This is a genomic window from Campylobacter sp. MG1 (genome assembly GCF_026616895.1).
Taxonomy (GTDB): domain Bacteria; phylum Campylobacterota; class Campylobacteria; order Campylobacterales; family Campylobacteraceae; genus Campylobacter_E.
Window position 1 is genome coordinate 57,672 of the sequence record NZ_JANYME010000006.1, and the last position, 57,671, is coordinate 115,342.

60 protein-coding genes, 4 tRNA genes and 1 pseudogene (2 of these 65 cut by a window edge) are annotated in these 57,671 nt (G+C 27.1%); 45 read left to right on the forward strand and 20 right to left on the reverse strand.

Annotation, left to right across the window (positions count from 1 at the left end; genetic code table 11):
- The 7 genes from gdhA to NY022_RS06220 form a co-directional block, all read right to left on the reverse strand.
- Window positions 1–118, reverse strand: partial view of an NADP-specific glutamate dehydrogenase gene (gene gdhA / locus NY022_RS06190; protein ID WP_267524478.1) — the 5' end (the start) only. Its footprint begins 1,244 nt before the window's first position; the window shows 118 of its 1,362 coding nt (coding positions 1–118); the start codon lies at window positions 116–118; its stop codon lies beyond the left edge, outside the window.
- 303 nt (window positions 119–421) lie between these two features.
- On the reverse strand, window positions 422–1,876 hold the full coding sequence (locus NY022_RS06195) for a Ppx/GppA phosphatase family protein (RefSeq protein ID WP_267524480.1): 1,455 nt from the start codon (window positions 1,874–1,876) through the stop codon (window positions 422–424).
- Window positions 1,877–1,889: 13 nt separating this feature from the next.
- Complete coding sequence (locus NY022_RS06200; RefSeq protein ID WP_267524482.1) at window positions 1,890–3,026, reverse strand: sensor histidine kinase; 1,137 nt, start codon at window positions 3,024–3,026, stop codon at window positions 1,890–1,892.
- Window positions 3,027–3,118: 92 nt separating this feature from the next.
- On the reverse strand, window positions 3,119–3,790 hold the full coding sequence (gene hsrA / locus NY022_RS06205; RefSeq protein WP_267524484.1) for a homeostatic response regulator transcription factor HsrA: 672 nt from the start codon (window positions 3,788–3,790) through the stop codon (window positions 3,119–3,121).
- 74 nt (window positions 3,791–3,864) lie between these two features.
- On the reverse strand, window positions 3,865–4,182 hold the full coding sequence (locus NY022_RS06210; protein WP_214117386.1) for a dihydroneopterin aldolase: 318 nt from the start codon (window positions 4,180–4,182) through the stop codon (window positions 3,865–3,867).
- Window positions 4,167–4,811 (reverse strand): glycerol-3-phosphate 1-O-acyltransferase PlsY, encoded by a 645-nt coding sequence (gene plsY / locus NY022_RS06215; RefSeq protein WP_214117385.1) that lies wholly within the window; start codon window positions 4,809–4,811, stop codon window positions 4,167–4,169. Before plsY ends, NY022_RS06210 begins: the two co-directional genes overlap by 16 nt.
- 3 nt (window positions 4,812–4,814) lie before the next feature.
- Window positions 4,815–5,927 (reverse strand): PilZ domain-containing protein, encoded by a 1,113-nt coding sequence (locus NY022_RS06220; protein WP_267524486.1) that lies wholly within the window; start codon window positions 5,925–5,927, stop codon window positions 4,815–4,817.
- Between the two features lie 182 nt (window positions 5,928–6,109).
- Between NY022_RS06220 and rplU the strand changes: the two genes are divergently transcribed.
- The 25 genes and pseudogenes from rplU to recO all read left to right on the forward strand — a co-directional run bounded on the left by rplU (window position 6,110) and on the right by recO (window position 24,850).
- Window positions 6,110–6,418, forward strand: a complete 309-nt coding sequence (rplU, locus tag NY022_RS06225) for a 50S ribosomal protein L21 (protein ID WP_214117383.1) — start codon at window positions 6,110–6,112, stop codon at window positions 6,416–6,418.
- Between the two features lie 11 nt (window positions 6,419–6,429).
- Entirely contained in the window at window positions 6,430–6,687 is a 258-nt protein-coding gene (gene rpmA / locus NY022_RS06230; protein WP_214117382.1) for a 50S ribosomal protein L27, read from the forward strand.
- 24 nt (window positions 6,688–6,711) lie between these two features.
- Window positions 6,712–7,704 carry a GTPase ObgE gene (obgE, locus tag NY022_RS06235; RefSeq protein WP_214149696.1) on the forward strand — a complete coding sequence of 331 codons (993 nt, stop codon included), beginning with the start codon at window positions 6,712–6,714 and terminating at the stop codon, window positions 7,702–7,704.
- A gap of 24 nt (window positions 7,705–7,728) precedes the next feature.
- Window positions 7,729–8,637 (forward strand): methionyl-tRNA formyltransferase, encoded by a 909-nt coding sequence (gene fmt, locus NY022_RS06240; RefSeq protein WP_267524490.1) that lies wholly within the window; start codon window positions 7,729–7,731, stop codon window positions 8,635–8,637.
- A complete protein-coding gene (locus tag NY022_RS06245; RefSeq protein WP_267524492.1) occupies window positions 8,630–9,367 on the forward strand; it encodes a biotin--[acetyl-CoA-carboxylase] ligase in 738 nt (245 codons plus the stop codon). The genes fmt and NY022_RS06245 overlap by 8 nt, the downstream gene beginning before the upstream one ends.
- Window positions 9,364–10,134: a ParA family protein gene (locus NY022_RS06250; RefSeq protein WP_267524494.1), complete on the forward strand. Its 771-nt coding sequence runs from the start codon at window positions 9,364–9,366 to the stop codon at window positions 10,132–10,134. Before NY022_RS06245 ends, NY022_RS06250 begins: the two co-directional genes overlap by 4 nt.
- Before the next feature lies 1 nt (window position 10,135).
- On the forward strand, window positions 10,136–11,017 hold the full coding sequence (locus NY022_RS06255; RefSeq protein WP_267524496.1) for a ParB/RepB/Spo0J family partition protein: 882 nt from the start codon (window positions 10,136–10,138) through the stop codon (window positions 11,015–11,017).
- Window positions 11,018–11,078: 61 nt separating this feature from the next.
- Entirely contained in the window at window positions 11,079–11,504 is a 426-nt protein-coding gene (locus NY022_RS06260; protein ID WP_267524498.1) for a hypothetical protein, read from the forward strand.
- Between the two features lie 9 nt (window positions 11,505–11,513).
- A complete protein-coding gene (locus NY022_RS06265) occupies window positions 11,514–12,002 on the forward strand; it encodes a F0F1 ATP synthase subunit B (RefSeq protein ID WP_267524500.1) in 489 nt (162 codons plus the stop codon).
- Window positions 12,002–12,508, forward strand: coding sequence for a F0F1 ATP synthase subunit delta (locus tag NY022_RS06270; protein WP_267524502.1), 507 nt, complete (start codon window positions 12,002–12,004; stop codon window positions 12,506–12,508). The genes NY022_RS06265 and NY022_RS06270 overlap by 1 nt, the downstream gene beginning before the upstream one ends.
- 9 nt (window positions 12,509–12,517) lie before the next feature.
- Window positions 12,518–14,023, forward strand: coding sequence for a F0F1 ATP synthase subunit alpha (gene atpA / locus NY022_RS06275; RefSeq protein ID WP_267524504.1), 1,506 nt, complete (start codon window positions 12,518–12,520; stop codon window positions 14,021–14,023).
- Window positions 14,024–14,031: 8 nt separating this feature from the next.
- Window positions 14,032–14,910: an ATP synthase F1 subunit gamma gene (gene atpG, locus NY022_RS06280; RefSeq protein ID WP_267524506.1), complete on the forward strand. Its 879-nt coding sequence runs from the start codon at window positions 14,032–14,034 to the stop codon at window positions 14,908–14,910.
- An 8-nt stretch (window positions 14,911–14,918) separates the two neighbouring features.
- Window positions 14,919–16,316 carry a F0F1 ATP synthase subunit beta gene (gene atpD, locus NY022_RS06285; RefSeq protein WP_267524508.1) on the forward strand — a complete coding sequence of 466 codons (1,398 nt, stop codon included), beginning with the start codon at window positions 14,919–14,921 and terminating at the stop codon, window positions 16,314–16,316.
- A gap of 1 nt (window position 16,317) precedes the next feature.
- Complete coding sequence (gene atpC / locus NY022_RS06290; RefSeq protein ID WP_267524510.1) at window positions 16,318–16,695, forward strand: ATP synthase F1 subunit epsilon; 378 nt, start codon at window positions 16,318–16,320, stop codon at window positions 16,693–16,695.
- Window positions 16,696–17,223, forward strand: coding sequence for a MotA/TolQ/ExbB proton channel family protein (locus NY022_RS06295; RefSeq protein ID WP_267524512.1), 528 nt, complete (start codon window positions 16,696–16,698; stop codon window positions 17,221–17,223).
- Window positions 17,213–17,605: an ExbD/TolR family protein gene (locus NY022_RS06300; RefSeq protein ID WP_267524515.1), complete on the forward strand. Its 393-nt coding sequence runs from the start codon at window positions 17,213–17,215 to the stop codon at window positions 17,603–17,605. The genes NY022_RS06295 and NY022_RS06300 overlap by 11 nt, the downstream gene beginning before the upstream one ends.
- Window positions 17,602–18,429, forward strand: a complete 828-nt coding sequence (locus NY022_RS06305) for a hypothetical protein (RefSeq protein ID WP_267524517.1) — start codon at window positions 17,602–17,604, stop codon at window positions 18,427–18,429. Before NY022_RS06300 ends, NY022_RS06305 begins: the two co-directional genes overlap by 4 nt.
- On the forward strand, window positions 18,426–19,592 hold the full coding sequence (tolB, locus tag NY022_RS06310; protein ID WP_267524519.1) for a Tol-Pal system protein TolB: 1,167 nt from the start codon (window positions 18,426–18,428) through the stop codon (window positions 19,590–19,592). The genes NY022_RS06305 and tolB overlap by 4 nt, the downstream gene beginning before the upstream one ends.
- A gap of 63 nt (window positions 19,593–19,655) precedes the next feature.
- Window positions 19,656–20,144, forward strand: a complete 489-nt coding sequence (locus NY022_RS06315) for an OmpA family protein (protein ID WP_267524521.1) — start codon at window positions 19,656–19,658, stop codon at window positions 20,142–20,144.
- Between the two features lie 3 nt (window positions 20,145–20,147).
- Window positions 20,148–20,999, forward strand: a complete 852-nt coding sequence (locus tag NY022_RS06320; protein WP_267524522.1) for a tetratricopeptide repeat protein — start codon at window positions 20,148–20,150, stop codon at window positions 20,997–20,999.
- Window positions 21,000–21,012: 13 nt separating this feature from the next.
- Window positions 21,013–21,612: an FKBP-type peptidyl-prolyl cis-trans isomerase gene (locus NY022_RS06325; protein WP_267524525.1), complete on the forward strand. Its 600-nt coding sequence runs from the start codon at window positions 21,013–21,015 to the stop codon at window positions 21,610–21,612.
- Window positions 21,613–21,828: 216 nt separating this feature from the next.
- A complete protein-coding gene (locus NY022_RS06330) occupies window positions 21,829–22,806 on the forward strand; it encodes an ACP S-malonyltransferase (protein ID WP_267524527.1) in 978 nt (325 codons plus the stop codon).
- Window positions 22,803–23,483, forward strand: a pseudogene (locus NY022_RS06335) (5'-methylthioadenosine/adenosylhomocysteine nucleosidase); the annotation flags it as partial. The gene NY022_RS06330 and the pseudogene NY022_RS06335, both read left to right, overlap by 4 nt.
- Window positions 23,469–24,251 (forward strand): ATP-binding protein, encoded by a 783-nt coding sequence (locus NY022_RS06340; protein WP_267524646.1) that lies wholly within the window; start codon window positions 23,469–23,471, stop codon window positions 24,249–24,251. The pseudogene NY022_RS06335 and the gene NY022_RS06340, both read left to right, overlap by 15 nt.
- Window positions 24,239–24,850: a recombination protein RecO gene (gene recO, locus NY022_RS06345; protein ID WP_267524529.1), complete on the forward strand. Its 612-nt coding sequence runs from the start codon at window positions 24,239–24,241 to the stop codon at window positions 24,848–24,850. The genes NY022_RS06340 and recO overlap by 13 nt, the downstream gene beginning before the upstream one ends.
- A 33-nt stretch (window positions 24,851–24,883) precedes the next feature.
- On the opposite strand, the gene aldA is transcribed toward recO, so the two are convergent.
- The gene (gene aldA, locus NY022_RS06350) at window positions 24,884–26,326 is read right to left on the reverse strand and encodes an aldehyde dehydrogenase (RefSeq protein ID WP_267524531.1); all 1,443 of its coding nucleotides are present in this window, start codon (window positions 26,324–26,326) and stop codon (window positions 24,884–24,886) included.
- A gap of 107 nt (window positions 26,327–26,433) precedes the next feature.
- On the opposite strand from aldA, the gene NY022_RS06355 reads away from it, so the two are divergent.
- A complete protein-coding gene (locus tag NY022_RS06355; RefSeq protein ID WP_267524533.1) occupies window positions 26,434–30,486 on the forward strand; it encodes a hypothetical protein in 4,053 nt (1,350 codons plus the stop codon).
- Window positions 30,487–30,924: 438 nt separating this feature from the next.
- Here the strand turns inward: NY022_RS06355 and NY022_RS06360 are convergent, their stop codons facing one another.
- On the reverse strand, window positions 30,925–31,254 hold the full coding sequence (locus tag NY022_RS06360; RefSeq protein ID WP_267524535.1) for a hypothetical protein: 330 nt from the start codon (window positions 31,252–31,254) through the stop codon (window positions 30,925–30,927).
- Window positions 31,251–32,837: an ABC-F family ATP-binding cassette domain-containing protein gene (locus NY022_RS06365; RefSeq protein ID WP_267524537.1), complete on the reverse strand. Its 1,587-nt coding sequence runs from the start codon at window positions 32,835–32,837 to the stop codon at window positions 31,251–31,253. The genes NY022_RS06360 and NY022_RS06365 overlap by 4 nt, the downstream gene beginning before the upstream one ends.
- 536 nt (window positions 32,838–33,373) lie before the next feature.
- Between NY022_RS06365 and NY022_RS06370 the strand changes: the two genes are divergently transcribed.
- Both NY022_RS06370 and NY022_RS06375 read left to right on the forward strand, forming a co-directional pair.
- Window positions 33,374–33,928: a GGDEF domain-containing protein gene (locus NY022_RS06370; protein ID WP_267524539.1), complete on the forward strand. Its 555-nt coding sequence runs from the start codon at window positions 33,374–33,376 to the stop codon at window positions 33,926–33,928.
- Window positions 33,918–35,123, forward strand: coding sequence for a GGDEF domain-containing protein (locus tag NY022_RS06375; RefSeq protein WP_267524541.1), 1,206 nt, complete (start codon window positions 33,918–33,920; stop codon window positions 35,121–35,123). The genes NY022_RS06370 and NY022_RS06375 overlap by 11 nt, the downstream gene beginning before the upstream one ends.
- Window positions 35,124–35,167: 44 nt before the next feature.
- Here NY022_RS06375 and NY022_RS06380 read toward each other — a convergent pair whose 3' ends face one another.
- From NY022_RS06380 to NY022_RS06390, 3 genes are read right to left on the reverse strand one after another with little or no spacing between them, the layout of a single operon-like run.
- The gene (locus NY022_RS06380) at window positions 35,168–36,283 is read right to left on the reverse strand and encodes an NAD(P)/FAD-dependent oxidoreductase (RefSeq protein ID WP_267524543.1); all 1,116 of its coding nucleotides are present in this window, start codon (window positions 36,281–36,283) and stop codon (window positions 35,168–35,170) included.
- Window positions 36,280–36,900 (reverse strand): AMIN domain-containing protein, encoded by a 621-nt coding sequence (locus tag NY022_RS06385; protein ID WP_267524545.1) that lies wholly within the window; start codon window positions 36,898–36,900, stop codon window positions 36,280–36,282. Before NY022_RS06385 ends, NY022_RS06380 begins: the two co-directional genes overlap by 4 nt.
- An 8-nt stretch (window positions 36,901–36,908) precedes the next feature.
- Window positions 36,909–38,162, reverse strand: a complete 1,254-nt coding sequence (locus NY022_RS06390) for a coproporphyrinogen III oxidase family protein (RefSeq protein ID WP_267524547.1) — start codon at window positions 38,160–38,162, stop codon at window positions 36,909–36,911.
- A gap of 184 nt (window positions 38,163–38,346) precedes the next feature.
- On the opposite strand from NY022_RS06390, the gene NY022_RS06395 reads away from it, so the two are divergent.
- The 6 genes from NY022_RS06395 to NY022_RS06420 all read left to right on the forward strand — a co-directional run bounded on the left by NY022_RS06395 (window position 38,347) and on the right by NY022_RS06420 (window position 40,163).
- Window positions 38,347–39,087: a hypothetical protein gene (locus NY022_RS06395; protein ID WP_267524550.1), complete on the forward strand. Its 741-nt coding sequence runs from the start codon at window positions 38,347–38,349 to the stop codon at window positions 39,085–39,087.
- Window positions 39,087–39,440: a hypothetical protein gene (locus tag NY022_RS06400; RefSeq protein WP_267524552.1), complete on the forward strand. Its 354-nt coding sequence runs from the start codon at window positions 39,087–39,089 to the stop codon at window positions 39,438–39,440. The genes NY022_RS06395 and NY022_RS06400 overlap by 1 nt, the downstream gene beginning before the upstream one ends.
- Before the next feature lie 382 nt (window positions 39,441–39,822).
- A tRNA-Lys gene (locus tag NY022_RS06405) sits at window positions 39,823–39,898 on the forward strand.
- Window positions 39,899–39,917: 19 nt separating this feature from the next.
- A tRNA-Glu gene (locus NY022_RS06410) sits at window positions 39,918–39,993 on the forward strand.
- Between the two features lie 2 nt (window positions 39,994–39,995).
- Window positions 39,996–40,071, forward strand: a tRNA-Val gene (locus NY022_RS06415).
- 15 nt (window positions 40,072–40,086) lie between these two features.
- Window positions 40,087–40,163, forward strand: a tRNA-Asp gene (locus tag NY022_RS06420).
- A 61-nt stretch (window positions 40,164–40,224) separates the two neighbouring features.
- Here NY022_RS06420 and NY022_RS06425 read toward each other — a convergent pair.
- Together NY022_RS06425 and NY022_RS06430 are read right to left on the reverse strand one after the other, a co-directional pair.
- Complete coding sequence (locus tag NY022_RS06425; protein WP_267524554.1) at window positions 40,225–40,584, reverse strand: DUF1090 family protein; 360 nt, start codon at window positions 40,582–40,584, stop codon at window positions 40,225–40,227.
- Between the two features lie 10 nt (window positions 40,585–40,594).
- Complete coding sequence (locus NY022_RS06430; RefSeq protein ID WP_267524556.1) at window positions 40,595–41,623, reverse strand: PLP-dependent cysteine synthase family protein; 1,029 nt, start codon at window positions 41,621–41,623, stop codon at window positions 40,595–40,597.
- Between the two features lie 188 nt (window positions 41,624–41,811).
- Here NY022_RS06430 and NY022_RS06435 point away from each other — a divergent pair, with 188 nt between their 5' ends.
- From NY022_RS06435 to NY022_RS06450, 4 genes are read left to right on the forward strand one after another with little or no spacing between them, the layout of a single operon-like run.
- The gene (locus NY022_RS06435; protein WP_267524558.1) at window positions 41,812–42,087 is read left to right on the forward strand and encodes a hypothetical protein; all 276 of its coding nucleotides are present in this window, start codon (window positions 41,812–41,814) and stop codon (window positions 42,085–42,087) included.
- A 31-nt stretch (window positions 42,088–42,118) separates the two neighbouring features.
- A complete protein-coding gene (locus tag NY022_RS06440) occupies window positions 42,119–43,225 on the forward strand; it encodes an AAA family ATPase (RefSeq protein ID WP_267524560.1) in 1,107 nt (368 codons plus the stop codon).
- On the forward strand, window positions 43,219–44,934 hold the full coding sequence (locus NY022_RS06445; RefSeq protein ID WP_267524562.1) for a selenocysteine-specific translation elongation factor: 1,716 nt from the start codon (window positions 43,219–43,221) through the stop codon (window positions 44,932–44,934). The genes NY022_RS06440 and NY022_RS06445 overlap by 7 nt, the downstream gene beginning before the upstream one ends.
- Before the next feature lie 29 nt (window positions 44,935–44,963).
- On the forward strand, window positions 44,964–45,692 hold the full coding sequence (locus tag NY022_RS06450; RefSeq protein WP_267524564.1) for a thioredoxin domain-containing protein: 729 nt from the start codon (window positions 44,964–44,966) through the stop codon (window positions 45,690–45,692).
- Between the two features lie 33 nt (window positions 45,693–45,725).
- Here the strand turns inward: NY022_RS06450 and NY022_RS06455 are convergent, their stop codons facing one another.
- From NY022_RS06455 to NY022_RS06470, 4 genes are read right to left on the reverse strand one after another with little or no spacing between them, the layout of a single operon-like run.
- Window positions 45,726–47,582 carry a transketolase family protein gene (locus tag NY022_RS06455; protein ID WP_267524567.1) on the reverse strand — a complete coding sequence of 619 codons (1,857 nt, stop codon included), beginning with the start codon at window positions 47,580–47,582 and terminating at the stop codon, window positions 45,726–45,728.
- A 14-nt stretch (window positions 47,583–47,596) separates the two neighbouring features.
- Complete coding sequence (locus NY022_RS06460) at window positions 47,597–47,896, reverse strand: YbaB/EbfC family nucleoid-associated protein (protein WP_267524569.1); 300 nt, start codon at window positions 47,894–47,896, stop codon at window positions 47,597–47,599.
- Window positions 47,889–49,229: a UDP-N-acetylmuramoyl-L-alanyl-D-glutamate--2,6-diaminopimelate ligase gene (locus tag NY022_RS06465; RefSeq protein ID WP_267524571.1), complete on the reverse strand. Its 1,341-nt coding sequence runs from the start codon at window positions 49,227–49,229 to the stop codon at window positions 47,889–47,891. The genes NY022_RS06460 and NY022_RS06465 overlap by 8 nt, the downstream gene beginning before the upstream one ends.
- Complete coding sequence (locus NY022_RS06470) at window positions 49,226–49,498, reverse strand: NifU family protein (protein WP_214117289.1); 273 nt, start codon at window positions 49,496–49,498, stop codon at window positions 49,226–49,228. Before NY022_RS06470 ends, NY022_RS06465 begins: the two co-directional genes overlap by 4 nt.
- Window positions 49,499–49,602: 104 nt before the next feature.
- On the opposite strand from NY022_RS06470, the gene trxA reads away from it, so the two are divergent.
- Window positions 49,603–49,911 (forward strand): thioredoxin, encoded by a 309-nt coding sequence (trxA, locus tag NY022_RS06475; protein WP_214117217.1) that lies wholly within the window; start codon window positions 49,603–49,605, stop codon window positions 49,909–49,911.
- A 4-nt stretch (window positions 49,912–49,915) separates the two neighbouring features.
- Window positions 49,916–50,650, forward strand: a complete 735-nt coding sequence (gene dapB, locus NY022_RS06480) for a 4-hydroxy-tetrahydrodipicolinate reductase (RefSeq protein ID WP_267524573.1) — start codon at window positions 49,916–49,918, stop codon at window positions 50,648–50,650.
- Between the two features lie 915 nt (window positions 50,651–51,565).
- Here dapB and typA read toward each other — a convergent pair.
- A complete protein-coding gene (gene typA, locus NY022_RS06485) occupies window positions 51,566–53,371 on the reverse strand; it encodes a translational GTPase TypA (RefSeq protein WP_267524575.1) in 1,806 nt (601 codons plus the stop codon).
- Window positions 53,372–53,522: 151 nt separating this feature from the next.
- Here typA and NY022_RS06490 point away from each other — a divergent pair, with 151 nt between their 5' ends.
- From NY022_RS06490 to NY022_RS06510, 5 genes are all read left to right on the forward strand, one after another.
- A complete protein-coding gene (locus NY022_RS06490; protein WP_267524577.1) occupies window positions 53,523–53,780 on the forward strand; it encodes a hypothetical protein in 258 nt (85 codons plus the stop codon).
- Entirely contained in the window at window positions 53,770–56,379 is a 2,610-nt protein-coding gene (gene infB, locus NY022_RS06495) for a translation initiation factor IF-2 (protein WP_267524579.1), read from the forward strand. The genes NY022_RS06490 and infB overlap by 11 nt, the downstream gene beginning before the upstream one ends.
- Window positions 56,379–56,738: a 30S ribosome-binding factor RbfA gene (rbfA, locus tag NY022_RS06500; protein ID WP_214116821.1), complete on the forward strand. Its 360-nt coding sequence runs from the start codon at window positions 56,379–56,381 to the stop codon at window positions 56,736–56,738. The genes infB and rbfA overlap by 1 nt, the downstream gene beginning before the upstream one ends.
- Complete coding sequence (locus NY022_RS06505) at window positions 56,739–57,155, forward strand: ribosome maturation factor (RefSeq protein ID WP_267524581.1); 417 nt, start codon at window positions 56,739–56,741, stop codon at window positions 57,153–57,155. It begins immediately after the preceding gene.
- A gap of 87 nt (window positions 57,156–57,242) precedes the next feature.
- On the forward strand, window positions 57,243–57,671 hold the 5' portion of the coding sequence (locus NY022_RS06510) for an MFS transporter (RefSeq protein ID WP_267524583.1). Its footprint extends 852 nt past the window's final position; 429 of the gene's 1,281 nt are visible here — the first part of the coding sequence; its start codon is at window positions 57,243–57,245; its stop codon lies off the right edge, out of view.

The following is a 57,671-nucleotide window of genomic DNA, read 5'->3' on the forward strand; positions in this document are numbered from 1 at the left end:
CTAAAAGAGGTGTTATAGATTTTAACACTTCAGTAGCACATTGTAAAAAAATAGGTTGTCTTGATGAAACTCTTTTTATTAGGTCTAAAGTTTCGTTTACATATGATTTAGCACTCATATTTACTCCTTAAAAAAAATAGATTAATATTGTCGCAAAAAAAAATAAAATTTTACTTAAAAAAAATTAGAATTTTTTATAAAATTTTTATTGAATTTTATTTAATTTTTTTTTGAATATTTTTGTATTATTTTTTTTAATATTTTTCATTAATTTTTTTTGACATTTTTTATAAAATTTTTTAGGATATTTATAAGAAAATAAATATTTTTTATAAAATTTATAAGATATTTAATAATAGAAAATTAATATTGAATATCGTAGATATGGGTGTAATCTACGATAGGTAAATTACAAAATATTTTAAATTTCTTCGTTATTGATATAGATATTAAAACTTTTAGGTTTATTTATTTTTTTAATCGCTTCATGTATTATAAAATTATTTGTATTTTTTTCAATGTATAAAGTTTTATTTTTATATGTAAAATTACAAATTTCGTTTTCACAGGCTTTATTTAAGGCTCTACAAAATGCAAGTATAAAATTAAGCCAAGATATAGTATTTTCATCTGGTAATAATTTTTTTAATTTTAAATTTTCATAATTTATCTTTTTGCCATGTTGCTCTATTATAGTTGATATAATAGCCTTATCTTCATGTTTTATGCAAAAATTTAATCCATTTAATATAAAATATGAACTATGCTTGTGCTTTGAGTAAAAACTTAATAGCAATCCTAATTCGCTTATTCTTGAAGCGTAGTTTAAATGAAATAAATATTTATCATCAACATAATGTATATCTTTTAAACACATAAATAAATTTTTAGTATTTTTTATTAAAGAATTTGTTTTTATTTTTAAAAATCTATCTTCTAAACTTTTTAAACTAGGATTAAAATTAATCGGAAAATTTTGATGTCTACCGAATAAATCTTTTAAATAAATTCCTTCTCTAACTCCAGCACCACTTGTTATAATATTTTGTATTTTTAACTTTTGTGCTATTTTTAAAAATACTAATGCACCAACTTTTATGGTATCATGTCTTTCTTTTTTTATTCCTAATGAATTTAGTTCAGCGTTTTTGCAGTTTATTATTTTTTCAATAAAATCAATTTCTTTATTGAATTCGTAAGAAAAAGAATGCACTTGACTTAGCGGATAATCATTTTTTTCCATTATAGCCGAACTAATTGCTCTTAAAGAACCACCTATAGTTATTAAATTTGTAGATTTAAAATTACTAGGTATATTTTCTAATGAGTAGTCTATAAATTTTTCTAATTTATTTATTTTATCTTTAAATAAATCTTTAAGTCTAACTGTTCCTAGGTCTAATGAAAAAGTTTGTATAACTTTTGAATTTTGTATTAGGCATAATTCCGCACTTCCTCCACCTATGTCAAGACATATAGCATCTTCTATTTTAGGTAGTAAATTAATAGCTCCAAAACCACTTAAATATGCTTCATTTTCACCACTTAATGTTTTAATATTTATTTTTAATTCTTTTTTTAGTGCATTTATAAAAATATCTTTATTACTTGCATCTCTTAATGCTGAAGTTCCAACACAAAAAATTTTATTGCATGATAAATATTTTGCTTGTATTTTAAAATATTTAATAATTTCTATAGCTTTTTTTATTTGTTTTTCTGATAATATATTATTGTTTTCGTAAGCACCTTGAGCTAAACGAAATTTAACTTTTTGTTCGTTTAATATATAAAAACCATATCTTGAAGTTTTTTCAAATACAGCCATTCTAACGCCGTTTGAACCTAAATCAATTATTGCTGTTCTTTTTGCCATTTTTTCTTCTTTTCTAATGTTTTAATTTTATTTTAAACATTGCTCTAGTGCCTTGTTTATCTTTTCTATTTATTAAATTTATATTAGCTTTTAATGCTGTTGCTGCTGATTTTGATAAATATAGTCCTAGTCCAACACCTTCTTTATTTCCATATCTTTTAAATGGTGCAAAGTAGTCTTTATTTTCGTCTAATCCACAACCTTCATCATCTATATATAGGTAAAAATACCCATCAATTATTTCGGAGCTTATTTTTATAGTGCTATTTTCTGGAGAAAATTTAAAAGCATTTTGTATAAAATTTTGTAAAATTTGTGAAAATAGAGTTTTTTGAATTTTCATTATAAGATTATTTGGTTTTAAGTCAATATCTATTTTTTGTCCAGTTTTTGTACCTAAAAGGCTAAAATTTTTGCTTTCTTGTTTTATAAAATCAATTAAATCAATTTCATTTGCTTCTTCAAATTGAGCACCTTCTAATCTACCAACTTTAAGAATTTCATTTATGACTTTATTCATATTTTCTATACTATTATTTGAATTTTTGATTGTTTCAATATAATAATCATTATTTCTTTGCTTTATTAATGTTACATCATTTTTAGCTTTCATAACAGCTAATGGTGTTTTTAATTCGTGTGCTATTCCTATAAATAATTCTTTTTGTGATGAGTTATAATTTTTAATTCTATTAATTAAATTATTTATTCCATTAATGACTTCTTTAAATTCTAATGGATAATCATTTGTATTAAGTTTATTTTTAAAATCATCATCAAATTTACTAATTTTTAGCCCCAATTCTTTAAGATGTATAGATAATATTCTTGATAAAAATAAAGAATGAAAAATAATCAAAGTTATCGCTATGGCTATAGTTAATAGTAATCCTATGAATATAGTATCTAATATTTTTATGGTTTGTGTTATGTCTTTTTTTAATATTAAATAATCACCAAAATTATTATACGGATAGGTAAGAATTAATATCTTTTTATTATTTTCACTAATAATTTTAAAATTTGCCTTCTCATTTTTTTTATTAAGATTTATTATTTTATAATCTTTATGAATGGTAAAATTAGAATTTTTATCAAATTTAATTATATTTACAGCATTTTGTGTTAACGCATCAAATTCGTTTTTCATTATGCTGAATTTTAAAATTTGATAAGAAAGTATAGAAAATATAACAACTAGTACAGTAATAGTACTGGCTAGTTGTATAAAAAATTTATTGCTTATGCTTTTTTTGGAAAGCAAAATCTATAGCCTCTTCTTCTTATTGTTTCAATAGTTGAGATACCTAAAGGCTTATCCATTTTTTGCCTAATTTGATTGATTGCAACTTCAATTACATTAGGAGTTACAAGTTCAGGTTCTTCCCAAATTGCATCTAATAATTGTTCTTTTGATACTATTTGATCAGAGTGTCTTGCAAGATGGGTTAATACTTCAAAAGGTTTACCTTTTAATTCAATTTCTTTACCTTTATAAGTAATTTTTTCTTCATCTGGGTCTATTTCTAAATTATCAATTTTAATTGTATTTGACCCACCAAATCTAAGTCTTGCTTCAATTCTAGCAATTAATACATCAAAGTCAAAAGGTTTTTTAATATAATCATCGGCACCAGATTTTAACGCTTTTACTTCACTATCTTTATCATCTTTTGCTGATAGTATTATAACAGAAGTTCTAGCTGATTTTTGTTTTACTGTATATATTAAATCTACACCATCTCCGTCTGGTAGCATCCAATCAGTTAAAACTAAATCGTAGTTTCTAATACCAACATAGTATTCCGCATCTTTGTAATTCTCACAACTATCAATTTGATATCCGTATTCAGTTAATCCTTCTGCTAGGGTTTTATTTAATGATATTTCATCTTCTACAATTAAAATACGCATTTTTTTTCCTTAAAATAAAATTAAAGTTATGCTAACACAATTTAAGCAAATATTCAAGTTTTTTTAAAGTTATTTTAATATTTTTTTTTGTATTTAGCACTAAGTTTTGTGTTTTTCATAATCTCTAATTTAATAATCTCAATTTTTATTTTTTTTAGTTGTGGAAATTTGATTTTTATTTTTTTTGCTAGTTTTTTATTAGCTTTTTCTAGGGTAAAGAATTTTTTTGATTTTAAATATTTTTTTGATAATTTAGTTACTTTAGCATAGTCTAAAAAACTATCAGCTTTTGCATTTATTTTTAGGCTTATTGTCTGCTTTTCTAATCTTTCAAATTCCAATAAGCCTATTATACATTTAAATTTTGTTTTTATTTTTATATGACTTTGCATTCGTCTTTAAAAATCAATCTAATAATATTTGGTATATGTTTATAGAACACAAAAAATAATATTAAATATATTGGTGCGTGAGAATTAATACTAATATTAGGGTATAAAAATTCTGCACTAATTACTCCAATACTAAATCCTATTAATGATGCTAAGCTAGATATTTTAAATACTTTTCCGATTATTAGCCAAAAAATAAGACCTATAATTACAGAATAAGGAACTAATAGTATTAAAGCTCCAGCCCCACTAGCTACGCCTTTACCGCCATTAAAGCTTAAAAATATGCTATAGCAATGTCCTATAACACTAAGAACTGCCATAGCCCAAATTGTTGCTTCATTTATATCTAAAAACATAGCAATACAAATTGGAAGCATAGCTTTTAAAAAATCACTTAACATAGTAGCTATTGCTAATTTTTTAGCCAATTTTGGATTAACTTGCTTTACAACTCTTAATACATTTGTAGCTCCTATGCTTTTTGAACCTTGAGATTTAATATCAACATTCGCAAATTTTTTAGCATATATTAATCCAAAAGGAATTGAGCCTATTAAATAGGCTATTAACATACAAATTAAATTATTATTTGTAAATAAGTCAATTATAAATGTAATAAAATTCATATCTTAATCTCTTTTATATAATTCTAGCTGGTTTTTAAGCTCTATTAGAGTTTCTTCAACTCTTTTTACAGCAAATTCTTTAATTTTTATAGAATCTTTTTGATTAGGTAATATTTCTAAACAATACCTATAAGCATTTTGATATACAATCAAAACTACTAATTTAAAATTTAAATCGAGTTCAACATTTTCATTGCTGTTAGGTATATGTAATTTTATATGTGATTTTAAAATATCACCTTTTTTAAAACCTATATCTTCTGTAGAAACAACTCCGATTCCACCTTCTGATATGTCAAATAATTTTCCACTGATACTTCTTCCATCATCATGCGTTAAAGTTATTTTTGTGAATTCATTAGGATGGACTCTTGGATACATTCTTTTTAATGCGTACATATGCATTTGGTTTTCAAAATCATTCAGGCATACTGTACAATTTGCTATATTACACCATAATATATTTGCTTTAATATTTTTCTTTAGGTACTGATTTTGTACTATATAAGCATTTTCTTCTTCTTTCATAGCAAGTATTTGCATTAAATCTAGTTTTACTACTATACTATTATTATCTACTTGTAAAATTTCACCAAAAGTTCTTACTGGTACACCATTGTATAAATTTAAAAATTCAAGTTTTTCACCTATACTTTTCATCTTTTTGAATGTATCAATAAATGATTCTTGTATAAAAAATCCATAGTTACTATTAGAAAATACATTAGTTTGATTGTTTTGTTGCTCGTTTAAAGGAAATTTAAAAAATATTGCAATGTATCTATTAAGAGCATTGGCTAAATATATTAGCAAAGTTGTATCTAAATTATTGTTCTCTACATATTTAGAAAAATCAATATATGTGATTAAAAGAAATTCAAAAAAACAAGCCTTGTCAAAATCTTTTGAGTTGGATATTTTTTTTCCTACTTCTATATCAAATTTTTTAATTAATAACATAGAATAAAGTTCTTGATAACTTTCTAGTGTTTCTCTAGTTAAAGCCTTGCCTTCATTTTTATAGTATGATTGTATATTATTTATAAATTTATGTGTGTATTTTTCAAAGTAATCAATGCTAGAATCAATTAATTCATCTCTTCCATTAAAACTCATATCAAAATTTCCTTCAGTTGAATTATTTTTATTAGTGTAGCAAAAAAAATACAATTTTAAATAAAAATTAATTATTTTTTGATAATATTCGCTTTTTACAACTCATTTAAGCTTATTTAAATCTTTAAATTTCTAATATTTAAAGTGCTTGATGGGACTTACTAAATTACAAAGGATGAATTATGTATGCTATTTTTAAACATAGCGGTAAGCAGTACAAAGTAAGTGTTGGCGACGAATTAAAGTTAGATCGCTTTGAAGCAGAGAAAAAGTCTATCGTAGAAGTTACAGATGTTTTAGCTGTTAACGATAAAGAATTAAAAATTGGTACCCCTTTTGTTAGTGGAGCGAAAGTTGTTCTTGAAGTTATCAACGAAGGAAAAGATAAAAAAGTTGTAATTTTTAAGAAAAGAAGAAGAAAAGACTCTAAATTAAAAAGAGGTTTTAGAAGACAATTTACTCGCGTAGTAGTAAAAGAAATTAAAGCGTAAGGAGAAATACAATGGCACACAAGAAAGGTCAAGGTTCAACTCAAAATAATAGAGATTCTATAGGTAGACGTTTAGGTGTTAAAAAATTTGGTGGAGAATTTGTAAGAGCTGGAAATATTATTATTCGCCAAAGAGGAACAGCAACTCACGCAGGAGCAAATGTTGGTATGGGAAGAGATCATACTATTTTTGCTTTAGTTGATGGTTTTGTTAAATTTGAAAGAAAAGACAAAAACCGCAAAAAAGTTTCTGTATATCCTGCAGTATAATTTAAATTAAAAGGAGCTTAGGTAATGTTTGTTGATAGTATAAAAATTAGGCTGAGCTCTGGTAACGGCGGAGCGGGTGCTAGCTCATTTCGCCGTGAAAAACATGTTCCACTAGGTGGTCCTGATGGCGGTGATGGCGGTCGTGGTGGCGATGTAGTGGTTATTTGTGATAATAATCTTCATACTTTAGCGCATTTTAAAGGCAAAACACATTTAAAAGCTAGTAATGGTGATTGTGGATTACCTAGAAATAAAAGTGGTAAAAAAGGCGAGAATTTAGAAATAAAAGTTCCAATAGGTACTCAAATTATTGATATTAATACCAATGAAATCTTACATGACTTTACGAGTTTAGGAGAGCAAATAGTCTTATTAAATGGTGGTTTAGGTGGCCTTGGAAATAGACATTTTAAAAGTTCTGTTAATCAAAGACCTACATACGCTCAACCTGGCAAAAAAGGAGAAAGTCTAGAAGTAAGACTTGAATTAAAATTAATTGCTGATGTTGGATTAGTTGGATATCCTAATGTTGGAAAATCTACTTTAATTAGTATAGTAAGTAATGCTAAGCCAGAAATTGCTGATTATGAATTTACAACTCTTACTCCAAAATTAGGTGTTGTAGATATTAATGATTACTCGTTTGTAATGGCTGATATACCAGGAATTATAGAAGGTGCTAGCGAAGGAAAAGGTTTAGGATATGAGTTCTTAAAACACATATCAAGGTCAAAATGCTTATTATTTATGCTAGATAGTTTTAAAGAAATGAGCATTAAAGAACAATTTATTAATTTATACAAAGAACTTGAAGCTTATGGCTTGAATGATTTTAAATTTGCAGTTGCAATCACAAGATGTGATGTGGCTAAAGAGAATTTAATTCAAGAATTAGAACTTTTAAATGAGTATTTAAAAAGATATGATAATTTAGTTTTTGTTACAAAAATATCTTCAGTTACTAATGATGGTATTAAAGAGTTAAAATTATCTTTATCAAAAATGTTATTTGAATAACATATCTTAATTTTTAGGTATATCATGAAAAAAAATATAGTATTTATGGGCACGCCCGAATTTTCGGCATTTATTTTAGAAGAGCTTAGTAAATTTCATAATGTAAGTCTAGTTTTAACCCAAACAGATAAAGAAGTTGGAAGAAAAAAAATATTAACTCCAAGTCCGGTAAAAGAGATTGCGTTAAAACTAAACTTAGAATTAGCACAACCAAAAAGCTTAAGAAATAATGAAGAGATTAGAAATTTAATTAGCAATAAAAAACCAGATTTTATAATAGTTGCAGCTTATGGAAAAATACTACCAAAAGAGATTTTAGACATAGCACCTTGTATTAATACTCACGCTAGTTTACTTCCTTATTATAGAGGAGCTTCACCTATACAAAGTGCTATTTTAAATGGTGATATTGTAAGTGGAGTTACACTTATGAATATGGATATAGGTCTTGATACTGGAGATATTTTATATCAACAAGAATTAAATATTAAGGATTTAAATTCTCCACAAGTATTTGAAAAAATGTCTAAATTATCAGCAAAAATGCTTTTGGAATTTTTAGAAAATCCAAATTATTTTCAACCTATTAAACAAGATGATTCAAAGGTAACTCATACAAAAATTATCAAAAAACAAGATGGTTTAATTGAGCTAAATAATGCTAAAGAAATATACCAAAAATATTTAGCATTTTATGATTGGCCTAATATATTTTTAGAAAATGGTTTAAAGCTAAATGAACTTGAATTGAATGAATGTGAAAGTGATAATAAAGAAGGGCTTATAAAAGAAATAGGTAAAAATTATTTAATTTTAACTTGTAAAAAAGGCAGCTTAAAAGTTTATAAATTGCAAGATGCAGGTAAAAAGTCTTTAGATGCTAATGTATATGTAAATGGTAAAAGGTTAAAACAAGGAGATAACATTGTATAATCTAGCTTTTTGTAATTGTATAAGTTCAACTCAAGTTGAGCTTATAAATGCTATTAGAAATGGTTTTAAAGAACACGCATTTGCATTGGCTACGCTTAAACAAACTAACGGAATTGGCTCTTGTAATAGAAATTGGATTAGCGATAATACTGATTCACTTGGCAATATAAATTCTAAGATTCATAATCAGTATTTTAAAGATATAGATTTTATATTTTTTGATGAATATAATAAATTTAATTTAGATATAAAAAATAATTTATATTTATCTTTTTTTAATGATAATTTACCAGATGATTTACCTATTCAATCAGCTAGTATATATTATTCTATGATAATGAAAATAGTCTTAAAAGAATTTGGTTCAAAAGTTTTTATCAAATGGCCTAATGATTTTTATTTAGATAATAAAAAAATTGGAGGGCTAATTACTGCAAAAATAAAAGATAAATTAGTTTGTGGTATTGGTATAAACATAACTACAGCACCAGTAGATGCTAATATTTTAGATATAGATATTTCATATTCAACATTACTTAAAACTTTTTTTGATAGAATAAATCTTAATATTTCTTGGAAAGAAATTTTTGATTATTATAAGAGTGATTTTGAATTAAGTAGGTCGTTTTATTTTAAAAATGATGATAATACTTATTCATTAAATGATGTAAAATTATATGAAGATGGTTCTATTTTAGTAGATAACAAAAGGATATATAGTTTAAGATGAGTGAAATTATAACAATAGCTAATCAAAAGGGTGGGGTAGGTAAAACAACAACGGCAGTGAATTTAGCAGCTTCTTTGGCTGTCGAAGAAAAAAAAGTTTTATTGATAGATTTAGACCCACAAGCGAATGCTACTACAGGATATGGATTTAAAAGAAGTGATTATGAGTTTAATATCTACCATGTTTTAACTGGTAAAAAAACATTAAATGATATTATATTGAAAACTAATCTTGATAATTTAGATTTAGCCCCATCTAATATATTATTGACTGGTTTTGAACAGGAGATAGGAAATAATAACATTAAGCAAATTTTATCTAAAGCATTAAAAGATGTAGCGCTTAGATATGATTTTATTATAATAGATTCACCACCATCTTTAGGTAATATTACTATAAATGCTTTAGTGGCAAGTACTGATGTAATTATTCCAATGCAATGTGAATTTTATGCGTTAGAAGGTTTAGCTATGATTTTTAATACTATAAAAACTATTAAAAAAAGTATGAATCCTAGATTAAAAATTAGGGGTATTTTGCCTACTATGTATAGTTCTCAGAATAATTTATCTAAAGAAACCGTTGCTGATTTGCAGCAGCATTTTAATGAAAAATTATTTAAGAAAAATGGTGAAATTATTTTGATACCAAGAAATATAAAGCTTGCAGAATGTCCAGGTTTTGGCAAACCAATAGTTTTATATGATATAAAATCACCAGGTTGTATAGCATATCAAAATTTAGCTCAGTCTTTAATAGGATTATAAAATGGCAAAGAAGTCTTTAGGTTCGAGTCTTGAAAATTTATTAGATGATATTTCATTAATTTATGATGAACAATTTAGTAATACATTCAATAATGATTTAGATACTATAAAAGATATAGAAATTGATGATATTTCACCTAATCCTTATCAACCTAGAAAGTATTTTGACGAAAATACTATAAGTGAGTTAGCTAATTCTATTAAAAATCATGGTTTATTACAACCTATAGTTATAATTGATGCTAATGAATTATGTGAAAAAGCTAAAGAAAATGGTGAGATTTTAGAAAGTAAAACAAGATATTTTTTAGTAGCTGGTGAAAGAAGATTAAGAGCTGTTAAAAGTTTAGGTAATAAAACAATAAGATCTATTATTGCTAATATAGATTCAAGCAAAACAAGAGAATTGGCTTTACTTGAAAATATTCAAAGAGAAGATTTAAATCCCATAGAATTAGCTTTAGCATATAAAGAGATTATGAGAGTTAGAAATTTAACTCAAGATGAATTAGCACAAAGTATTCAAAAAAGTAGAACAAATATTGCGAATACTTTAAGATTGTTAAATTTAAATGAAAAAACACAAAAATATATAATTGACGGTAAAATTTCAGCTGGTCATGCAAAAGTTATTGCTGGTCAGTTAGAGGATGAAGAAATTTTAGTTAATACAGTAATAGGTCAAAAATTAAATGTTAGAGATTGCGAAAAATTAGCTAATAAGCTTAAAGGTAAATCAAAAACTATTAATATTGATTTAGAAGTAATAGAAAAATTGAGGAAATTAGAAATTAATTTTAAAATAAATAATTATAATATTATTTTCAACTTACAAGATGAGAAAACATTAAATTTTATTCAAAATTGCATAAAAAAATATTAAGTTAAACATATTTTCATTTTTTTATGTTAGTATTGTTAGATATTACATTTAAGGAGAATAAATGTTTGATGATTTAGACCCTAAGTTGATGTTGATAACAGGGGTTTTGTTTTTAATTCTTATTTGGGTTTTAAACAATATTCTTTATAAACCTCTTTTAAATTTTATGTCAAATAGAGAAGAAGGTATTAGAGAAGATGAAAATAAGATTAATCAAAATAATTCTGATGTTAACAACAACGAAATTTTAATTGGTAAGATTTATGCTGATGCTAGAGCAAAGTCTCAAAGTATTAAAAATGAGCATATTAAGGTTGCTAAAGATAAAGCTGCTGATTTGGTTAATAAGAAGAAGCTTGCTTTAGATGAAGAATTTAGTGCATTTACATCTAATTTGATGTTAGAAAAAGAAAAGTTTAAAAATGAACTAAGGGAAGAATTAGTTGTTTGTAATGCTGTAATCAAGTCTAACTTGGATAGAATTTAGAGGTGTTTTATGAATAGGATAATTTTGATTTTATTACCTAGTTTTTTATTAGCTTCAGAGACTGATATATTACCTAGAAGTATCAATTTTGTAATTTTTGTGATTATTATGTATTACTTAATTGCTGATAAAGTTAAGGTTATATATAACAGTAGGATTAGCTCTATACAAAATCGGTTAATAACTATTGAAAAAGATTTAGATGAAGCAAAGAAAAAAAAGGAAGATGCTATTAAAAGAATAGAAAAAGCTAATAATGAGGCTGATGAGATAGTTGCTTTAGCTAAATTACAAGCTGAAAAAATTGGTGAAAATATATTAAAAGATGTTGAATCTGAAATCAGTCAGTTAGAAAAAACTCACAATGAGCATAAAATTTTTGCTGAGAGAAAAGCTAAATTAGAAGTTGTTGATGAGTTACTTGATGAGATATTAAAGTCTAATATTAATTTGAAACAAAAAGAATTATTAGATATTATTTATAAAAAGGTAAGCTGATGGAAAAGTATTCAAGTATAATAATGAATAGAAATGATAGATCAGAATTTTTATTAAACTTAGAAATTTTAAGTTATGCTTTTAAAGATAAAAAATTATTAGAAGTAATTAAAGCGGTTGATATAAAATCAGATGTTAAAATTAGATTTTTGCTTAGCTTGTTGCAAAATACTAAACAGGAATTTATTAATTTTTTAAAGGTTTTAATATTAAATAATAAATTGGAGTTAATTCCACTTATTTATGATAATTTAGTTAAAAAAATAGCGTTAGAAGATAATATTTGTTATGGTGTTATATATTCTAAGGAAAGTATTTTAGATGACGATATAAGAATTTATGAAAATAAACTTAGTGAACGTTTTTCTAAAAATATAAAATTAAAAAATATTATTAGTAATAATGATGAGATTAGGGTTTATATAGAAGACTTAGGGTATGAAATTACAGTTTCAAATACTTCATTAAGAGAAAAACTAAAACAGCATATAATAAAAGTAATTTAAGGAGCAAGAGTGAGTTTTAATGCAAATGAAATTAGTTCAATTATAAAAGAGAGAATTGAAAATTTTGATTTAAATTTAGAAATCGAAGAAACAGGTAAGGTGATTTCAGTAGCCGATGGTGTTGCTAATGTTTTTGGCTTAAAAAATGTTATGGCTGGTGAAATGGTTGAATTTGAAAATGGTGAAAAAGGTATGGCGCTGAATTTAGAAGAAAGCAGTGTTGGTATCGTTGTTTTAGGTTCAGATTCAAAAATTAAAGAAGGTAGTTCAGTTAAGAGATTAAAGCAATTATTAAAAGTTCCAGTTGGTGGTGAATTAGTAGGGCGTGTTGTTAATGCCTTAGGTGAACCAATTGATGCTAAAGGTGTTATTAATACTAGTAAGTTTGCTTTTGTAGAAGAAAAAGCTAAAGGTATTATGGCTAGAAAAAGTGTCCATGAGCCTTTACAAACTGGTCTTAAGGCTATAGATGCTTTGGTACCAATTGGTCGTGGACAAAGAGAATTAATTATTGGAGATAGACAAACAGGGAAAACAACCGTGGCTGTAGATACCATAATTAATCAAAAGGGACAAGATGTAATTTGTATATATGTTGCGATAGGGCAAAAACAAAGTACTGTTGCTCAAGTTGTTAAAAAACTTGAAGAACATGGTGCTATGGATTATACTATAGTAGTAAGTGCAACTGCAAGTGATGCGGCAGCATTGCAATATCTTGCACCATATACAGGCGTTACAATGGGTGAATATTTTAGAGATAATTCTCGTCATGCTTTAATAGTTTATGATGATTTAAGTAAGCACGCAGTAGCTTATCGTGAAATGAGCTTGATTTTACGCCGTCCTCCAGGTCGTGAAGCTTATCCAGGGGATGTATTCTATCTACACTCAAGATTATTAGAAAGAGCTTCGAAATTAAGTGATGCTTTAGGTGCGGGTTCATTAACAGCTTTACCTATTATTGAAACTCAAGCAGGAGATGTTTCAGCATATATACCAACTAACGTTATTTCAATTACAGATGGACAAATATTCTTAGAAACCGATTTATTTAACTCTGGTATTCGTCCTGCTATTAACGTAGGTTTGTCAGTATCTAGGGTAGGTGGTTCTGCTCAAATTAAAGCTACAAAACAAGTATCAGGAACACTAAGATTAGACCTTGCACAATATCGTGAATTACAAGCATTCGCACAATTTGCAAGTGATTTAGATGAGAGTTCAAGAAAACAATTAGAGCGTGGTCAAAGAATGGTTGAAGTGCTAAAACAGCCACCTTATTTACCACTTCCAATAGAAAAGCAAATAATATTAATTTATGCTGGTTCTAGAGGATTTTTAGATGATGTTGAACTCAATAAAATTAGTAAATTTGAAGTAGAATTATATAATTATGTAGAATTGAAGGCACCAGAGATATTTGAACAAATAAGAACTAAAAAAGCTATAGATAAAGAATTAGAAGAAAAAATTAATAATTTATTAAATGAGTTTAAAGTAACACAAGCGTAGGTTTAATTATGGCAAATTTAAAAGAAATTAAGAGAAAGATTAAAAGCGTTCATAACACTCAAAAAACTACAAATGCTATGAAATTGGTTTCTACTGCTAAATTAAAAAAGGCAGAGGAACTAGCTAAAAAGTCTAGAACATATGCTAATAAATTAGAGTCTGTTATGCAAGAAATCTCATTTAAGTTGAGTCAGTATGATTTAGCTAAGGAAAGTAGATTTTTTGGTAAACACGAAACTAAAGTGATAGATATTATTTTTATAACTTCGGATAAAGGTTTATGTGGTGGATTTAATATAAAAACTTTAAAAGAAGTTAATAAAATAATTAAGGAAAATACTGACAGAGGTGTTAAAACAAGACTAAGGGCTATTGGTAAGGTTGGTATTGAGTTTTTTAATTTTCAAAAAATTGAAATCTTAGAAAAATATGTACAGGTTAGTTCTACACCTAGTTATGAAAAAGCTAGAGATATAATAAATTTAGCTATAAAAGATTTTGAAGATGGATTAACAGATAAAATTATTTTAGTTCATAATGGATATAAAAATATGATATCTCAAGAATTATATGTACAAAATTTATTACCTGTTGAATCTATTGAAACAAAAGAGATACATTCTGAATCTTTACTAGAAATCGAACCTGATAGCAAAGAAGTTTTAGAAGAATTATTAAAAAGATATGTTGAATATAGTATGTTTTATTCATTAATTGATAGTTTAGCTGCCGAACATAGTGCTAGAATGCAAGCTATGGATAATGCAACTAATAATGCAAAAGAAAGAGTTAAAGAATTAAATTTAGCATACAATAAAGCAAGACAAGAAAGTATCACTACTGAATTAATTGAAATTATTAGTGGTGTTGAATCAATGAAAGGATAGGAGAGTATATGCAAGGATTTATATCTCAGGTTATGGGACCTGTTGTAGATGTTGATTTTAGTGATTATTTACCACAAATCAATGAAGCAATTGAAGTATATTATGAAGTAGATGGAAAAGAAATTCGTTTGATATTAGAAGTTGCCGCTCACCTTGGTGATGGTCGTGTTAGAACAATTGCTATGGATATGACTGATGGTTTAGTAAGAGGAACTAAGGCTGTTAGTTTAGGTGCTCCAATTAGCGTTCCTGTAGGTGAAAAAGTTTTAGGAAGAATTTTTAACGTCGTTGGGGATTTGATAGACGAGGGAGAAAATGTAAATTTTGAAACTCGTTGGGCTATTCATAGAGAACCACCTAAATTTGAAGAACAAAGTACAAAAAGTGAAGTTTTTGAAACGGGAATTAAGGTAATTGATTTACTTGCTCCTTATGCAAAAGGTGGTAAAGTAGGATTATTTGGTGGTGCTGGTGTTGGTAAAACTGTTGTTATTATGGAGCTTATCCATAATGTTGCTTATAAGCATAGTGGTTATTCAGTATTTGCTGGTGTTGGTGAGAGAACTCGTGAAGGAAATGACCTTTATAATGAAATGAAAGAAGGTAATGTTTTAGATAAAGTTGCTTTATGCTATGGTCAAATGAATGAACCACCAGGGGCAAGAAATCGTATTGCTTTAACAGGTCTTACAATGGCTGAATATTTTAGAGATGAAATGGGACTTGATGTTTTAATGTTTATTGATAATATTTTTAGATTTTCTCAATCAGGTTCAGAAATGTCAGCTTTACTTGGTCGTATTCCTTCAGCTGTTGGTTATCAGCCAACTTTAGCAAGTGAAATGGGTAAATTCCAAGAAAGAATTACATCAACTAAAAAAGGTTCAATTACTTCAGTTCAAGCTGTTTATGTTCCTGCTGATGACTTAACAGACCCAGCGCCTGCAACTGTTTTTGCTCACTTAGACGCTACAACTGTTTTAAATAGAAGTATTGCTGAAAAAGGAATTTATCCTGCGGTTGACCCACTTGATTCAACTTCAAGAATGCTTGACCCACAAATTATTGGCGAAGAGCATTATAAGGTAGCTCGTGGAGTTCAAAGTGTGCTTCAAAAATATAAAGACTTACAAGATATCATAGCTATTTTAGGTATGGATGAGCTTAGCGAAGAAGATAAATTAGTTGTTGAAAGAGCTAGAAAAATTGAGAAATTCTTATCACAACCATTCTTCGTAGCTGAAATTTTCACAGGAACACCTGGTAAATATATTAGCTTAGAAGAAACTATAGCAGGTTTTAAAGGTATATTAGAGGGTAAATTCGATCATTTACCTGAGAATGCTTTTTATATGGTTGGTAATATTGATGAAGCTGTTGAGAAGGCAGAAAAACTAAAGGCTTAATATGAATAAATTAACTTTAGAAATAGTTACTCCACATGGTGAGATATTTAATTCTGAGATTAAATCAGTTTTAATACCTGGTGGTGAAGGTGAGTTTGGTGTTTTACCAAACCACGCTTCTGTTATATCTTTATTAAGAGCAGGCGTAATTACAATTGAGAATTTAGATTCAAGCAAAGAATTGATAGCTATAGATTCTGGGCACGCAAAGGTAGATGAGAGTAGTGTTATAATTCTAGCTCAGGGTGCTGTTTATTTAGGAGGCAGTGATAAATCAATAAGTAAGCAAAAATTAGAAGAGGCTAAGGCTTTATTGGAGTCAGCTGGTGCTAATTCAGCTACTTTAGCAGCTACAATAGGAAGATTGGATTCTAAATAAATGGGTATATTTATAGATTTTGACGTAGCTACTTTGTTAGCTGTTGGAATTTTAGTTTTTTATTCTATCGTTGCTTTAGCGATTTTTTTATATCGCTTTAGCAATCTTTCTATTTTTTATTCAAGAGAGTTGAAAAGCTTAGATAGATTAATTAAAAATCAGGATTTGTATTTTGAATCTTATTTTAAACCTTGTGAAGGCTCGATTAAGAAGTTAGAGATTTTTTACAATGAAGCTTCAAAAATGCTTAGCGAAGGGCTTACTTGGCTTAGTATAATTGCTACTACTTCACCTTTTATAGGTTTGTTTGGGACGGTGATATCTATATATCTTACGCTTGTTTCATTAGGAGATAATTCTAGTATTTCTCAAATTTCATCACCGATAGGACATGCTTTAATTGCTACTGCCGCTGGTATTATATCAGCTGTTTTATCTTATACCTTTCATTTAATTATTAAAAGAAAAGTATATGAGTGTTTAAATATATTAGAGAGTCAAATAAAAATTTTAACAAATGAAAAATGATTTTTTAAACGATAGTCCAGAGTTAAATATAACTCCATTAGTGGATGTTATGTTGGTTTTAGTTGTGATTTTAATGCTTATAGTTCCTAATGTTAAATACGATGAAAATATTAATTTGCCTGATGGTTCTAAAAGTTCTCAATCAACAGCAAAAAAAGATGATATGCGTATTAGTGTAAAAAAAGATTATGTTATTTTTAATAATAAAAAATACACTCATATTGAATTTGGAGATAATTTTAATTTAGAAAAAAGCAATTTTGATACTGAAAAAGTCGTGTTTATTGCTGGTGATAAAGATATTAGTTATGATTTATTGATGCAAGTATTAACGATAGTTAAAAAAGCAGGATTTTTGAAAATTTCACTTCAAACAAAATGAGTAAAGTTTCAGCTTTTTTTTATTCTTGTTTAATATATTTTCTTACTGTTTTTATTATAGTATTTTTTTATATGTTTTTTAAGCCTAATGTTTTAAATTACGGCAATGATACTGTTGATGTATTATTTGTAGAAGATAATGAAATTAATAACAATAAGCAACAAAAACAAGATTATACAAAAGAAATAGCTAAGGTTGTTAAAGAAGATAGTGTTAAATCAGAAGAAAAAAATAAAGATGAAAAAAAGGAGATAAATAAGGTAGAAGAAAAAAAAGTTAAAAAAGAAGAAATAAATAAAGTTGAAGAAAAGGATAATACTTTAGATGATTTATTTAATGATTTAGATATTGGTGAAGTTAAGAAAAAGAATATAAAGCCTAAAACTAGTACTAAAGTTGAGAATAAATCACAGAGTAAAGTAGATAGTAGCTCTCAAAGCAATGAAAATCAAAAAAGTACCACTGTAAAATCAAATAATAATACTGAAGATTCAAAGACATCAGCTAGAGTTAGTGGTATTTATGACCCTTATTTTGGTAGAGTAAATGCTTATTTGAAAAATATATGGACTTTGGTTATTGCAGGTGAGAGTGGTATTGATGATAAAGAGATTTTTGAGATATCTTTTCAAATATCAAAAGATGGTATAATAAAGATAGATAATTCAAATTTCATTGAAAATACTATGTTAAGAAAGAAAGCTAGAGTATTTGTAGATACAGTCAATAATCAAAATAAAAATCTAGGTATTCCTCCTAACAATAAAGATTATAATGGAGTTTTGAGATTGTCAGTTGTTTTAAATATTAAGGAGATTAAATGAAAAAAATATGTTTAATTTTTATTAGTATTATTTGCTTAAATGCAAATATTATTATGGATGTAGTTGGTGAACAAGAAGTGCTAGCTAAGATTAGAATTACTACTAGTACTCCTATTGATTCTAATTTTGATAATATGATAAAAAACGATATTAATGTTAGTTCTAAATTTGAGATAGTTAGCGATAATGCTAATTATGAGTTAGATTATAAGTTACGTAATGTAGGTGATAACTATGAACTTGAGCTAACTTTAAATAATTTTGAAAATAAGTTAAAATACACAAAAACTTATTCATACCCAAGAAGTGCCTATGCTTTTTTATCACATAAGGCGATTTCACAGATGTTAAAAGATTTAAATATTGTTGATGTTGATTGGATGAATAGAAAAATACTTTTAACAAGAAAAATTGCTGCAAAGCAAAGTCAAATTTTAGTAGCTGATTATACATTAAACTACCAAAAAGTTGTAATGCAAGGTGGGTTAAATTTATTTGCTAAGTGGGCAGATACTGAACAAACATCATTTTACTACACAGATTACAATAAAGATATGCTAAGTATTTATAAATATAATTTATTAAATAACCAAAAAACATTAGTAACACAAAGCTATGGTATGTTAGCATTAACTGATGTTAGTAAAGATGGTTTAAAGGCATTACTTACTAAAACAGTGCAAGATCAACCTGAAGTTTATTTGATGGATTTAAATACTAAAACACAAACTAGACTTACTAATTATAATGGTATAGATGTTAGTGCTAAATTTATAGGAAATAATTCATTTGTTTTTGTGAGTGATAGAAGTTCATATCCAAATTTATACATACAAAATTTTGGTTCAGCTAATGCAAATCAATTAGTGTATCATGGTAGGAACAATTCAGCATTTAGTGTATATGATAATTATATAGCTTATTCTAGTCGTGAAAAATCAGGAGATTTTAATATTTATTTGATGGCAATAGATTCACAATATGTAAGGCAATTAACATTAAATGGTAGAAATACATTTCCAAGTTTTAGTCATGATGGAAAAACAATAATGTTTATAAAATCACTAGGGATGCAAAGTTCATTAGGAATTTTAAGGCTTGATGAGAATAAAGTGTATCATTTTCCACTAAAAGTTGGTAAAATTTCAACTTTAGATTGGTAATTAAATAAATTTTTAGTTTTATAAAATATAATTTACGTGCATTTTTTATGAAAGGAAAAAACAATGAAAAAATTAGCTTATGCTGTTGTTTTTGCAGCGTTAGTTGTAGGTTGTAGCCAAAAAGCTACAGTAGAAACTCCAAAGGTGGTAGAACAAACTCCTAGTTTTAATGTTAATACACAAGAAGACGCAAATTCTAGATTACAAAGAATTAATAGTTCTTTACAAAGTGTATATTTTGATTTTGATAAATACGATATCCGTTCAGATATGTATGGTGTAATATCAAATAATGCTGGTTTATTAAACAATGATGGTAAAGATTTTAATATTGTTGTTGAAGGTAACTGTGATGAGTGGGGTAGTGAAGAATATAACCAAGCTTTAGGTTTAAAAAGAGCAAAAGCAGTTAAAGATGCTTTAGAAACTCAAGGCGTTAGCAATTCAAGAATAGTTGTAAAAAGCTATGGTGAAAACAACCCAGTATGTAGTGAAAAAACTAAAGATTGTGATGCTCAAAATCGTAGAGCAGAAACTAAAGTTCAATTCTAATTTATGTTAAAAAGAATTTTTTTAATAGGGGCTTTAGCCCCTATTCTTATCGCAGAAATTTCAGCTTTTGACGCAGGTAATGTAAATGTTGATGAGCCTTATGGATTAACAGAAAATGAAAAGGTATTACTTGAAAATAAAAAAAAGGTTGAAAATTTAAGCAAGGGTTATACTGGGGTTGATTTTAAAACAAACAAAGCTTTAGAAAGAATTGATGGAATTCAAAGTGTTGTTGATAGTTTGAGCGATAAAACTTATAATTTTGAGACAAAATTATTAGAGGTTGAAAAATTTTCTAATGAAAAATCGGTTAGTGTTGACCAAGAAATTGAATCAATAAAAAAAGAATTAAAAAATCAAAGCAATAAGATAAATCAACTAAGTAAAGCAGTAAAAGAGCTCACAACTTTAGTTGAAAGTATAAATGCAAAAAAAGTTGTCAGTGCTGAAAATATTATTACAGCTGATAAGGAAGAAAATAAAACTATTTCTACTAGTATGAGTGCAGCTGATAAACTGAAAGAGGCTATGAGATTATATGATATTAAAGATTATGATAATTCAGCAAAATTATTTGAAGAGTTAATTAGCGTAAAGCACAAGCCAGCTCAATGTAATTTTTATTTAGGTCAGATTGCATATTCCCAAAAGTCTTATAAAGAGGCTGTTTATTATTATAAAACAAGTTCAGATTTATATAAAGCTCAAGGAGTACAAGCACCTAATATGCCTTTAATTTTATTAAATACAGCTAACAGTTTAAAAGCTTTAAAAGAAGTTGATAAAGCAAATAACTTTTATGCAGCACTTAAAAAACAATTTCCGAATTCAGATGAAGCTAGAAGTATAAATTAAGAAAGGATAAAAAATGGCTATAGAAAAAGATAGTGTAGTATCATTTAGTTTTATATTACGTGATGCTAAAACAAATGAAATATTAGAAGATAATTCAAATTTACCAGTTTCTTTTTTATTAGGTAGAGGACATATTTTAGAGTCTTTAGAAGAAGAATTAGCTAAGCTTAATATTGGGGAAGAAAGTGATATTTTAATTACTAAAGATAAAGCTTGGCAAGAATATGATGAGAATTTAATTCAAGAATTACCAAAAGAACAATTCGCAGGTATTGAATTAAGAGAAGGTTTGGAATTATTTGGTGAAAACGAAGATGGTTCTAATGTTAGGGTTATTGTTAAAGAAATTAAAGATAGTAGTGTAGTAATTGATTATAATCATCCTTATGCTGGTAAAGATTTGTTATTTACAGTTTTAGTAAGTGATGTAAGAGCTGCTACTGAAGATGAATTAGCTAGTGGTGCTGTATCACAGCCTGGTGGTTGCGGTTGTGGTCATCATGGTCAAGAAGGTTGTAAAGGAGATGGTAGTTGTGGACAACACGAGCATCATCACCATAATGACGGCTGTTGTGGTCATGAGCATAATCATGGCGGTTGTTGCGGTCATTAATATATTGACATACACTTTAATTAGGGTGATTTTTCGCCTTAATTAAATATTAATTTAATTATTCTACATATACAATATTTTATATTTTTGATTATTTATATAAATTTAATGTTTTATTTTATACTAACGAATTATACAAATTTAATTATATTTTTATAACAAATTAAATTGTTTTTTAATATATTAATTTTTAAATATAAATTAAAAAGGAAAAATATGAATTACGCATTTTTATACCCAGGTCAAGGTTCTCAAAGTGCTTTTATGGGTCAAGAATTATTTGATAATTTTGAGTTTGTAAGAAAAACTTATGATGAAGTTAGTAGTTTTTGTGGTATTGATTTTAAAGAATTAATTTTTAGTAAAAATGATAGATTAGATATAAGTGAATTTACCCAACCTGCAATATTACTAAATAGCATTATGTATTATAAAGTATTTGAAAAATTATTAGAAGAAAATGGAATTTCTTTAAGAAAAAAAGATGATATAAAGCCTTTTATTAGTTATGAAAACACTCCATCTTTAGGACATTCTTTAGGAGAATTTTCGGCTTTATGTGCAAATAATGCACTTGAATTAAAAAATGCTTTAAAGCTAGTAAATATGCGTGGAAAATATATGCAAGAATGTGCAAGTAGCGAAAATCCTGCTTCTATGATGGTTATTTTAGGTTTAGATGATAATTTAGTAGAAGAAATTTGTGCTAAAGCAAATAAGGAAAATAAGCAAATCTATGCTGCAAATTACAATTGCGATGGTCAAATAGTTGTAGCTGGGCTTAAAAAGGATTTAGAAAATAGCATAGATGATTTTAAAAATGCTGGAGCAAAAAGAGCAATGCTGCTTAATATGAGCGTAGCAAGTCATTGTCCTTTAATGCAAAGTGCAGCTAATAAATTAGAAAAAGAATTGTTATTTAATGATGATTTCATACCAGTAATCTCAAATGCTTTTACAAAGCCTTATAGCACTAAAAATGAAGCCATTTTAGCTATAAAAGAGCAACTTATTAAGCCTGTTTTATATAAACAAAGCATAAAAAGTATAGAAAATAGCGTTGATGGTTTTATAGAATTTGGAAGCAGTGTTTTATGCGGACTTAATAAAAAAATAACAAACAAACCAAGTATTAGTATAAAAAGCCTAGAAGATATTGAAAATTTTATAAAAACATTTAAGGAAAACCTATGAAAATAGCAATTTTAGGTGCTATGCGTGAAGAAATTGAGCCAATTTTAAATGAGTATTCTTATAAAGAGAGTAAATATGCAAATAATACTTATTATTTCATTGATTACGCAGGTCATGAACTAATTATTGCTTATTCAAAAATAGGCAAAGTAAATTCAGCTCTAAGTGCAAGTGTAATGATAGAAAAATATAAGGCTGATTGTTTGCTTTTTACAGGCGTTGCAGGGTCGCTTAATCCTAATTTAAAAATAGGGGATTTATTAATTGCAGAAGAATTAGTGCAGCACGATATAGATATAACAGCATTCGGACACAAACCTGGCTATGTCCCTGAAACTAGCGTTTTTATAAAAACAAGTGAAAAATTAAATAATATTGCTAAAAAAGTAGCAAAAGAGCTTGATTTAAATGTAGTTAGCGGCATTATTGCGACATCAGACCAATTTATTTGCGATGAAACTAAGAAAAATTGGATTAAAGATACTTTTAATGCTGATGCGGTTGAGATGGAAGGAGCAAGCGTTGCTTTAGTTTGCGAAAGCCTTAATGTGCCTTGTTTTATATTAAGAGCAATTAGTGATGATGCAGGTGGAAATGCTGATGTTAGTTTTGATGAGTTTTTAGAACTAGCTGCTAAAAATAGTGCTAGATTTGTCTTAAAAATGTGCGAACATTTGTTTAAAAATGAGCTTAGCAAAAGACTTATTAAAGAAGTAGCAAGAGCTTGTGATAAGTTTAATTTAATTGAAGAAGGCGATAAGGTTTTAGTAGGACTTAGCGGTGGAAAAGATAGCTTAAGCTTACTGATGCTACTTAAACATATGCAAAGAGCAGTCCCATTTAAGTTTGAATTTGAAGCAGTAACGCTTAGCTATGGAATGGGCGAAGATTATAAATATCTAAGTAATTATTGCAAGATTTTAGGCATAAAGCATACAATAATTGAAAGTAATATTTATGAGATTTCTAGTGAAAAAATCCGTCAAAATTCAAGCTTTTGCTCGTTTTTCTCTCGTATGAGAAGGGGATATTTATACACTTATGCTAAGGAAAATGGCTTTAATAAATTAGCTTTAGGACACCATTTAGATGATGCTATTGAGAGCTTTTTTATGAATTTTACTTATAATGGAGCTTTAAGAACACTTGCTGTGAAATTCACTTCAGCACAAGGAATTACCGTAATTCGTCCTTTGATATTTGTTCGTGAAAGAATGCTAAGAGAAAATGCTATTAAAAATGGTCTTAAAACAATAGGAGATGAAGCTTGTCCTGCTATGAGATTTGATGTAAAAATGCCACACGCAAGAGCAGAAACAAAAGAGCTTTTAGCAAGTCTTGAAGCACAAAACCCAAAATTATTTAAAAGTCTTGAAAATGCCTTTTTTAACATTCATTACGATACTTTTTTTGCAAACGAAGGTGCTAATTATTGCAAGGAATAATTTTAAATACCTTTAGCGTTAGGGATAAAGATTTAATAGTCTTTATCCTAAGTAGCGAAGAATTAGTAAAATGCTATAGATTTTACGGAGTTAGACACTCACATTTAATAGTCGGAAATATTATTGATTATGAGCTAAGTATTCAGCCTTTATTTTTGCCAAAATTACATTCAACAATGCAACTAGCCTTGCCTTGGAATGATTATGAGATTATTAAGGCTTGGCAGAGTTTTTGTGTGCTTTTGTATGAGCATTTAAAAGATAATCAAGAGTGTGGAAGTTTTTATTATGATTTGTGTAATCAAATAATAACAAGACTTTCTATACAAGATTATAAGAGAGTGTTTTTAGACGCTTATGCAAGTCTTTTAGAATATGAGGGTCGTTTAAATTTTAGTGAATTTTGTTATGAGTGTAGTATAAAATTAAAAGATTTTTTTATGATAGGTGAAGGTTTTTTAATGTATTGTTCTAGTTGTAAAAATACTATAAAAATTAATAAATTTAAAATGGAAATTTATATAAAAACAAAAAGTTCAGCTATTTTTGAAGATGATGAAATTGATAAATTATATTTAGTTTTTTCTAAAAAAATTTGATATTTTGCTACGAATTTAATCGTAGCAAATTTTTTATCCGTTGAATTTAGTATTGTAATCAAGATAAACAACATGAGTTGCAAGATATTCATAAAGTCCATGCTTACCATCAGCACCACCTATGCCACTTTTTCTAAATCCTGCGTGAAAGCCTTGCATAGCTTCAAAATTCTCACGATTTATATAAGTTTCGCCAAACTTAATCTCACGGCAAGCTCTCATAGCTGTGTTTAGATTTTCTGTATAAATACTACTTGTAAGCCCATATTCACAATCATTTGCCATATCAATTGCTTCATCTAAAGTATCAAAGCTAGTAACTGGTAAAATCGGCGCAAAGATTTCTTTTTGCATAATATCGCTTTTATGGTCTGCATTGCTAAGTAGTGTAGCTGGGTAGAAATATCCACTAGTATCAGTAATCTTACCACCAACTTCTAATTTTGCACCTTGCTCAAGTGCGCGTTTTAGCATTGCATCAGCATTTTTAACACCCGCTTCATTTACAAGTGGTCCCATATCAAAATTACCTTTTGCAGTATTTCCGAATGTAATTTTGCTAAATTCATCAGCCATTTTGTTAATAAACTCATCATATCTTGATTTATGCACATATACGCGTTCTGCACAATTGCAAACTTGTCCGTTATTACAAATTCTACTTGCTTTAATTGCAGGAATTACTAAATCCATATTTGCATCTTTGCATACGATTGCAGGTGCTTTTCCACCAAGCTCAAGATTTACTTTTATAACATTTTTTGCAGCTGCTTGCATAACTCTAACTCCAGCTTCTACGCTACCTGTTACGCTTACCATTCCAATAAGTGGGTTTGAGCTTAGCTCATCTCCAACCTCACTTCCTTTTCCGCTAACAAGTGAGAAAACTCCTTTAGGAACTCCAGCTTCATGAGCTAATTTTGCAAATTCAAATGCGTTGTTTGGAGTTTCGCTACTTGGCTTAATTACTATTGTATTTCCTGTTACAAACGCAGGTGCAAGTTTTCTAACTATTAAGAAAAACGGGAAGTTCCAAGGTAAAATTCCTGTAGTAACACCAATTGCAGTTCTAAATAAAAAGATATTTTCATTTGCTCTATCGCTTTGAATGATTTCGCCTTCATAAGTTCTTGCAAATCCTGCCATATAATCTAAATAATCAGCCGTAAAATCAATCTCAACTTCAGCTAAACCTCTAACCTTGCCTTGCTCTTCTTGTAAAATATCAGCTAGTTTTACTCTATCTCTACGAATTAATTGTGCGATTTTTTTAAGGTAATTTGCGCGTTCAATAGCTGGAAGTGCTTCCCAGTTTTTACCCGCTCTTTTTGCAGCTTCAAGCGCTCTTTTAGCATCATCTCTTGTGCCTAGTGGATACTCACTAACTTGCTCTTTTGTAGCAGGATTATAAACAGGTGCCATTTCTCTTTTTTCGGCAACAAACTCACCATCAATATACATTTGATAACTCTTCATAACTTCTCCTTTAATTTAGTTTTAATTTGGTATTAAAATTTATCTTATTTTAGTGATAATTTATTTAATTAATATACAATTAATAAATTTATTTGATAGGAGAAAGTATGAAAAAAGTCATAGCAATGTCTATATGTACGATTAGCGTATTGTATGCTGTTCCTAATGATACAAAGGAGACAGCTTATGGACTATATTTTGGTAGCTTAGATCAAGCAACTTATAAGTCTGGACCTGGCGATAGGAGTAGAGTAGATGTTATACTTGGTTGTATGCATGCTAATGGTGGTAGTGAGCGTATGGCTGTTGATGATTGTGCTCAAATTACTCAAGTATATAAAGCTAAAACTGATAGAGGTATATTATATAAAAACAATGAAAAAATAGATAATTATACATTAAGAGATAATATATGGTGTATGGAAAGTTCTAATACAAAATTAGGTAGCGATGCTACACCTAACGTTAACGATTTTGTAAGCGATATAAATTCTACTACAGCTAGTAATATTTTGCGTATAACACAAGATGATGCTAGTGTAATAAAAAATAATCATAAAACTAGTGTTTATAAATATGAACAAGGATATTATCAAGAATCTTATAAAAATATCTCTGTAGATACTACAGGTAGATTAAGAGTTGTTAGTAATGGTGATAAACCATTTAGTTTTTATTTAGCTAGAAATTTTGAAAATCGTTCTTTGGATGTTTATAATTTTGTTAAGGATTATGTTGGTATTCAAAGTGGTTTTATGACTATGGATTATAGTCGTAAAGATGAGGGAGCTTACAATGGTTTATATAGCGTGAATTGGTCTCGTAATAGTGATGGTTCAGCTAAAGATAGACCATATACTGACGCTTGCAATTATTATGGGTATTATGAACGTGACTGGTCAAAAATTAATAAAAATAGTAAATTTGGTTGTAATTATTTTAAAAATTATTCTAGTTTAAATCAAATAGAAAGATATGTTAGATTTTATTATTCTTTAGCTAATGATTATGGTTGCACTATACATGAAACAAATACCAATGATATTATGCAGGATAATCAAAGACCTAGAGGTTCAGGGGTAGAATTTTATGCTGTAACTAATGATAAGAATAAGGAATTGATGTATAGAATTATGCCTTCTGGTGCATTGTTTAATCAATATAATAGTGATAGAAATAATAAATACAATAATAAAGGTGCTACTTTAGATAAATTAATAAATGGAAGTAATAGTTGTAAGATGGCAGTAGAAGGTATAACTGTTAAAAATTTATTAACTTATTCTCCAGCTGAGTTTAATCATGGTAATAGATGGGAATTTTTAAATCAAGAAACTTCTGGTATGTCAATATTTAATACAAGAAAATTTGGCTGGAGTAATACTATAGGAAAATGCTATTTTGCTAATATGCAATATTATGATAGAAGAGATAGTGAAAATGGTTTTACACCTTTTGAAGCTTTAACAGCGTTTGATTTTTTCTATGGAAATAACACTAAGAGATTTTTACAAAATTCATTAAATAATGCTGTTGCTACTTATTCTATTCATAGAGCTACTAAAGGTGGCATTTATACAAGTAATAAGGTTGGGGTAGAACACGCCTTTACTTTAAATACTAGACCTACAAGTTTTCGTGGAAAAGATATAAGTGATACTAATACTAAAAATGGTGCTGTTAATGCTGATTATGAGTTGTATTTTTATCCAGATGCAACAGGAGTTGTAAAGACTGCTATTTTCGGAGATACTAGAAATGTTACAAAAGTAAACGGTGTTTCTGGTTACGATCTTGTAACTAGTCTAGATTTTGGTGAAAACAATAATGTTCAGTTACAATTTACTTATCAAAATCATAAAAATAGCGCTACACTAATAGATGTTGATAGATTAAAAGAGAGTAAATTTAAATTTACGAAGGGTGAAATAACAATAGTAGAATTAAAAAAATCTAATGACGGTTATAGTAAGACTGATAAAAAATATACTAGATATTTTACAAATGATTCAAATAAAATAGCTGATTATATGGCTTTGAGGGTTGATAATGCGTTTTTAAATACTATAGATTATGATAATAAACCTGTTTTAGCGACTGTACAATTAGAAGAAGCTGTATATGCTGATGACGATAGACCTTTTTATAGTGTAAATGGGGATACCATTGTAAACGCAAATGGTAGTATATTTGAAGTTGTTATTGATTTAACAGGATTTAAAAAGGGTGATGGAACTGAATTTGGAACAGTTTATAATAAAAACAATCCAAATAGCAATGAAACCCCTGATATTAATAATCCAGATGTAGTTCTTGAAGATGGTAAAGCTTATACTAGGATAGTAGGAACTCCTGTATTTATCGGTATAAAAAATTTAAAATATACTAATACTAATAAAATAGATAATGATGATATTATTATTTCATTTACAATAAATAAAGATGGTAATACAAACAGTGATATTCCATTTAGTTATAAAATAAATAAAGATACTAGTGTAAATATTTTAGAAAACAGTCCATTGCAAGAAAAGAATGCTTATCCATATAGAAATGGTGTAATTGAATTAAGAGATGCTCCAGTTGGAAAATACGAAGTATGCTATAAAATTTATTCTAAAAAAGATATAGAAACAGCTAAACAAACCGCTAATTTTATCCCTAATATGGAAGATAAATGTACTAATACATTTAGTATAAGACCTGCTTATATTGATTATAGAACAGATAAAAATTATGATGCTGGTGTGTTAAAACAAAATGGTGAATTTACTGCTGTGTTAAGAGATAATAAAGGTAATAAAATTATTAATACTCCTAATGAGTTCGGTTTAATTAAAGCTACATTAAATGTAAAAGATAGTAATACTAAAGACGATGATTCATTTGCTACTGGATACAACTTTGATTTGAATAATGATGCTAATAAAACTATTGATGATAATAACATTGTAGATTTTGTAAAAAATGGTGATGCTTATGAGGTTGTAGTTGGTATGCAATTTCCGTTTTCAACTGATACTAAGTTAAGGCTTACAGAAGGTAAATTTACATTAAATGATTCTAAAGATGATTTATGTAATAAAAGTGATTTAAATGGCAAGTCTAGTGATATTTTAGCTACAGCTAATAAAATAGGAAAAGATGGTAAAATTTATTGTGTAACGCCTAGTAATGGTGATTTGGCAATCAATTTTAAAAGTACTGCTGATTATAAATTAAGTGATCCTGTTTTAAAATCAGAAACTCCTGTTAAGGTATTTTTTACAACAAATGCTAGTGATGGTCATAAATTAGCAATTCCTTTTGTATTAAATAATAATGGTAATTCTGATTTAAAATATGTATATAAAAAATTTAATAATCCTTATACTTTTAAATATGATTTGAATTTTGATAACAAAGATAAGCAAGCACTTGAAAGATATTTAATAAATGTAGGCTCTAGAGTTAATGGTTTTGATGGATTAAAAACATTGATAAAAATTGATAGTGTCGCTCAAGATAAGATAAAAATTACTAGCACTGTATCAGAAGATGAACTAAATAAGAAATTTGATACTAAATTAAAAGAATTTAATAACGATGTAAAATCTAATAATATAGCTGATGTTATGAAAAGTTATGAAGCTAAAGATGGAGAAATTGTGGCGATTGTTGATTTAGCTTATTCTAAATATTATAAAACTAAAGCTAATGAAACTATAGATTCAATTAGTTTATTAAATAAACCTATGGTTGGCGAGTTTAAATTATTAAAAGGTTCTACTGCTACATTAGAGGAATCAGGTAAAGAAATTGCTAAAAGTAGTTTAAAAGATGATTATTCATTTATTTTTACAGGAGCTACTTATAAGGATACTGTTGCTAAGAAAGGTGATACAACAAAAATTCTTGAAAATAAAGACTTAGAAGTTTATTATTTAGATGAAAATTCACAAAAACGTAAATTAACAAGTGCTGAATATACTAACTTTGCTAATATATCTACTGGTTTGGACATTAATACGGATTATAATTCAGATGTTGTATCTGGTAGTGATATTGAAGTAAAACTAAATAAAGATATTGCAAAAAAAGAATATGTTAAAGAAGTTGTTAATATTAAAAATAGTGAAGATTTTCACGGTGGTAGTTTTACTATAGAATTCAAAAAATAATTTTTATATCAGTGTAATTTTTTACACTGATATACTATCTTTTAATTTATATAATTTAATTTGATTATTTTTTTGATAGATGGTGTTTGATTAGTTAGAATATTTTTGTAATTATAATTAAACAAATTTTATAAGTATTATAATTGATACTTTTGTAAACAATAATTTTCTTATTTAAATATTTTTTTATAATATTGTTTTTATACAGCTTCAAAATAATTAAATTTATAATATATGTCATAGTGAATTTTTAATTTAGTTACATACGATGGGTAAATTGAAGTTAAATTTTTTATTTAGTTTTATGTTTTTTTAATCATATGTTAGCATCAACTTAAAAGGCTGTAATTAAATTGCTTATTATTTGTTATGTTTTGAAGTAATAATTTTTTAATTTAAATGTTTTTATAGTGAAATATAAATTTCACTATAATTATATTAATCACCTTGATGATAATTTTTTTCTAATTCTAAGTCATGGTCATCGCTAGCGTTTTGTTTAGCCCATTCACACATCGCATCTCTTAGGAGTTGGTATTTTTTCTTTGATAACTCTTCTTTTTCGTTTAATGGTCTATCTTCTAAAAGCTTAATTTTAAAATATGTATCATCGCTTTTGGAATATTTTAAAAAGAATTCTACATAATCAAAATAATCTTTTTTTGTTTCATAATTTACTCTTTCTTCTACATAAATTGTAGGTCCAAAACCTGCGTGATTGTGATTGTAAAATCCAAAACCTGCTGAATACTCTACTCTATAAGTCATACTTTTACCTCATTTTTCTCTAAAAACTCTTCATAAGTTCCATGAAAATCAATTAAATTTCCATTTTCTAGTTGCCATATACGATTAGCAAAAGAATTAATCAATTCTCTATCGTGGCTAATACAAATAGCAACACCACCATACTCATACAATGCTTCGCCAAGAGAAATAATAGCTTCAAGGTCAAGGTGGTTATTTGGCTCGTCAAGTAAAATAAAGTTACCTTTTTCAAGCATTATCTTACTTAACATGAGCCTGTGTTTTTCACCACCACTTAAATCCTTTGCCATTTTTTCCTGATCGACTCCACTAAACAACATTCTACCCAAGCATTTACGAATTTCATCAATATCTTTATGTTTTTCGCTAATTAAATAGTCATATAGTTTCAAATTTTCACAAATTTTACTTGATGTGTCTTGCGGAAAGTAACTAGGTTCAATTGTAGCACCCATTTTTACACACCCATTATCAGGTTGAAGCTCACCTATGATTATTTTTGCTAAAGTGCTTTTTCCGGCTCCACTTGCTCCAATTATTGCTATTTTATCGCCTTTATTTACTTTAAGATTTAAGTTTTTAAATAGTTGCTTATCATAAGCTTTACTTATATTGTTTAGTTCTAAAACTTCATTACCAATTTCTCTATTACATCTAAATAAAATTGATGGGTCACGCCTACTTGAAATCTCTATTTCGCTTACATCAAGTTTTGCTAAGTTTTTTGCACGACTTGTTGCTTGTCTTGCTTTAGAAGCATTTGCGCTAAAACGAGCTATAAATTTTTCTAAAGCTTCTTTTTCTTTTAAATTCTTAGCAAGACTTGCTTCTTTTTGTCTTTTAATAAGTGTGCTTTGCATATACCAATCATCGTAATTTCCTGCAAATTCACGAATTTGTTTGAAATCTACATCAAGCATTCTTGTGCAAATACTATTTAAGAAAAATCTATCGTGAGAAATTACAACCATTGTTCCATCGTGGCGTTTTAGTTCATTTTCTAGCCAATTAATAGCGTCTAAATCAAGGTTATTCGTAGGCTCATCTAAAAATAACACATCAGGTTTAGCAAATAATACCTGTGCGATTAGAACTTTAAATTTATCACTTGTTTGAACATTTTTCATAAGTTCATCATAATTATGAAGATTTAAAGAGCTTAATATTTTTTCACATCTAGTATCGTATTCATAATTTGGGTCTTCTTCTGCACAAATCATTTCAAGTTCGCTTAAGCGATTATTTATTTCATCGGTATAATCCGTGCAAGTTGCATATATATTTTCTTTTTCTTTTACTGCATTATAAAGTCTTTTGTTTCCATATAAAACTGCATCTTTTAAACTAAATTCTTCATACGCAAATTGATTTTGCTCTAACACGCCGTATCTTACGCCATTTTCAAAACTAACTTCTCCGCTAGTTGCTTCAAGTTCTCCTGCTATAATTTTTAAAAATGTTGATTTTCCAGCCCCGTTTGCACCGATAAGTCCATATTTTTCGCCTCTTTTTAAGCTTAAATTTACATTTTCAAATAATAATCCCGTAGGGTATCTCATAGTAAGTGATTTGATTTCTACCATTTTTTATCCTTTTTTTATATAATCTTAGTTTAATAATTTTAAAGGTTAATAATTTTATGAATAATAACTCAATATTAAATAATCTTATACTTTCTTTACCAAGTGTAACACTTGTATTTGAAATTTTAGTAATTATTATTTCTATATATTTTAAAAAGTTTAATATATTGTTTATAACTTTATTATTGTTGATTTCAAAAATTTTTTATTTGTTTTACAATATATATGAAACCAATATTTTTATAAGTATATTTATTCCATTTATATTTTGTTTGTTATTATCCTTAAAAAAGCAATATGATACTATAAAATCATTGATTTCTATCTTAACTATATTTATTTTATACATAATATTAGCTACTATTTTGATACATAATACAAATTTTATACTTGCAGTAAGTAATAATTTTTTAGAGCAAAGTTTATTTATAAGTGATTTATTTTTAGTTTTATTTATTATATTTTTTCTATATTTATGTTTTATAAGATTATTTATTAAATTTGAAAATATTATTTTTATAATTTATTTTTTATCTATGTTTGAATTTGTTTTTTATACTTTATTTGAAAAATCATATACTACTTATTTTGAATTTGCATCTTTATTTTTATTAATATTCTTTTGTATTGATGGGTATAAACTTATTTTTTATGATAGTTTAACAAAGTTATTAAATCGTAGAGCTTTTGATAAAGCTATTATTACAAAAAATGATATTATTTGTTTGATAGGGGTTGATTGTTTTAAGAATATTAATGAAAAATATGGAATTGATGCTGGTGATTTTGTTTTAAAAAAATTAGCATCAGTACTAAAGGATAATTATAAGCAAATTTATAGATTTGGTGGAGATGAATTTATAATTATTTTTAATAATATTGAATTTAAAGATTGTATATTAGAATTAGATAATATAAGAAAAGTTATTAGTAATTATGATTTTAGTTTTGGTAAAAATAAAATCAAATTAACTATAAGTGCTGGGCTTTCTCAAGTTTTTGATGATAAATTTAGTGCTTTGAAAAAGGCTAATGAGTATTTATATACAGCAAAATCTAATGGTAGAAATAGAGTAATATATGGAAAATAGAAAAAGAATAAAAAGTGATTATTTTAAAAAATGGGATGATTTTTTATGTATAGGTATAGAAGAAATAGATGAAGAACATAGAATGTTTTTTGAACTAATTGATAATGCTACCTATGCTGGAGAAATTGGTTATAAGGAATTTTCTATTGCTTTTCAAAAATTAATGAGTCATATTGTGTGGCATTTTAAAAATGAAGAAGAATATATGAAAAATAAATCTATTAGTTCAGCATATATAAGTACTCATAATTATATACACGCACAATGTTTATATGAGCTTAGTAAAATGCATGATGCTATAGTTATGAAAGATAGTGAAGATGGTATGTTTTATCAAAAAGAATTAGCTTATAGTGTATTATGCTTTGTAAATAACTGGTTGGTTTTTCATATTTTAAGCGAAGATTACAAAATAAGTAAACAAATAGAGCATATAGAAGAAGGGTATAGTCCTAAAGAAGCTTATGAAATGCTTGAAAGTGAAGTAAGTGCTAATGTAAAGATTTTAACATCAGCATTGTCTAATTTATTAAAAATATATGAAGTAAGAAATGAAAAATTAGTAGAAGTTGAAGCAGATATTACAGCTAGACTTGAAAAAAAAGAAAAACAACTTCAAGAGCAAATTCAAGAAAATAAGAAAAAATCAATCACAGATGAATTAACAGGTTTATATAATCGTCGTTATGCTATGAATGTTTTGAATAATATATGGAGTATATATCAAGACCCAACTTGTTCTATCATACAAATTGATTTAGATAAATTTAAAGAAGTTAATGATACATACGGTCATCATTCAGGAGATTTGGTATTAAGGCAGTTTTCTAGTGCTGTTAAGTATTTTTTTGAAACTGATGATTTGTGCAATAAATATAGTAATAAAGATATGATTTGTTTTTGTCGTTTAGGTGGAGATGAATTTTTAGTAATATTGCAAAAATATTCTTTGGATGAGGCTATTAAGATAGCAAATAATTTACATACTGTAATAAATAATATTGAAGTTTTTAATGAGTATAAGAAAGTAATATGGCGTGGTAGTGCAAGTATAGGAGTAGCGTGTAGAAATGCTGATAATCAAGACTTTGAAAGTGTCTTAAGAGCTGCTGATACTTATTTATATAAGGCAAAAGATAGTGGTAGAAATTGTGTTCGTTCAATGCTACACGAGATAGGGGGGGGGTGTTTCTAGAGCATTATTAAAAGCTTAAGGATTAAACTTCTAAATATAGAAGTTTAAAATAATCCTTTTATTCCGAATAATTTATATTGCCATTTTATCTCGGTGAATTTCTTTAATAAATTAGCTATGTTACCACTTAATTCATTACCTAACACAAAGGCAACTGAATATTTTTCACTAATAGAACATACACTACCTTTATCTGTGTATGTAAATTTTTCATTAAATGTTTTACCACTTAGTCTAGCTTTAATACTTCTAGCCACATAAGCACCTTGCTTACAAGCTATTTGTGCTGTTGGTGCAAATGGTCTATCGTTATTCATAATTAAAGAACAATCTCCTAATATGTAACAATTATTATAATTTGGAGCTTGTAAAAATTCATTTACTTTAACTCTATTGTTTTTTTGTTCAAAAATACTATTAGCCATTACATTATTACCTTTAACACCAGCTGTAAAAATAATATTATTTGAATTTATAAAAGTATTTTCATCATTTAGATATAATCTATTGCCTATTTTTTTGATAATTTTGTGTGAACTTAGGACATTTACGCCTAAATTTTCTAAATAATCCCTAGCTTTTTTAGCTAAATTTTTGCTATACATAGGTAGGATTTCATCCATAGCTTCTACTATAGTAATTTTAGCTTCTAAATCTAATTCATTACACATTCTAGCTAACGAACCACATAGTTCAACACCACTAAATCCAGCACCACATATTACAATGTGTTTATTTTCTTCACCTTCTTTTTTTAAATTTTCAAAGATAGCTTTTTGTGTTTTTAATGTATCTTCATAATTTCCAATCTCATAACAATCATCTAAACCTTGTATGCCAAAAGTATTTTTTGAAGCACCAATACCTACATAAATTTCATCAAAATCATAATTAGTATTTTCGCAATATAATTTATTAGCTTCTATTTTTATAGCCTTATCTTTTATTATAGTTACTTCGTTTGGAACTATTTCTTTTAAATTTATTATTATATCTTTATCATTCTCTTTAGCCGCAATTTTGTGTAATTCAGTTGTTTTATAGTGAAAGGTATTATCATTAATTAATAAAAATTCAGCACTTTTTAATGTCTTTTTATCTAAATTTTTTAATATTGTAAGATTAGCATATCCAGCACCTAGAAGTATAATTTTTTTCATTCATTCTCCTTTATAATTAATGTATAGCCATTTTTTATTTTTTCAAATTTATAATCATCGATATTTTTTAATTTTATTACAATGCGATAAAAATCTTTATGCACTCCAGTATAAATTTCTTTTATATTATCCTTATCAATATTATATTTTATACTTTTTAGCTTTATATTTTTATTAAAATCCATAATTATTCTATATGGATTTTTTACTAAATTATGTTGCAGTAGTTTATTTTTAGTGTTAATTATAATATTACTATCATTTATAACAAAACTAAATTCATTACCTATATTATATATTTGTTCTTTTTTATTTTGCATTGAATCATCAATTAAATTCATTTCGTCAAAATTCTCAGGTAAATTTATAGATATATATGTATTTTTTGTAATTATATTTTTATTTATATTTATTTTTTGCTTTATTTTTTTACCATTATTATCGGTGTATAATATTGTTACACTATCTATATTTTTAATATTTTCTGGGGCTTTAAATATTATATCTTTGAATAAATTTTTATTTTCATTCGTAATTTCTATATTATCCTTAGGTAAAAATGGATTTTCTCTAGCAAATAAATTTATACAAATTAATAAAAAAAATATTTTTTTCATAAAAATCCTTATAAATCTTTTCTAAAATACGCTCTTACCAAGTCCATATTAATATAAAATTCTTTCATCAAAACAAGTGCTAAATATTTTCCAAACTCTGTATTATAGATTATATTATCTTCAAAAACAATAGCATTTGAATATTTTAATCCTTTAAATTTATAACCAAGGTAGTTAATTAAATCACATTTATAGGTATCATTTATTTTTTTTACATTTATTTTACCACTGAATAATTCAGTTAAAAACACATAATCAATTACATCATTATCATTGAAATTTATATGTGCTATATTTGCATTTTTTTTATTTAATATTAAATTTTTATATTCATCTAGCTTAAATGCATTTATTAAAAGTTTGTTATTAGTAAATGAAAATGCACCACTTCCAGCACCGATATACTCGTGGTGAGTGCTTACATATTCATCATTAAATTTAGTTTTATTTTTTGAAAAGCTCCAAGAATTATTTTGCTTATAATCTTTAAACATATCACAAATTATTTGATAATATTTTAATTCGTTATTATTATTGTCTATACCAAATTTTGCACTTATAGCATCTTTTGTAATGTTTGATTTCATAAGTGGATACATTGTGATTTGCTCTGGTGCTATGTTTTTTGCGATATTAATATCATTTAATAACATTTTTTCACTTTGAAATGGAAAGTTGAAAATTAAATCTATGCTAAAAGTAGGTAGTATTCCTATAGCATTTTCAAGTTTTTTTATAAGTTCTTTGTGATTACCAAATTTTTCCAATCTACTTGTTTTTTGTAAAATTTCATCGTCAAAACTTTGTATGCCACAACTAAGTCTATCAATTAAACCTACAAAATCTTTTAAAATTTCAGGTTTTATATGATTAGGGTCAGTCTCACATGAAATTTCTTTGATATTAAATAGCTCTTTAACTAAAATTAAGGTTTTGATTAATTCTTTTTCATTTATTAATGTTGTACCACCACCTACATAAAGAGTGTTAAAGTTGTATCCATAATCTTTTAGTTGTTTTAATTCTATTCTTAAAATTTCAAAATATTCTTTGCATTTTTGCTCATCGTAAGCAAATTTATGAAAGCTACAATAAGGACAAAATGTATGACAAAATGGTATATGAATGTATAGCATTAATTCATTATTGTGTGTAGATTGTTTATTTATTTGTTCATTTTGTTTGAATTTAAATTTTTGTTTTAGTTGTTTTTTTAGATAGTTTTGAGAATAACTCAGTGTTGTTTTTTGTATGAAATTCATATATAACCTTTAAAATAATTTAAACAACCGCATTAGTTTATAAAAATTCCATTAATAAAGGTAATAAAATTTTTTCTGTAATTTTATTAAAAATAATAATAAAAATTATAAATAATAAGTATTTATCAAATATTAACTATGGGGGGGGTATTATTGTGATAAATTTATTATGAAAGGAACTTTTATGAAATTTGAAAAGAAAGTTATTTTAGGTTCAATAGGTGGATTTATTACCACCGCTTTAGGTATTATTGCTGTGTTTTTTCCTAGTGTTTTTAACCTTGAGAAAAAAACTATGGAAGAGATTAATATTTTCATTAAATCTCAAGCTGATGTTGATAATCTAAGAAAGGCTATTGAGAAAAATCAAGGTAAGGTAGTAAAGTTAAATGTCACATATTGTTATTATTATTACGACTATGATGAGTCAAATGAGCTTAGAACTGTTGGAGATTATAATGAAAAAATTGACAAGTATAATATTGAATATAAAGATTTTTGGTTAAGTGGGGCAAGAAATTGTTTGCTAACAGAAGAAGGGTGTAAATTTAATGAAAATGGCCTAACACAGGGTGTTGTATTATATGGTGGTGTTGAAATAGGCGATTATCTACACGAAAATGAAGGAGAGGGTAGTTTGGTTTTTAGAAACAATTATAAAGACATTGATGATAATAGATTTTTTTACTTATCAGTTCCGCACGAAACTAAAGGTAAATATGCTTGGAAATTTAATAATGATGAAGAGGGATGTATTAAAAGTAGCGACCCAAACTTACAATACAGAGAACTTATTAAAGAAACTTTAACAGGTACATTTTATGTAAATGAATTAAAGGATAGGTTAAGAGAGGGTGAAGGAACGGATTTAGAAATAGAACTTGACCCACTTACTAAAAAAGAACTTACATTAAGGGATTATTAATGAAAAGATTATTTTTATTATTTTTTATTTTACCTTTATTTGCTGCTGATGATTTGGTATTTATTGAAACATATAGCGATATTGTGGAAACTAGAGGCGAATATATCGTAGAATTGAATGATTTTATGCCAGATTTTAAAGAAGTTCAAATTATTAAAATTACAAGTAACGATGATGAGGTTAGTATAGGAAATGTGGTGGTTAATAGAAATAATTGCAAGCTAAAAAATCCATTAAAAAATGAAGTAAAATTAAAATTTGGCGAAAGCTTATTTTTTAAACATAATTGTAGTAGCGTATTAGAAATTAGCCTTGATATAAATGATGGAAACTATGTTTATAGAATGCAATAATCGTGATTTTATCACGATTATATTTTTTAAAGAATATAATTGATATCTAAAAAATTACTTAATAAATAAAATCAAATTAGTAAGATATTGTCAATAAAATTAGAATTTTTACATAAGTATTTTTATGAAAAGATAAATTGATATTATTTTTTTTAAATTTAAAATATATTTATTGTATTCTAAATTTTTAATCTAGTTATTAATCTTTATAATAATCTAGTTAAAATATGTTTGAGTATTAAATATGTTATTTATAAGACAATTTATTTTTTAAATGTGATTTATATGAAATTTATGTTTTTTATTTTAAAAATATTTTTAAAAAATTAATTTTAATTTAAGTTTTAAATTGTATAATTCAAACTTATTTTTAATTTTTAGTGTCTTGTTAGCTCAGCAGGTAGAGCATCTCACTTTTAATGAGGGGGCCGTTGGTTCGAATCCAACACAGGACACCATTCTTTTTGATCCAGGTTTGACCCTTTCGTCTAGTGGCTCAGGACGCCATTCTCTCCGTTTGGAAACGAGAGTTCAAATCTTTCAAGGGTCGCCATCGGTCGCTTAGCTCAGTTGGTAGAGCGCCACCCTTACAAGGTGGATGTCATAAGTTCGAGTCTTATAGCGACCACCATTCTTTTTATTGGTTGCGGCGGTAGTTCAGCTGGTTAGAATATCGGCCTGTCACGCCGGAGGTCGCGGGTTCGAGCCCCGTCCGCCGCGCCATTTTATTAAAATTTTCTAATCATTGTTTGTTAATTTTGTAGATAATTAAGCTATTGATAGCTTAATTTTTGTATTCTGATTTGATTTGTTTTATTTGATTTTTTAGTTCTTTTTTCTTATTTTTATATTCCATTTTATTCATATTTTTTTTATTGTTTTTTAGTTCATCAAGTTGTTTTTCTAATTCTTTTATTTTTTCTTTTTTTTGATTTTTTAATTCTATATAATCTAAATTCTGTGACTTATTAACATTACTACATTTATATTGAATATTATTTATAGCGTTTTCTAGTCCTTTTATACGATTATGATTGTTATATTTTTTAGCGTATTCTAATTCTTCTTGTAATTTTTGAATTTTATATTCACAATTTGCAAATGCAAAACCTATTAATGTTGTAATTAAAAAAAAATTTTTCATTATTTACCCTTTATAAAATTGTATATCCAATTAAATTTATATGATTGCTTAAAAATCTTTCTTCGCTTTCTAATTTTTTAGTTAAATCAGTGCTTAAGTATTTTTTGTTATCATCGGCAAAAACCGATATGCAAACCATATCTTTATGAATTTCTTTTGCTTTAACGCAACCTAAAAAATTAGCTCCACTTGAAATTCCAACTCCAAGTCCTATTTTTGCTAATTTTTGAGCCATTATGATACTATCTATATCATTTACTATGATTATATCATCAAGTTCATTTAAATTTACTATGCTTGGCACAAATCCATCTCCTATACCTTGAATTTTATGTTCTGAATTTTGACCTGGTATACTCATACTAGCACATCCTTCAGGTTCAAGTGGACAAATTTTTGCTCCTAATGGTTTTAATATTTTACCAACCCCCATTATGGTACCACCAGTTCCTACACCGGCTACAAAACATTCTGGTTTTAGATTGTGTTTTTTAAGTGTATTTATGATTTCATTTGCTGTATTTTCATGAGCTTTTATATTGTTTAAATTATCAAATTGATGAGGCAAAAATACTTCTTTTTCTTTTTCATTTTCTAATAAAATTTTATTTAAAAAATTTTCTCTTTTTCTTTTAGCACTTTCATTGGCTAATTTTACAGCTCCTTCAAATCCACCTTCTAAAGCACTTACTTCTCTTAATTTTGCTCCATAGCTTTTTATTAATTTTTTACGCTCTTCACTCATCCAACAAGGCATAAAAATTTCTACTTCAACACCTAAAAAAGCGCCTAAAGCAGCAAATGCTATACCTGTATTGCCACTAGTTGCTTCTGCTATACTCATATTTTTGTTAAATTCTTTGTTTTTAATTGCATCTTTAATAATTTGCAATGCCATTCTATCTTTTATCGAGCCACTTGGATTAAAATATTCTAATTTAAAATAAGATTTGGATTTTACACCTTTGTAAGTATAATCAATCGCAACTAGTGGAGTATTACCTATTAGTTTTTCATATTCATGAATTAAATCAAGCATTTTTTACCTTTGAAATATTTTTTTTGATTATATCTAGTTTTTAAAATAAAAAATAAAATTTATAAAAATACTTTTAATACCTACTTATTTGATAAAATATAAAATATTATAAAGATAATGAAAAAAAATATCATATTATAATTTTTTTGTGATAGAATATAAAAATTATTATCAATGAAGGATATCAAATGTTTTCATTTATAAAAAAAATTACAAAAGTATTTTTATCATTTTTAAAAAAAGATAAAAAAAGCGATAATGTAAAAAAAAGTTTTAAAATTCTAAAATCAGCAAGTAGTAGTCTTAATAGGATTAAGAATTTTTTTGTTAAAAATGATAATTCTACTGAAAATAAAAATGAAAATAAAGATATATTAAAAGAAATTTCTATATTTATTTTAAAAGAATATGGATTTGGAAAATATATAAATTTATTCTTAAATTTTGCTAAGTTATTAAAATAAATTCATTACAATGCCCTTTTAAAGGATTGTAATGGTAGGGCAAAACGAAGTAAGAGATAAATTCAAAGTATTTTTAGAAAAAAAAATAATTCCACCAAGCATTTTTTATGGACCTAGTGGAGTAGGGAAAACTACTTTTGCAAGAATTTTAGCAAAAGAATTAAATACTATTTTTTATGAATTTGATGGTGCATCTTTTAGTGTAGAAGAGATGCGTAAGATTATTAAAAAAGATGGTATTTTTAAGCCTTTGGTATTTATAGATGAGATTCATCGTCTTAATAAAGGTGTGCAAGATGTATTGTTAAAACCTTTAGAAGAAGATAATTTTTATTTTATAGCTGCAAGTACTCATAATCCTATTTATTCGCTTAATAAAGCTTTATGTTCTAGACTTTTATTTTTTGAATTTAAGTCTTTAAATAACGATGAATTAGGTCAGATTTTAGATAACTTAAATCCTAATATAGAAAAAGACGCTAGAGAGTATCTTATAAAATCAAGTGCAAATGATGCAAGGGCTATGTTAAATTTATATAAATACGCCAGTGTTTTTGGAAAAATTACACTAGAAAATTTAAAATCTTTAAGAAAATCATATATTAGCAATAAAGATGATGAATATTTATTAACTTCAGCTTTCATTAAGAGCTTAAGAGCAAGTGATACAAATGCTGCAATTTTATATCTTGCTAGGATGATAAATTCAGGTGTTGATATATTATATATTGCTAGAAGACTTTGTATATTTGCAAGTGAGGATGTTGGAAATGCTAATCCAAATGCCTTGGTAGTTGCTAATGCAACTTTGCAAATTTGTAAAGAAATAGGTTTACCTGAGGCTAGGATTCCATTATCTCAATGTGTTGTAATGCTAAGTAATTCTAAAAAATCTAATTCATCTTATTTAGCTATAAATAATGCTTTAGATTTTGTGAAAAATAATGAGGCATTAGAAATTCCAAATTATTTAAATAACAATCATCCTGATAAGGATAAATTTTATATTTATCCACATGATGAACCACATAAAAAACAAATTATGGCACCTAATTGCCCTGAATTTTATAGTGATTTTAGTATAGGATATGAAAAAAATTTTTCATTATGGAGAAAAGAAGGACTTTATAAATGTTAATAATACAAACGGCAGGACATATTGACCATGGCAAAACATCAGTAATTAAAGCTTTAAATGGATTTAATGGAGATAATACACCAGAAGAACTTAGGCGTGGAATTACTATCAATCTTAGTTTTTCAAATTTAGATGATATTTCTTTTGTAGATGTTCCAGGACACGAATCTTTATTAAAAACAATGATAAATGGTGTGCAAAGTGATTATGCAATGTTGGTTATTGATATAAATGAAGGTATAAAAGAGCAAACATTAGAACATATTTTTATATTAAAAATTATGAGAGTAAAAAATATAATTTTAGTTTTGAATAAAATTGATTTATGTGATGATTTAAAAAAAGCAAAAAATGATATTATTAATCAATTAGATTTTATACCAAATCGTATTTTTTTAGTTAGTGCTAAGACAAATGAAGGCATTGAAGAATTAAAAGAATATTTATTAAATTTGCCTAGACCAGATTATGAAGTTTCTTCTACTAGAATAAATATTGATAGAGTATTTAATGTAAATGGCATAGGAACAGTTGCTACCGGTCTTTTAAAAAGTGGTATATTAGAATGCAAAAATTTAATTAATGAAAATCAACAAAATATACTTATTAAAAGTATAGAAGTCCAGCATAAAAATGTAGATATTATAAAAGCTCCAGCAAGGGTCGCTTTTGTATTTAAAGGTGAATTAAAAAAAGGAGATGTTCTTTATTCTAAGGGTTACTTAAGAACAAGTAAGGAAATTTATGCTACTTTAGTTGGATGCTTAAAACATGATGAAAAAGTCGTATTTTGTTCAGGAAATAAACAAATTGAAGCAAAATTTTTAGAATATCAAGGTTTTGCAAAATTTGAATTATGTAAAGCAGCAGCTTTTATTTTTGATGAACCTTATGTTATATTAAAAAATGGTAGAGCAGTAGCTGGAGGAAGGATTTTAAATTCAATCACTGAACCATTAAAAAAAGCAAAAATGGTAGAATTATTAAAATATTTAGAACAAAAAAATTTTAAAGAAGTATTTAAAATATTAAATACAAATCATTCTAATGGTTTTGGTTTATTTTGTGCTCCACAGCGTTTTAATCTAACTACTGAACAAGCATTAGATTATGCAAAAGAAGTTGGTGAAATAGTTGATTGCAACGGTGCTTGTATTTATACAGCTGAAGCATTAAATAAAACTATTGATAAGATTAAAAAATTATTTTTCAAGAATAAATTTTCACTACAAAGTGCAAAATCACTTGAAAAATCATTGGGTACAGATGAATTTTTATGTGATATGGCGTTAAAAAATATAGAAGAACTTGAATTTAATAATGGCTTGTATCATTTAAAAGGTATGCAAGTTGATAATATTTTAGAAAATAATGAAGATATCATTTATAAAGAATTAAATTCTTTAACTCCTAAGGCGCCATATAATATTTATGATGATTTAAATTTAGATAGAAAAAGTGGTGACGATATTCTTAAAAAAATGTGTTTAGCAAATAAGGTTATTAGACTTTCTCATAATTATTTTATAAACAAAAATATACTTGATGAATTTGTTTTAGAAATTAAAGATGAGTTAAAATCCGGCATAGGTGTGCAAGAATTGAAAAATAAATATAATCTAAGTCGTAAATATGCTATAGCATTGTTAGAATATTTAGACACTTTAAATTATGTGAAAAATATTAATAACAAACGTTATTTAAAATAATGTAGAATGCTTATTTAAAAGGAGAATGAATGAAAAAAATAATTTTAGCGATGTCAGTTTTAGGTGCATTAAGTGCTAGTGAAATTAGTGATAAAGCGATTGAATTTGTTAAGACTTTAACACCAGCTGAAAATATTGATATTGAACTGGTTAAATCTGATAAAATTCCTAATTCAAAATATGAAATGGTTGAATTTAATATTTTAGCAAATGGTCAAGTTGTTGGTTCTGATGTATTTTTTAGCGATGGTAAATTTGCTACTCCTACATTATTTGATTTAGATGAAAAGGTAGATTTAAGAGCTAAATTTATGGAGAAAAAAGAACAAGAAAAACAAAAAGCTTTACAAGCACAGCTACCTAATTTTATAAAAAATAACAAGGATATGACAATTAAATTAGGTAATAAAAATAATGGAGTTGCAACTGTTGTATTTAGCGACCCTGATTGCCCTTGGTGTAGAAAACACTTAGAAACAATTGAGGATAGCTTGAAAGATAATGATATTATTTTTGTTCTAACCCCATTACCTATGCATAAAACTGCATTATCAAAAACATTACATATTTTAGAAGAAGTTAAAACGGCTAAAAGTGATAGTGATAAATTAAAAATTATAAGAAAATACTACTCTGATGCCACATTTGATGAGGTTAGCCAAGACAAAAAAGATGCTTACTCTAAAAAAGTTGATGCTGCATTTAAATTGGGTGTGAATTATACTCCGGCAATTTTTGAAAATGTTAAATTAAAATAAATTTAAAAAGTGCTACTTTAAAGTAGCACTAGATTATAGTTTTTCTTTTATTTTTTCTGCATCAAATCCAAAATATTTAAATACATCTTTTTCTTTACCACTAGCGCCAAAACTATCCATTATGAAAAGCTCATCGCAGTATTTATATAATTCATAAGACCTTGCAGCTTCTATTCCGATAATCTTGCCTTTTAATAAAGATTTATCAAATTCCTTATCAAATAATTCAAAGCAAGGCATACTTAATACATTTATATTTTTATCTTTTGCAACTTCAAGTGCGAGTGCAACTTCACTACCACTTGCAATTATTGTAGCTTCTGCATTATCGCTATATTTTATAAAATAAGCTCCCTTGCTAATATCAGGAATACTTGTATTTAAGCTTGGAAGTGCTGAGCGACTAAGTGTGAATGCACTTGGATTATTTAGCTTTAAAGCTACTTGCCAACAAGCTATATTTTCAGCCATATCAGCAGGACGGAAAGTGTATAGATTAGGAATATTTCTAAGAGTGCTGATTTGCTCAATTGGTTGATGAGTTGGACCATCTTCTCCTACTCCTATGCTATCGTGTGAAAATACAAAAAATGCTTTTAAATTCATTAAAGCCGCTAATCTTATTGAAGGCTTTAAATAATCACTAAATACTAAAAATGTAGCACAAAACGGATGCAAACCATATCTTGCCATTGCATTTATAATTGCACCCATTGCATGCTCACGAATACCAAAAGCTATATTTTTACCACCATTTCTAATATCTGCATAATCTTTTAGATAAGTTTTATTTGATGGTGCTAAGTCTGCTGAACCACCTAAAAATGTAGGAATTTGTTTTGCTATTTCGTTTAGACAAGCGTGGTTGCTATCTCTTGTAGCGTAATTTTTACTTAAATCAAGTTTAGAAAAATCCACATTTAAATCTTTTTTGCCTTCTAAATAAGCTATAAATTCTAATTGTTCATCACTAAATTTATTTGCTTTATCCCAACTTGCAAAATACTCATCACTTCTTTTACACATTTTCTCAAAGCCATTTTTAGCTTCGCTATCTATATAAAACTCTTCTTCATTCCAATTAGCTGCTTTTTTAGCTTTTAAAGCTAGTTCAGCACCTAGTGGTGAGCCGTGAGTTTTCTCGCTTCCTTCTAATTCACAAGCACCTTTTCCAATCTTGGTTTTAGCTATGATAATACTTGGACGCTCAGCATTTTTAGTCATTTCTAAAGCCTTGCTAATTTCATCAAAATTATGCCCATCTATCATTATAACATTAAAACCTAGACTCATAAATCTAAAATACATATCATCATTAAAAGTATTTTTTACATCGCCTTCAATACTAATTTCGTTACTATCATAAATTAATACTAAATTATTTAAATTATGAACATTTGCTAAAGAACAAGCCTCATAGCTAATTCCTTCTTGCAAATCCCCATCTCCACAAAGGCAGTATATTTTATGATTTAACGAATTATTTAGTTTGCTACTAGCAAATTTTGCTGCCATTGCGAAACCAACAGCATTTGCAATACCTTGACCAAGTGGACCTGTATCTATTTCTACTCCGTGAGTTTTAATCTCAGGATGCCCTGCTGCAAGTGAGCCTAATTGGCGAAAATTTTTAAGCTCATCAAGACTTAAATTAAATCCACTTAAATGTAAAAACGAATATATTAAAGAACTTGCGTGTCCGCCTGAAAATACTAATCTATCACGATTTATATGATTTTTTGTATTTAGATTAATTTTTGTGCTAAGCACTGCTAAAATATCACTAAGTCCCATTGCTACGCCTGGATGACCACTATTTGCACGATTAATCATATCTACACTTAAAAATCTTAAATTATTTGACATTTTTTCTAATGTTTCATTATTCATAATACTTCCTTAAATTAGTTATTTTTAAAAAACATATTTGCAGCACTCATTTTAGTGCCATCACTAGCTTGACTTAATGCGTCATTTAATGCTGATATAAGTAAAATTTGCATAGATGATTTATCATTTAATAACTCATCATCAATTTTTATATCAATTATTTGAAATTTACCATTAACTTTCACCTCTACCATTCCAGCACCACTTTTAGCGGTATATTCTTTATTTTTTAATTCATTTTCAAATTCTTGTGCTTTGTTTTGAACATCTTGTAACATTTCTTGCATTTTTGAAAAATCAAAATCTTTAAACATATTCACCTTTCAATCTTAGTTTTTCTTTATATTTTTTTATTTCTTTTAAGCATTCTAACACAACTTTTTCATCAGAAAAAGGGTATTTAACACCTTTAATTTCTTGATAGTCTTCATCACCTTTACCTAAAATCATAACACAATCATCATCATTTTGTGCTAAAAGTGCTTTATGAATTGCTAATTTTCTATCAATTACTATATTAATGTTTTTTAATTCATTTTCATTTAAACCATCTATCATATCGTTTAAAATATCAATAGGTCTTTCATCTCTTGGATTATCACTTGTTAAATATACATTTTTAGCATAATGACTAGCTATTTTTGCCATAGGAGTTCTTTTTGTTTTATCTCTGTTTCCACCAGCTCCTAAGACTACTATTAAATTTTTATGACCCATAGTTTCTAAGACATTTTTTACGCCATCTGGAGTATGGGCAAAATCTATTATTATATTGCGATTTTCATTATTATCGATATTTTGCATTCTTCCCATAACACCAGCAAAATTTGATATAGCTTTTTCTAAATTTTCCTTATTTGGTTTTAAAAGTTCATTAATACATGCTATAGCAGCTAAAAGATTATAAATATTAAAAAGACCATTTAATGGTGAAGAAATTTCAAAAATTTCATTTTTTATACTTATTATAGCTTCTATTCCATTATTTAATGTATAAGCTTTTACACTATATAAAGCAGGATTTTCTATACCATAAGTAATAGCACCTTTTACATTATAAGAAAATTTATAAGCATCTTGATTTATTATTTTTAAGCATTCATCTTGAAAAAAACTTGCTTTGCAATTTGCATAATTTTCAAAAGTTTCGTGAAAGTCTAAATGGTCTTGAGTTAAATTAGTATAGATTTTAGCAGCGAATTTCATATCTCCACAGCGATTTTGTGCAATTGCGTGAGAGCTTACTTCCATTACAAAATATTCGCAATTATTTAAAGTTGCAACTTGTAAATACGATAATAATTCTAATAAAAATCCTGTTGTTAAAGATTTTGCCGCAACTTTTTTATCATTACAAAATGCCCCACGGGTTCCACATAAAAATACTTTTTTACCTAAATCAAGCAATATAGAATAAATTGCAGCAGCGGTAGTGGTTTTACCATTTGTGCCTGTTATGCCTATAATTTTTATATTTTCATTGATTTTTAAAAGCTCTCTTGCTTTTGCTTCGTTAATTACTAAAGCACCTTTAGATTTTGCATCGTTTTCGTATTTGGAATTTGAATTAGTTAGTAAAAAATAACAACCTTTTTCACATTCATTTGAATTATCTGTTATGTAAGAATTATCTAAATTAACTTTCATAGTTTTTCAAAAGCTTCCTTTCCACCTTCAAGATTTATTAGCGAAATATTGCTATCAATTTGTTCTTTTAAAGCCCTTTCAAGCCCTAATTTTAAAGTGGTATTTGCAGCAGCACAACCATGACAAGCACCAAGTAATTTTATATAAACAACCCCGTTTTTAACACCCAAAAACTCCAAATCGCCACCATCATTATGAAGTATGTGAAGCTTTGATTTTAGGACATTTAAACAAGGTTCAATTAATTCTTCATCACTAAATATCATAATTTTTCCTTATTGTAATTTGTGTTATTGTGCTTTAATAAAATAAATATTCATTAACTAAGTTAGATGATAATTTTTATTTACAAATATTTTTTTAGGAGAATAAAATGGCAAAAGAATTAACAAGTGAAAATATTAATTTAGCTAAAAAAGGCGTTGCTTTAGTAGATTTTTGGGCACCATGGTGTGGACCTTGCAGAATGCTTGCACCTGCTATTGAAGAATTAGCAAATGAATTTGAAGGTAAAGCATTAGTGGCTAAAGTTAATATTGATGATTGTGAAGAATTAGCTGCTGAGTTTGGAATTCGCTCAGTTCCTACTATGTTATTTTTCAAAAATGGCGAAATAGTTGATACGGTAATTGGTGCTCAAGCAAAACAAGCTTTAGCTGATAAATTAAACTCACTATTATAATAAAATGATAAATCTAGCAGTATTTGGGGCAAATGGTAGAATGGGTAAGGAGCTAGTAAAACTAGCTTTGGCTGATGAGAATATTGATTTAGTATATTCTTTTACTAAGGAAAATAATGATTATAATGAGCTTTTTAAAGCTAATGTTATAATAGATTTTTCTACTCCTGCTGCTAGTGTTGAATTACTTGAAAAAGCTAGTTTATTAGATAATCCACCAGCTTTAGTTGTTGGAACTACTGGGCTTAAAGATGAATATTTTAAAAAAGCTAAAACTTATAAAGGTAAGTTTTTTTGGGCTTCTAATACTTCATTGGGTGTTGCAATATTAAATGAACTTACGAAAATTGCTGCACTTGCTTTAAAAGAATTTGATATAGAAATTTATGAAAAACATCATAAACATAAAGTTGATGCTCCTAGTGGAACAGCTCTAACATTAGCAAAAAATGCACTTGAAGCTAGAAATAAAGCTTTAAATAAAGAGCATAAGATTTGCTTTAATAGAGAAGGCAAAAGAGAAGATAACGAAATAGGTTTAGTAAGCCTTAGAGGTGGTAGCATTGCAGGGTATCATAGTGTTGGATTTTATGGAGATGATGAAAGTATAGAATTAATTCATAATGCAAATTCTAGAGTAATATTTGCTAAAGGTGCTATTAATGTAGCAAAATGGCTTATTACTAAAGAGAATAAAAATTATTCTATGAGTGATTTTGTAAAAGAGCTTTTAGCTTAATAAAATATAGAATTTTTTACAGTTTTTATTGTTATTTTTAAATTTTTATGGGTTATAATAATTTTTTTAAATTTTTGACATATGTTTTATATTAAATTTTAAAATAATTATTTTAAATTTAACAGCAAATTATACTTTTTAGTGTTTGTAATGTAAAAACGATGAGAATTATAGAACTTTCTAATTTATTTTGAAATTTAAATAAAATTTTGATTTGAAATTTGGCTGTATTATTAAATTAATAAATAAAAAATCTTAATTTGTTTTGGAATTTTTATTATGTATAATGTTTTCAGACTTTCTTTTAAATTTTAAATGATTACTAATTACTTGGATTAGTAGTTACATTGATTAAGATAGTTTTATAATTAAAATTTTTTTTAAAAAAATTCTTTAAGTTACGATAATGCTTTCCATATTTATCAAGCTTTATCTTAGTATCATAAAGCTAAATTAGTAATTATTTTATTTTTTGTAGATATTAAATTACTCGTTTTTAATTATATTTATTAAAATTAGTCAAGATACAATATTACAAGCAGGATTAATTACAAAAACTAATAGAATGATAAAATTATTATAAAATAAGATTTTAAAAGTAATTTTATTGATTTTATGTTTGATAATACATTTTTATCGTGATTTAAAATACTTTATATATATGATTTAAAATCTTCTTTTAAAAAATTAAAATCCTATTTTACTAACTCACATTTTTAAATTTTACTTAAATTTGTATTTTGTAATAAACAATTTAATATTTTTTTAGTATTATTAAAAATTAATTTTATTTATAAAATTTATAAATACAGAGATTTATGTTTTTATAGCGATTTTTTGCTTTAATAAAGATTATTATTTTAAGAAAATAGTTTTTTTAAATTTATAGTATTTGGGTATTTTACATACCCAAAATTATGATTTTTGTTTTTCCATACGGCGTCTTAGAGTTGGGTCTAAATAACGCTTTCTAATACGAATATTAATTGGAGTTACTTCTACTAATTCATCTTCTTCAATCCACTCCATAGCACGCTCTAAAGTAGGTTTTCTAGGTGGAACTAATTTAATAGCATCATCACTACCACTAGCACGAACATTGGTTAGGTTTTTACCTTTTATAGGATTTACATCAAGGTCATTCGGACGGCTATGCTCGCCTATAATCATACCAACATAAGTTTTTGCTTGAGGGTCTATAAATAAAACACCCCTATCTTGAAGATTCCATAATGAATAAGCTAATGCAACACCATTTTCCATACTCACTAATGCTCCATTTTGGCGTTTTTCAACACTACCAACAAAAGGTCTAAATTCCATAAAACTATGATTCATTATACCTTCACCTTTTGTATCTGTTAAAAACTGACTTCTAAATCCAATTAGCCCACGAGCAGGAATTTCAAACTCAAGTCTAGTTTGTCCATCTCCTGTTGGAACCATACTTTTCATCTCAGCTCTTCTTCTTCCAAGCTTTTCAATAACCGTTCCACTAAACTCATCAGGAACATCAATAACTAGATTTTCAAAAGGCTCTGTTTTAACTCCATTTTCAATTTTTACGATAACTTCAGGGCGTCCAAGACAAAACTCAAAACCTTCTCTTCTCATATTTTCAGCTAAAATCGTAATTTGTAATTCACCACGACCACTTACTTTAAACTTACCTTCGCCAATATTTTCATATTTCATAGCGATATTTGTCTTCATTTCGCTTTCTAATCTTTCAGCAATTTTATTACTTGTAACATGCTTTCCTTCAGTTCCTGCTAAAGGTCCATCATTTACGCTAAATACAACGCTTAAAGTAGGTTCTTCTATATGTAGTGGGTCAAGTGGCATAGGATTGCTAGGATCAACTACGCTATCTCCAACATCTAAAGCATCAAAACCTGCAATTGCTACGATATCTCCTGTGCTAGCACTATCAATATCCATTTTTTCTAAACCTAAAAATCCAATTAGTTTTGAAATTCTTCCTGTGTGTTTTGTCCCATCGGCCTTAGCTAACATTACATTTTGATTTTTTGAAATTGTTCCATTAAAAATTCTAGCAATTCCAATTTTACCAACGAAGTTATCATAACCTAATGTAAATACTTGTAATTGTAAAGGATTTTCATTACTACCACTTGGTGCTGGAACATGCTCAATTATCTTGTCAAATAAAGGTTGCATATCCTTACTATCATCATCTAATTCATTTTTTGCAATACCTTCTTTTCCAATTGCATAAATTACAGGGAAATCTAATTGCTCATCAGTTGCATCAAGTGCAGCAAAAAGGTCAAATACTTCATTAATTACTCTATCAGGCTCAGCTGCAGCTTTATCTATTTTATTTACCACAACTATTGGTCTAAGACCTAATGCTAATGCTTTTTTAACAACGAATTTAGTTTGTGGCATAACACCTTCTTGAGCATCAACGATTAATAAAACCCCATCAATCATCTTTAAAACACGCTCAACTTCTCCACCAAAATCTGCGTGGCCTGGAGTATCAATTATGTTAATTTTTGTGCCTTTATAATTAATTGCTGTGTTTTTTGAAAGAATTGTAATTCCACGCTCTTTTTCAATATCATTACTATCCATAACGCGTTCATCAACTTGGTCTCTTTCGCTAAATGTTCCTGATTGTTTTAATAACTGATCAACCATTGTAGTCTTACCATGATCAACGTGTGCGATTACTGCTATATTTCTAATACTCAATGTTTTCTCCTTGATTTTAAAGTAAAAGTTTAATTAAGTTAGGTTAATTTTTAGAAAAAAAGTATTTTAAATATAAAATTTTGATTGTGGTATTTATATTTTATAATTTAAGTTATTTTTGTTAAGAAAAAATAAATAAAATAAGAAAATTATGAGAAAATCTAAACCTATTAGAATGTGTATTATTTGTAAAGCAAGATTGAGCAAAGAAGATTTATATAGTTTTAAAATTTTAAACAATGAATTGAAATTTGATGTTAAGAATGGTAGAAATTTATATTTATGTTGTTCGTGTTTAAATAAAGACTATGATAGTTTTGCTAAATATTTGCATAAAGTTATAAAAAATAATATGAATAAACAAGAACTCGCAAATAAGTTAAGAGAAAGGTTTTTAAATGGCGAATAATGTTAAAATTAGTGATGTTGCAAAAGAAATTGGTATTACAAGTAAAGAACTTATAGAAAAAGTAAATTTATTAGGATTTGAATTTAAGTCAGCACAAAAAGGAATTAGCCATGATATGGCACAATCCTTATATAATTATATCAAAAATGGAACAGTTGATTCGATTTTGCAATTAGAAATTGATAAAATTAAAAAACCAGTTTCAAAAACTAGAACTACAAAGTCAAAAATTGATAAAAATACTAAAGATGTTACTAAAAATAATAAAAAAGAAGACAATATTGAAAAAAAAGAAAAAAAAGATAATGAAGTGAAAGATATGGTTGTTGAAGTTAAGCAAAATAGCGAAAAAGTTGTTAATAATGAAATTTTAGAAGATATTAAAAATGAACCAGAGAAAATTTCCCTTGCTAAAAGTGGCTTAGAAAAGCGTAGAGGCTTAGTTATAATCAAGAAAAAAAATTCGCCAAAAGAAGATATTAAAAAAAATGAAGTAAAAACTCAAGTACAAGAAGTTAAAACTTTTGCTTCAATATTTAGCACAGATGAAAGCTTAAAAAAGAAAAAAGCTAAAAAAATAGTTCCAGCAGCAAGAAAAGAAAGTTCATCTAAGATGGATTTTGATACTAATTTTGCAGAGATTAATGATGATGAAGATGATGTTGTGGTTATGCCTGATTTTTCATTTAATGAAAGAAAAGAAGATATTGAAAAGCCTGCAAAGGCACAAACTTCATTAAGAAGTGCATTTAATAACCAAATCAATCAATTTACAAATACTTCAATAGCAAGGTCTCGCCGTAAAAAATCAAAAGCATATAAAAAAGAACAAAGTAGCGAAGAAATTACAAGTATTAAAATTCCTAAAGAAATAAGACTTTATGAATTAGCAGAGAAGTTAGGTAAAAAAGATAGCGAATTAATTTCAAAATTATTTATGCAAGGAATGATGACTACTAAAAATGATTTCTTAGATGAAGAAACTATTGAGATTTTAGGACTTGAGTTTGGAATTGAAATAAGCTTTTTTGATGAGACTGCACAATTTGATTATGTTGCTGATTATGAAGAAAATCAAGAAGAATTAAAAGATATTAAAGTTCCTGTTGTAACAATTATGGGTCATGTTGATCATGGTAAGACAAGTTTGCTTGATTATATTAGAAATAGTCGTGTAGCAAGTGGCGAAGCAGGTGGAATTACTCAGCACGTTGGTGCTTATATGGTTAATAAAAATGGTAAAAATATAACCTTTATTGATACTCCAGGTCACGAAGCATTTTCAGCTATGAGAGCTAGGGGTGCTAGTGTTACTGATATAGTAATTATTGTTGTTGCAGCTGATGATGGTGTAAAACCACAAACAAAAGAAGCAATTTCGCATGCAAAAGCAGCGGGTGTTCCAATCATCATCGCTGTTAATAAAATAGATAAAGAAGCAGCAAATCCTGATAGAGTTAAAACTCAATTAGCAGAGCTTGATATTATGCCAACTGAGTGGGGTGGAAGTCATGAATTCGTTCATATTAGTGCTTTAAAGGGAACTGGAATTGAAGATTTACTTGAAATTATCTTATTACAAGCTGAAATTTTAGAGCTTAAAGCAAATAAGAATACAGCTGCAAAAGCAAATATAGTTGAAAGTTCTTTACAAAAAGGTCGTGGTGTAGTAACTACTGTGATTATGGAAAATGGAACGCTAAGAGTAGGAGATACCGTTGTAGCAGGCATTGCTTATGGTAGGGTAAAAAGCATTACAGATAGCAAAGGTAATGCATTAAAAGAGATTTTACCAGGCGAGTGTGGTGTAATTATGGGTCTTAATGAAATTCCTGATGCAGGTGAGACATTAATTAGTGTTGCGACTGATAAAGAAGCAAGAGATTACGCACAAAAACGCCACGAATATTTAAGACAAAAAGAATTAAGCAAATCAACAAAAGTAAGCCTTGATGAATTAAGTGCAAAAATTAAAGAAGGGAATTTAAAATCATTACCTGTTATTTTAAAAGCCGATGTAGGTGGAACATTAGAAGCTATTAGAGGAAGTCTTGAAAAGCTTTCAAATGATGAGGTAAAAGTTGATATTGTTTTAGGTGGTGTTGGTGGAATATCTCAAGGAGATATTGCTTTAGCACAAGCTAGCGGTGGTGTTATAGTTGGCTTTAATGTTCGTCCAACGGGGGATATTAAGGAAAAAGCAAAAGAAGCCAAGGTTGAGATTAAAACATATAATGTAATTTACAATCTAATTGATGAGATTAAAGCTATTTTAGGTGGTTTAATGAGTCCTATTATTAGCGAAGAGCAACTCGGACAAGCTGAAATTAGACAAGTAATCAATGTGCCAAAAGTAGGACAAATAGCAGGATGTATGGTAACTGATGGAAGCATAGTAAGAGGGGCTAAAATTCGTGTTATTCGTGAAGGTGTTGTAGTGTTTGAAGGAGAGATTAGCTCACTTAAACGCTTTAAAGACGACGCTAGAGAAGTTAGCAAAGGTTATGAATGTGGTGTTGGTATCGTTGGATTTAATGATATGAGAGAAGGCGATTTTATAGAAAGTTATAAAGAAGTTCAAAGTAAGGCTAGTTTATAATGAATGATAAAGCACAAATAAAACGCCTAAGAACACAAAGTTTGCTAAAGGAATTAGTAGGAGAAGCTTTAGCAAACTTAGATGATCCTTTATTAAGTGGTCTATTAGTAAATGATGTAGATTGCAAAAAGGGTCGTTATGATGCTTTTATATATTTAGATAAAATGTCGCTTACAAAAGATGAACAAAATTTAGTTCTTTCTAAGCTAAAAAGAGTTAGTAAAGTATTGCAAGCTCATTGCTTAGGAGCACTTGGTATGTATAGATGTCCAAATTTTCATTTTAGGTTTGACGATAGTTTAGATAAAATTAATAGAATAGAAGAATTATTTAAGCAAATTAATAAGGAAAAGAAATAAATGGAGCTAGAGAATTTAGCTAAACAGCTTAATTTAGTGATTTATGATACTGAATTAGCAAAAGAAGGCAATAACTTTATTTATAGAATTTTCATCTTAAAAGATGGAGAAAATAAATCAGTTAGCCTTGATGATTGCGAGCAATTTAGTAGATTGATTTCTCCTATACTTGATTTAAATCCACCTACAGATGAAAAATACTTTTTAGAAGTAAGCTCTCCTGGACTTGAAAGAAAGCTTACTAAAATAGAGCATTTTAAACTTAGTATAGGTGAGATATTAAAAATTAAAACTAAAGAAAAAGAAGAAATTATCGCAAAATTACTTAGTGCTGATGATGAGAAAATCACATTAGAAGATGGCACTATATTAAACTACGCAGATATTAAATCTACAAAAACTTATATCTATTGGTAAGGCAAAGCCTTACCTATATACTCTTACTCAAATTAATAATCATTAACAAAATTAAAAATAGCATAAATATAAAATTAAAGGAAATTTATGAGAGAATTAAATAATAAAGATATTAAAACTTTAAGCCTTAGTGCTTTAGGAAGTATTTTAGAATTTTATGATTTTATTATATTTGCAATATTTACTCCGTATTTTACGGATGCATTTTTACCAAGTTATTTAGATGAAAGCATAAAATATATTTATACCTACGGAGCTTTTGCGGCTGGATATTTAGCTCGTCCACTTGGTGGTATTGTTATGGCACATTTTGGAGATAAATTTGGTAGGAAAAATATGTTTTTATTAAGCATTATTTTAATGGTAATTCCTACATTTATTTTTGCGATTATGCCTACTTATGAGCAAATTGGTTATTTAGCAATTGTTATTTTGCTACTAATTAGAATTTCGCAAGGTATTGCAATGGGTGGTGAAATGCCTGGTGCTTGGGTTTTTATATATGAACATAGTCCA

Coding starts and splice junctions, on each gene's coding strand:
- NY022_RS06195 (WP_267524480.1), bottom strand. CDS start 1,876: ATGGCAAAAAGAACAGCAATAATTGATTTAGGTTCAAACGGCGTTAGA.
- NY022_RS06200 (WP_267524482.1), bottom strand. CDS start 3,026: ATGAAAAACGAATTTGATGCGTTAACACAAAATGCTGTAAATATAATT.
- hsrA (WP_267524484.1), bottom strand. CDS start 3,790: ATGCGTATTTTAATTGTAGAAGATGAAATATCATTAAATAAAACCCTA.
- NY022_RS06210 (WP_214117386.1), bottom strand. CDS start 4,182: ATGCAAAGTCATATAAAAATAAAAACAAAATTTAAATGTATAATAGGC.
- plsY (WP_214117385.1), bottom strand. CDS start 4,811: ATGAATTTTATTACATTTATAATTGACTTATTTACAAATAATAATTTA.
- NY022_RS06220 (WP_267524486.1), bottom strand. CDS start 5,927: ATGAGTTTTAATGGAAGAGATGAATTAATTGATTCTAGCATTGATTAC.
- rplU (WP_214117383.1), top strand. CDS start 6,110: ATGTATGCTATTTTTAAACATAGCGGTAAGCAGTACAAAGTAAGTGTT.
- rpmA (WP_214117382.1), top strand. CDS start 6,430: ATGGCACACAAGAAAGGTCAAGGTTCAACTCAAAATAATAGAGATTCT.
- obgE (WP_214149696.1), top strand. CDS start 6,712: ATGTTTGTTGATAGTATAAAAATTAGGCTGAGCTCTGGTAACGGCGGA.
- fmt (WP_267524490.1), top strand. CDS start 7,729: ATGAAAAAAAATATAGTATTTATGGGCACGCCCGAATTTTCGGCATTT.
- NY022_RS06250 (WP_267524494.1), top strand. CDS start 9,364: ATGAGTGAAATTATAACAATAGCTAATCAAAAGGGTGGGGTAGGTAAA.
- NY022_RS06255 (WP_267524496.1), top strand. CDS start 10,136: ATGGCAAAGAAGTCTTTAGGTTCGAGTCTTGAAAATTTATTAGATGAT.
- NY022_RS06260 (WP_267524498.1), top strand. CDS start 11,079: ATGTTTGATGATTTAGACCCTAAGTTGATGTTGATAACAGGGGTTTTG.
- NY022_RS06265 (WP_267524500.1), top strand. CDS start 11,514: ATGAATAGGATAATTTTGATTTTATTACCTAGTTTTTTATTAGCTTCA.
- NY022_RS06270 (WP_267524502.1), top strand. CDS start 12,002: ATGGAAAAGTATTCAAGTATAATAATGAATAGAAATGATAGATCAGAA.
- atpG (WP_267524506.1), top strand. CDS start 14,032: ATGGCAAATTTAAAAGAAATTAAGAGAAAGATTAAAAGCGTTCATAAC.
- atpD (WP_267524508.1), top strand. CDS start 14,919: ATGCAAGGATTTATATCTCAGGTTATGGGACCTGTTGTAGATGTTGAT.
- atpC (WP_267524510.1), top strand. CDS start 16,318: ATGAATAAATTAACTTTAGAAATAGTTACTCCACATGGTGAGATATTT.
- NY022_RS06295 (WP_267524512.1), top strand. CDS start 16,696: ATGGGTATATTTATAGATTTTGACGTAGCTACTTTGTTAGCTGTTGGA.
- NY022_RS06300 (WP_267524515.1), top strand. CDS start 17,213: ATGAAAAATGATTTTTTAAACGATAGTCCAGAGTTAAATATAACTCCA.
- NY022_RS06305 (WP_267524517.1), top strand. CDS start 17,602: ATGAGTAAAGTTTCAGCTTTTTTTTATTCTTGTTTAATATATTTTCTT.
- tolB (WP_267524519.1), top strand. CDS start 18,426: ATGAAAAAAATATGTTTAATTTTTATTAGTATTATTTGCTTAAATGCA.
- NY022_RS06315 (WP_267524521.1), top strand. CDS start 19,656: ATGAAAAAATTAGCTTATGCTGTTGTTTTTGCAGCGTTAGTTGTAGGT.
- NY022_RS06320 (WP_267524522.1), top strand. CDS start 20,148: ATGTTAAAAAGAATTTTTTTAATAGGGGCTTTAGCCCCTATTCTTATC.
- NY022_RS06325 (WP_267524525.1), top strand. CDS start 21,013: ATGGCTATAGAAAAAGATAGTGTAGTATCATTTAGTTTTATATTACGT.
- NY022_RS06330 (WP_267524527.1), top strand. CDS start 21,829: ATGAATTACGCATTTTTATACCCAGGTCAAGGTTCTCAAAGTGCTTTT.
- NY022_RS06340 (WP_267524646.1), top strand. CDS start 23,469: ATGTGCGAACATTTGTTTAAAAATGAGCTTAGCAAAAGACTTATTAAA.
- aldA (WP_267524531.1), bottom strand. CDS start 26,326: ATGAAGAGTTATCAAATGTATATTGATGGTGAGTTTGTTGCCGAAAAA.
- NY022_RS06355 (WP_267524533.1), top strand. CDS start 26,434: ATGAAAAAAGTCATAGCAATGTCTATATGTACGATTAGCGTATTGTAT.
- NY022_RS06360 (WP_267524535.1), bottom strand. CDS start 31,254: ATGACTTATAGAGTAGAGTATTCAGCAGGTTTTGGATTTTACAATCAC.
- NY022_RS06365 (WP_267524537.1), bottom strand. CDS start 32,837: ATGGTAGAAATCAAATCACTTACTATGAGATACCCTACGGGATTATTA.
- NY022_RS06370 (WP_267524539.1), top strand. CDS start 33,374: ATGTTTGAATTTGTTTTTTATACTTTATTTGAAAAATCATATACTACT.
- NY022_RS06375 (WP_267524541.1), top strand. CDS start 33,918: ATGGAAAATAGAAAAAGAATAAAAAGTGATTATTTTAAAAAATGGGAT.
- NY022_RS06380 (WP_267524543.1), bottom strand. CDS start 36,283: ATGAAAAAAATTATACTTCTAGGTGCTGGATATGCTAATCTTACAATA.
- NY022_RS06385 (WP_267524545.1), bottom strand. CDS start 36,900: ATGAAAAAAATATTTTTTTTATTAATTTGTATAAATTTATTTGCTAGA.
- NY022_RS06390 (WP_267524547.1), bottom strand. CDS start 38,162: ATGAATTTCATACAAAAAACAACACTGAGTTATTCTCAAAACTATCTA.
- NY022_RS06395 (WP_267524550.1), top strand. CDS start 38,347: ATGAAATTTGAAAAGAAAGTTATTTTAGGTTCAATAGGTGGATTTATT.
- NY022_RS06400 (WP_267524552.1), top strand. CDS start 39,087: ATGAAAAGATTATTTTTATTATTTTTTATTTTACCTTTATTTGCTGCT.
- NY022_RS06425 (WP_267524554.1), bottom strand. CDS start 40,584: ATGAAAAATTTTTTTTTAATTACAACATTAATAGGTTTTGCATTTGCA.
- NY022_RS06430 (WP_267524556.1), bottom strand. CDS start 41,623: ATGCTTGATTTAATTCATGAATATGAAAAACTAATAGGTAATACTCCA.
- NY022_RS06435 (WP_267524558.1), top strand. CDS start 41,812: ATGTTTTCATTTATAAAAAAAATTACAAAAGTATTTTTATCATTTTTA.
- NY022_RS06440 (WP_267524560.1), top strand. CDS start 42,119: ATGGTAGGGCAAAACGAAGTAAGAGATAAATTCAAAGTATTTTTAGAA.
- NY022_RS06445 (WP_267524562.1), top strand. CDS start 43,219: ATGTTAATAATACAAACGGCAGGACATATTGACCATGGCAAAACATCA.
- NY022_RS06450 (WP_267524564.1), top strand. CDS start 44,964: ATGAAAAAAATAATTTTAGCGATGTCAGTTTTAGGTGCATTAAGTGCT.
- NY022_RS06455 (WP_267524567.1), bottom strand. CDS start 47,582: ATGAATAATGAAACATTAGAAAAAATGTCAAATAATTTAAGATTTTTA.
- NY022_RS06460 (WP_267524569.1), bottom strand. CDS start 47,896: ATGTTTAAAGATTTTGATTTTTCAAAAATGCAAGAAATGTTACAAGAT.
- NY022_RS06465 (WP_267524571.1), bottom strand. CDS start 49,229: ATGAAAGTTAATTTAGATAATTCTTACATAACAGATAATTCAAATGAA.
- trxA (WP_214117217.1), top strand. CDS start 49,603: ATGGCAAAAGAATTAACAAGTGAAAATATTAATTTAGCTAAAAAAGGC.
- dapB (WP_267524573.1), top strand. CDS start 49,916: ATGATAAATCTAGCAGTATTTGGGGCAAATGGTAGAATGGGTAAGGAG.
- NY022_RS06490 (WP_267524577.1), top strand. CDS start 53,523: ATGAGAAAATCTAAACCTATTAGAATGTGTATTATTTGTAAAGCAAGA.
- infB (WP_267524579.1), top strand. CDS start 53,770: ATGGCGAATAATGTTAAAATTAGTGATGTTGCAAAAGAAATTGGTATT.
- rbfA (WP_214116821.1), top strand. CDS start 56,379: ATGAATGATAAAGCACAAATAAAACGCCTAAGAACACAAAGTTTGCTA.
- NY022_RS06505 (WP_267524581.1), top strand. CDS start 56,739: ATGGAGCTAGAGAATTTAGCTAAACAGCTTAATTTAGTGATTTATGAT.